38 protein-coding genes and 3 tRNA genes are annotated in these 52,221 nt (G+C 72.2%); 14 read left to right on the top strand and 27 right to left on the bottom strand.

Annotation, left to right across the window (positions count from 1 at the left end):
• Window positions 1–682: acyl-CoA dehydrogenase family protein (locus tag HMPREF2863_RS03900; protein ID WP_256388807.1), on the top strand; the 682-nt coding region annotated here is incomplete at its 5' end.
• Between the two features lie 274 nt (window positions 683–956).
• Complete coding sequence (locus tag HMPREF2863_RS03895; protein WP_070638090.1) at window positions 957–1,541, top strand: GNAT family N-acetyltransferase; 585 nt, start codon at window positions 957–959, stop codon at window positions 1,539–1,541.
• A gap of 296 nt (window positions 1,542–1,837) precedes the next feature.
• On the opposite strand, the gene tgt is transcribed toward HMPREF2863_RS03895, so the two are convergent.
• Window positions 1,838–3,142, bottom strand: coding sequence for a tRNA guanosine(34) transglycosylase Tgt (gene tgt / locus HMPREF2863_RS03890; protein WP_070638087.1), 1,305 nt, complete (start codon window positions 3,140–3,142; stop codon window positions 1,838–1,840).
• Between the two features lie 43 nt (window positions 3,143–3,185).
• Entirely contained in the window at window positions 3,186–4,196 is a 1,011-nt protein-coding gene (locus HMPREF2863_RS03885) for an ornithine cyclodeaminase family protein (protein WP_070638084.1), read from the bottom strand.
• Between the two features lie 118 nt (window positions 4,197–4,314).
• On the opposite strand from HMPREF2863_RS03885, the gene HMPREF2863_RS12280 reads away from it, so the two are divergent.
• A complete protein-coding gene (locus HMPREF2863_RS12280) occupies window positions 4,315–4,911 on the top strand; it encodes a TM2 domain-containing protein (protein WP_245232158.1) in 597 nt (198 codons plus the stop codon).
• Between the two features lie 354 nt (window positions 4,912–5,265).
• On the opposite strand, the gene HMPREF2863_RS03875 is transcribed toward HMPREF2863_RS12280, so the two are convergent.
• Complete coding sequence (locus HMPREF2863_RS03875; protein WP_070638081.1) at window positions 5,266–8,880, bottom strand: S8 family serine peptidase; 3,615 nt, start codon at window positions 8,878–8,880, stop codon at window positions 5,266–5,268.
• Window positions 8,881–9,061: 181 nt separating this feature from the next.
• Between HMPREF2863_RS03875 and HMPREF2863_RS03870 the strand changes: the two genes are divergently transcribed.
• Window positions 9,062–10,036, top strand: coding sequence for a helix-turn-helix transcriptional regulator (locus HMPREF2863_RS03870; protein WP_245232157.1), 975 nt, complete (start codon window positions 9,062–9,064; stop codon window positions 10,034–10,036).
• A 61-nt stretch (window positions 10,037–10,097) separates the two neighbouring features.
• Here the strand turns inward: HMPREF2863_RS03870 and HMPREF2863_RS03865 are convergent, their stop codons facing one another.
• From HMPREF2863_RS03865 to HMPREF2863_RS03840, 6 genes are all read right to left on the bottom strand, one after another.
• Window positions 10,098–10,865, bottom strand: coding sequence for a glutamine amidotransferase (locus tag HMPREF2863_RS03865; protein WP_070638078.1), 768 nt, complete (start codon window positions 10,863–10,865; stop codon window positions 10,098–10,100).
• Between the two features lie 259 nt (window positions 10,866–11,124).
• Window positions 11,125–12,651, bottom strand: coding sequence for a glycerate kinase family protein (locus HMPREF2863_RS03860; protein WP_070638075.1), 1,527 nt, complete (start codon window positions 12,649–12,651; stop codon window positions 11,125–11,127).
• A 195-nt stretch (window positions 12,652–12,846) separates the two neighbouring features.
• Complete coding sequence (locus HMPREF2863_RS11425) at window positions 12,847–13,575, bottom strand: endonuclease domain-containing protein (RefSeq protein WP_135103327.1); 729 nt, start codon at window positions 13,573–13,575, stop codon at window positions 12,847–12,849.
• Window positions 13,576–14,180: 605 nt separating this feature from the next.
• Window positions 14,181–15,068 (bottom strand): DUF6707 family protein, encoded by an 888-nt coding sequence (locus tag HMPREF2863_RS03850; protein WP_070638072.1) that lies wholly within the window; start codon window positions 15,066–15,068, stop codon window positions 14,181–14,183.
• Between the two features lies 1 nt (window position 15,069).
• Complete coding sequence (locus HMPREF2863_RS03845; RefSeq protein WP_067190354.1) at window positions 15,070–15,612, bottom strand: NUDIX hydrolase family protein; 543 nt, start codon at window positions 15,610–15,612, stop codon at window positions 15,070–15,072.
• 134 nt (window positions 15,613–15,746) lie between these two features.
• Window positions 15,747–16,859 (bottom strand): NADH:flavin oxidoreductase/NADH oxidase, encoded by a 1,113-nt coding sequence (locus HMPREF2863_RS03840; protein ID WP_070638069.1) that lies wholly within the window; start codon window positions 16,857–16,859, stop codon window positions 15,747–15,749.
• A 67-nt stretch (window positions 16,860–16,926) separates the two neighbouring features.
• Between HMPREF2863_RS03840 and HMPREF2863_RS03835 the strand changes: the two genes are divergently transcribed.
• Window positions 16,927–17,235, top strand: a complete 309-nt coding sequence (locus tag HMPREF2863_RS03835) for a hypothetical protein (protein WP_070638065.1) — start codon at window positions 16,927–16,929, stop codon at window positions 17,233–17,235.
• Window positions 17,236–17,386: 151 nt separating this feature from the next.
• On the opposite strand, the gene HMPREF2863_RS03830 is transcribed toward HMPREF2863_RS03835, so the two are convergent.
• From HMPREF2863_RS03830 to HMPREF2863_RS03800, 7 genes are all read right to left on the bottom strand, one after another.
• Window positions 17,387–20,434, bottom strand: a complete 3,048-nt coding sequence (locus HMPREF2863_RS03830) for an MFS transporter (protein WP_070638062.1) — start codon at window positions 20,432–20,434, stop codon at window positions 17,387–17,389.
• A 2-nt stretch (window positions 20,435–20,436) separates the two neighbouring features.
• Complete coding sequence (locus HMPREF2863_RS03825) at window positions 20,437–21,033, bottom strand: DedA family protein (protein ID WP_067190346.1); 597 nt, start codon at window positions 21,031–21,033, stop codon at window positions 20,437–20,439.
• Window positions 21,030–22,139, bottom strand: a complete 1,110-nt coding sequence (locus tag HMPREF2863_RS03820) for a pseudouridine synthase (protein ID WP_067190344.1) — start codon at window positions 22,137–22,139, stop codon at window positions 21,030–21,032. The genes HMPREF2863_RS03825 and HMPREF2863_RS03820 overlap by 4 nt, the downstream gene beginning before the upstream one ends.
• A gap of 23 nt (window positions 22,140–22,162) precedes the next feature.
• On the bottom strand, window positions 22,163–23,392 hold the full coding sequence (locus tag HMPREF2863_RS03815) for a glucose-1-phosphate adenylyltransferase family protein (RefSeq protein WP_070638059.1): 1,230 nt from the start codon (window positions 23,390–23,392) through the stop codon (window positions 22,163–22,165).
• Between the two features lie 192 nt (window positions 23,393–23,584).
• Complete coding sequence (locus tag HMPREF2863_RS03810; RefSeq protein ID WP_070638056.1) at window positions 23,585–24,511, bottom strand: DNA-formamidopyrimidine glycosylase family protein; 927 nt, start codon at window positions 24,509–24,511, stop codon at window positions 23,585–23,587.
• Window positions 24,512–24,804: 293 nt separating this feature from the next.
• Complete coding sequence (locus HMPREF2863_RS03805; protein WP_070638053.1) at window positions 24,805–30,228, bottom strand: Lhr family ATP-dependent helicase; 5,424 nt, start codon at window positions 30,226–30,228, stop codon at window positions 24,805–24,807.
• Window positions 30,221–30,679, bottom strand: coding sequence for a 23S rRNA (pseudouridine(1915)-N(3))-methyltransferase RlmH (locus HMPREF2863_RS03800; protein WP_193762976.1), 459 nt, complete (start codon window positions 30,677–30,679; stop codon window positions 30,221–30,223). The genes HMPREF2863_RS03805 and HMPREF2863_RS03800 overlap by 8 nt, the downstream gene beginning before the upstream one ends.
• Before the next feature lie 92 nt (window positions 30,680–30,771).
• Here HMPREF2863_RS03800 and HMPREF2863_RS03795 point away from each other — a divergent pair, with 92 nt between their 5' ends.
• Window positions 30,772–31,536: an enoyl-CoA hydratase/isomerase family protein gene (locus HMPREF2863_RS03795; protein WP_070638051.1), complete on the top strand. Its 765-nt coding sequence runs from the start codon at window positions 30,772–30,774 to the stop codon at window positions 31,534–31,536.
• A gap of 56 nt (window positions 31,537–31,592) precedes the next feature.
• The gene (locus HMPREF2863_RS03790) at window positions 31,593–32,768 is read left to right on the top strand and encodes an alpha/beta hydrolase (RefSeq protein ID WP_070638049.1); all 1,176 of its coding nucleotides are present in this window, start codon (window positions 31,593–31,595) and stop codon (window positions 32,766–32,768) included.
• A gap of 62 nt (window positions 32,769–32,830) precedes the next feature.
• On the opposite strand, the gene HMPREF2863_RS03785 is transcribed toward HMPREF2863_RS03790, so the two are convergent.
• Window positions 32,831–32,918: transfer RNA gene (locus tag HMPREF2863_RS03785), tRNA-Ser, on the bottom strand.
• Between the two features lie 71 nt (window positions 32,919–32,989).
• Window positions 32,990–33,442: a tRNA adenosine(34) deaminase TadA gene (tadA, locus tag HMPREF2863_RS03780; RefSeq protein ID WP_070638136.1), complete on the bottom strand. Its 453-nt coding sequence runs from the start codon at window positions 33,440–33,442 to the stop codon at window positions 32,990–32,992.
• Between the two features lie 122 nt (window positions 33,443–33,564).
• Between tadA and upp the strand changes: the two genes are divergently transcribed.
• Together upp and HMPREF2863_RS03770 are read left to right on the top strand one after the other, a co-directional pair.
• Window positions 33,565–34,200 (top strand): uracil phosphoribosyltransferase, encoded by a 636-nt coding sequence (gene upp / locus HMPREF2863_RS03775; RefSeq protein ID WP_067190334.1) that lies wholly within the window; start codon window positions 33,565–33,567, stop codon window positions 34,198–34,200.
• A 400-nt stretch (window positions 34,201–34,600) separates the two neighbouring features.
• Window positions 34,601–35,371, top strand: a complete 771-nt coding sequence (locus HMPREF2863_RS03770) for a winged helix-turn-helix domain-containing protein (protein ID WP_070638045.1) — start codon at window positions 34,601–34,603, stop codon at window positions 35,369–35,371.
• Window positions 35,372–35,513: 142 nt separating this feature from the next.
• Here the strand turns inward: HMPREF2863_RS03770 and HMPREF2863_RS03765 are convergent, their stop codons facing one another.
• Complete coding sequence (locus HMPREF2863_RS03765; RefSeq protein ID WP_141756357.1) at window positions 35,514–37,262, bottom strand: hypothetical protein; 1,749 nt, start codon at window positions 37,260–37,262, stop codon at window positions 35,514–35,516.
• A gap of 42 nt (window positions 37,263–37,304) precedes the next feature.
• Between HMPREF2863_RS03765 and HMPREF2863_RS03760 the strand changes: the two genes are divergently transcribed.
• Window positions 37,305–37,823: a SixA phosphatase family protein gene (locus HMPREF2863_RS03760; protein ID WP_070638039.1), complete on the top strand. Its 519-nt coding sequence runs from the start codon at window positions 37,305–37,307 to the stop codon at window positions 37,821–37,823.
• A gap of 116 nt (window positions 37,824–37,939) precedes the next feature.
• On the opposite strand, the gene HMPREF2863_RS03755 is transcribed toward HMPREF2863_RS03760, so the two are convergent.
• Window positions 37,940–38,016, bottom strand: a tRNA-Arg gene (locus tag HMPREF2863_RS03755).
• Between the two features lie 234 nt (window positions 38,017–38,250).
• Between HMPREF2863_RS03755 and HMPREF2863_RS03750 the strand changes: the two genes are divergently transcribed.
• Window positions 38,251–40,092 carry a phosphoenolpyruvate carboxykinase (GTP) gene (locus HMPREF2863_RS03750; protein ID WP_070638036.1) on the top strand — a complete coding sequence of 614 codons (1,842 nt, stop codon included), beginning with the start codon at window positions 38,251–38,253 and terminating at the stop codon, window positions 40,090–40,092.
• Between the two features lie 153 nt (window positions 40,093–40,245).
• Here the strand turns inward: HMPREF2863_RS03750 and HMPREF2863_RS03745 are convergent, their stop codons facing one another.
• Window positions 40,246–41,439: a globin domain-containing protein gene (locus tag HMPREF2863_RS03745; protein ID WP_070638033.1), complete on the bottom strand. Its 1,194-nt coding sequence runs from the start codon at window positions 41,437–41,439 to the stop codon at window positions 40,246–40,248.
• Window positions 41,440–41,597: 158 nt separating this feature from the next.
• Window positions 41,598–42,044, bottom strand: coding sequence for an RrF2 family transcriptional regulator (locus tag HMPREF2863_RS03740; protein WP_070638030.1), 447 nt, complete (start codon window positions 42,042–42,044; stop codon window positions 41,598–41,600).
• 110 nt (window positions 42,045–42,154) lie between these two features.
• On the opposite strand from HMPREF2863_RS03740, the gene HMPREF2863_RS03735 reads away from it, so the two are divergent.
• A complete protein-coding gene (locus HMPREF2863_RS03735; protein WP_070638027.1) occupies window positions 42,155–44,317 on the top strand; it encodes a RecQ family ATP-dependent DNA helicase in 2,163 nt (720 codons plus the stop codon).
• Between the two features lie 84 nt (window positions 44,318–44,401).
• Here the strand turns inward: HMPREF2863_RS03735 and HMPREF2863_RS03730 are convergent, their stop codons facing one another.
• Window positions 44,402–45,820, bottom strand: coding sequence for a phosphomannomutase/phosphoglucomutase (locus HMPREF2863_RS03730; protein ID WP_070638022.1), 1,419 nt, complete (start codon window positions 45,818–45,820; stop codon window positions 44,402–44,404).
• A 41-nt stretch (window positions 45,821–45,861) separates the two neighbouring features.
• Between HMPREF2863_RS03730 and HMPREF2863_RS03725 the strand changes: the two genes are divergently transcribed.
• Window positions 45,862–47,094, top strand: coding sequence for an MFS transporter (locus HMPREF2863_RS03725; protein ID WP_082739787.1), 1,233 nt, complete (start codon window positions 45,862–45,864; stop codon window positions 47,092–47,094).
• A 2-nt stretch (window positions 47,095–47,096) separates the two neighbouring features.
• Here the strand turns inward: HMPREF2863_RS03725 and HMPREF2863_RS03720 are convergent, their stop codons facing one another.
• Together HMPREF2863_RS03720 and HMPREF2863_RS03715 are read right to left on the bottom strand one after the other, a co-directional pair.
• Window positions 47,097–48,455 (bottom strand): hypothetical protein, encoded by a 1,359-nt coding sequence (locus tag HMPREF2863_RS03720; protein WP_141756356.1) that lies wholly within the window; start codon window positions 48,453–48,455, stop codon window positions 47,097–47,099.
• A 229-nt stretch (window positions 48,456–48,684) separates the two neighbouring features.
• Window positions 48,685–50,166: a polysaccharide deacetylase family protein gene (locus tag HMPREF2863_RS03715; RefSeq protein ID WP_067190317.1), complete on the bottom strand. Its 1,482-nt coding sequence runs from the start codon at window positions 50,164–50,166 to the stop codon at window positions 48,685–48,687.
• Between the two features lie 199 nt (window positions 50,167–50,365).
• Between HMPREF2863_RS03715 and HMPREF2863_RS03710 the strand changes: the two genes are divergently transcribed.
• A complete protein-coding gene (locus tag HMPREF2863_RS03710; protein ID WP_070638017.1) occupies window positions 50,366–51,229 on the top strand; it encodes a hypothetical protein in 864 nt (287 codons plus the stop codon).
• 117 nt (window positions 51,230–51,346) lie between these two features.
• Here the strand turns inward: HMPREF2863_RS03710 and HMPREF2863_RS03705 are convergent.
• Both HMPREF2863_RS03705 and HMPREF2863_RS03700 read right to left on the bottom strand, forming a co-directional pair.
• Window positions 51,347–51,435: transfer RNA gene (locus tag HMPREF2863_RS03705), tRNA-Ser, on the bottom strand.
• A gap of 188 nt (window positions 51,436–51,623) precedes the next feature.
• A partial coding sequence (locus HMPREF2863_RS03700) for a YsnF/AvaK domain-containing protein (protein WP_141756355.1) occupies window positions 51,624–52,221 on the bottom strand: 598 nt, incomplete at its 5' end.

The following is a 52,221-nucleotide window of genomic DNA, read 5'->3' as shown; positions in this document are numbered from 1 at the left end:
GAAGTGGATCGGCAACGGCGCCGCCGGCGGCATCACCGTCACCTGGGCCCGCTCCACCGAGGACGGCCAGGTCAAGGGCTTCATCGTCCACCAGGACACCGAGGGCTACACGGCCGAGGTCATCCGCGGCAAGATGTCCCTGCGCGCCATCCACCAGGCCCACATCACCTACGACGACGTGTTCGTTCCGGCCGAGGACGTCATGCCGGAGGCCACCTCCTTCAAGAACACCGCCGCCGTCCTCTTCGCCACCCGCGTGGGCGTGGCCTGGGCCGCCGTCGGCCACGCGGTCGGCTGCTATGAGGCCGCCGTGCAGTATGCGCAGCAGCGTGTGCAGTTCGGCCGCCCGCTTGCCCACTCCCAGGTGGTGCAGGAGCGCCTGGCCCGCATGCTCTCCGAGCTGACCCAGGTGCAGCTGCTCGTGCTGCGGGCCTCCCGACTCGAGGACTCCGGTCGCCTCACCGGCCCGCAGGCCTCGCTGGCCAAGTACTCGGCCACCCGCGCCGCCCGGTCCATCGCCGCGAACGCCCGGGACCTGCTCGGCGGCAACGGCATCCTCGTGCAGAACGAGGTGGGCAAGCACTTCGCGGACATCGAGGCCATCCACACCTATGAGGGCACCGAGACCGTGCAGGCGCTCATCGTCGGCCGCGACATCACCGGCAAGGGGGCGTTCGCCTGAGCCTGGGGGACGGCGCCGGGCCGGTGTGAAGCCGGGGCCGGCCGCCAGTCCTGCTGAGGCCACCCCGACGACGGCACCCGCCCTGCCAGGGCGGGTGCCGTCGTCGGGGTGGGCGGCAGGCGAGGAACGTGCCGGGTCCCCACAAGGAAGCGGCCGCCTCCATGCCGGTTCCGTCCCCGACCGGGGCGTCCGCAGGCCACCATCCTGGACGTATTCTGTCCACACCGTGGACACGGCCTGTTGCGCAGGTCACCGTGTGGCCTAGGTTGGGGCCATGGAGAACACGCCCCGCGACCACACCCACCGGTGGCCGTCCCGCGTCGCCGACCACTCGTCCGCCGAGGACCGCAACGCGATCCGCCGCATCAACGAGCTGGCGTTCGAGACCTCTGCCGAGGCGGACCTCGTGGAGGAGCTCCAGAAGGACGAGGAGGCCTGGCTGCCACAGTTCTCGATGGTCACCATGACCGCCGCGATCCCCGGCACCGACCTGCACTCGGACCCCGTGGCATACGGCCTGCTGTGCCGCGCCCATATCGGGGACGCCGAGACCCTCGCGCTCGCCCCGCACGGTGTGCTGCCGGAGCACCAGAACCAAGGCGCCGGCACCGCGGTAGTGAAGGCGCTGCTCAGGGCCGCGAAGGAGGCCGGCGAGCCTCATGTGGTGGTCTACGGCTACCCCGAGTACTACCCGCGCTTCGGCTTCGAGGATGCCGCCGAGTACGGCGTCACCGCCGCCTTCGCGGACCGCCCGGGGGCCCTCCAGATCCTCGTCCTCGACCAGTCCGTCGAGGTCCCCTCGGGTGAGTTCGCCTACCCCGAGGCGTTCGGCGCGGAGACCCGCGCCCCGCTGAGCTGACGACGGCGGGCGCCCGCGGGGTGGGGTGACACCACGCGGAGCGCCGCCGGCGTCGACCCCCGTGCGCGGCCGTCCTCACCGGAGAGGGCGGCCGCGCGCAACCATGTCCGGGGCGGAACGGGCTGGGCAGGGACGCAGCTGATCCCCTGTGTGCCACGAGTCGGAAAGCCGGCCTCGACGGGCGGAGTTCCGACGCTGCGGACACAGAGAGCGAGCCTTCACGCGAAGCTGGAGCGCCTCGACATGCGGAGTTCCGACGCTGCGGACACAGAGAGCGGACCTTCCCGGCCCCCGCCTCACTTCTTGCCGGCGTAGTACCGGCCGAGGGTCTCGGTCTTGAGCTCCGCGAAGGTGCCGTCTCCGATCGACGCGCGGATGCGGTCCACCAGGGACACGGTGAAGCGCTCGTTGTGGATGGACACCAGAGTGTGGGCGACCATCTCCTTGGCCTTCATGAGGTGGCGGATGTAGGCGCGTGAGTAGTGCGCGCAGGTGTAGCAGTCGCACTCGGGGTCCAGCGGGCCCCAGTCCCGCCGGTACTTGGCGCCGGGCAGGTTGTAGCGGCCGTCGCGGGTGTAGAACGCGCCGGTGCGGGCCACGCGGGTGGGGGAGACGCAGTCGAAGGTGTCCGCGCCGTTCTCCACGGCGGTGAACAGGTCGTCCGGCTCGGAGATGCCCAGCAGGTGCCGCGGCCTGTCCTCCGGCAGAACGGAAGCGCACCAGCCGACGATCGTCCCGAGGTTCTCCTTCTCCAGGGCCCCGCCCACGCCGTAGCCGTCGAACCCGGCCTCCGTGCCGTCCGCGAACTCGGTGGTCATGGCGGACAGGTCGGCGCAGGCCTTGCGGCGCAGGTCCTCGTACTGGGCTCCCTGGATGACGCCGAACAGCGCCTGGTAGGGGCGGTCGGCGCGCTCGGCGGTGAGGCGGGCGTGCTCGTCCAGGCAGCGTTGCGCCCAGCGGCGGGTGCGCTCGAGGGCCTCCTCCTGGTAGCCGCGGGAGTTGTGCAGGGTGGTCAGCTCGTCGAAGGCGAACATGATGTCCGCGCCGAGGTTGTGCTGGATCTGCACGGAGCGCTCCGGGGTGAACCGGTGCCGGTCACCGGTGAGGTGGGACTTGAACCAGACGCCGTCGTCGTCCACGTTGGCCAGGCGCTCCTTTCCCGGGGCGACGGCGTCGTCAGCGCCCTGTCCGTCCGGGGCGGAGGGGCCCTGCATGTCGATGACCTTCTTGAAGCCCGAGCCGAGACTCATCACCTGGAAGCCGCCAGAGTCGGTGAAGGTGGGGCCGCCCCAGTTCATGAACCTGCCGAGCCCGCCGGCCTCGTCGAGCAGCTCGTCGCCGGGCTGCAGGTACAGGTGGTAGGCGTTGGCCAGCAGGGCCTGCGCGCCGAGCTCCTCCATGGACTCCGGCAGCACGGCCTTCACGGTGGCCTGGGTGGCGACCGGGATGAACGCCGGGGTCTGGATCTGCCCGTGCGGGGTGGTGATGACGCCGGTGCGGCCGTGGCCGGGGCCGTCCTCCAGCCGCCCGGTCACCTCGTATCCGAAGTGCGAAGGGTGGGCGGGGGCCGGTGCGGGGGTCTCGGCGTCGTGGTGGGGCATGGGATCCATCGTAGTGAGCCGGCCGCCTCCCGTGGCCCCCGGATCAGGCCTCCAGCGCGTCCATCACCGCGGAGGCCACCACCAGGTCCTGCCAGGGCATGCCGGTCGTCACGACGACGGCAGGCACCCCCGCCTTCCGCCTCGCCCGGCCTGTGGCCAGGTCCGCGAAGGTGACCAGCTCGCGCTCGGCGACGGCGCCGGACTCCATGCCGAGCACCACCTCGCCGGCCTCGCGCAGCGCCGAGTCGCGCGACTCCACGACCACCTGTCCGCGGGCGAGCAGGGCATCGTCCAGCTCACGGGTGTCCGGGGTGTGGGCGCCCATCGCCACCACCACGGCGTCGTCGCGCACCAGGGCGCCGTCGAACAGCGGGGACGTGGAGGCGGTGCAGGTGACCACCACGCCCGCCTCGGCAACAGCCTCCTCGTCGCCGGCCTCCGCGGAGACGCCGAGTTCGTCGGTGATGCGCGCGGCCAGCGCCTGGGCCTTCTCCGCGCTCCGGCCGACCACGGTGATCCGCTCGACCTCCAGGACGTCGCAGAACGTCACCGCGTGCTCCCACGCCTGGACCCCGGTGCCGAACAGGACGAGGTGAGCGGCCGCCGTCGTGGTTCCGGGCGTGTCCGAGGAGCCGGTGGCCGAGGAGCCGGCGGGGACGGCGCCGGCCAGGCGCGCGCCGAGTGCGGACACGGACGAGGTGCGCAGGTTCGTGAGCTCGATGCCGTCCAGGACGGCGCGCGGCGCCTGCTCGGCACCGCCGAAGAGGACGTAGACGCCCTGGATGACCGGCAGGTCCGCGTCCGCGTTCTCCGGGGTGAGCGTGAGCAGCTTCGTGCCGACCTCCTCGCCGCGGGTCGACGGCATCTGCATGAGCATGCCCGTGGCGGTCTCCACCCGGGTGCGCGGAGCGTCGGTCTCCGGGTCGAGTCCTTCGCGCAGGGCGCGTTCGAGGGCCTCGACGGCGACCGTCGGGCTGAGAGCGGAGCGCAGGGCGGGGCCGTGGACATAGGGCAGCTGAGAGGGGGCAGGGGAGGCTGTGCTCGGATCCGTCATGGACTCCACCGTACGGAATCCGCCGCGGGCGTACCGGGTCCGCGGTGGCGGATACTGTGAGGGACATCAGGAGGCCGCCCGTGCAGCGCCGCCTCCCCGCATTCCCGAGAGGACACCGATGAGCCACGAGCACCCCGACGGCGGCCGGCGTCGCCGCCACGGCGAGACGCCGTCCTGGTACCAGGGCGGCGGCGACGAGCAGCAGGAGCCCCGCCCCTGGGAGCAGGAGGGGTACGCGGACGCGGGATATCCGCAGTACGGCCGCGACGGACAGGGCCCCTACGGGCCGGGCTCCTACGGACAGGGACCCCACGGGCAGGGCACCTACGGGCCGGGCGGTCAGGTCGGGCCGTACGGCCAGGTCCCGCCGCCGGGCTACGCCGGGGCGGGGATGCAGCCCTGGGCAGGCGGGATGGCACCGCAGCAGTACACCTCGCCCAAGTCGTTCATCGCCACGTGGCTGCTGTCCCTGTTGCTCGGCATCCTGGGAGTGGACCGGTTCTACCTGGGCAAGATCGGCACCGGGCTGCTGAAGCTGTTCACCTTCGGCGGCCTGGGCATCTGGTACCTGATCGACGTGATCATGACGCTGGCCCACGGCCAGACCGACGGCGTCGGCCGCAAGGTCCGCGGCACGCGCAACGAGCAGGCGGCGGCGGTCATCATCACCGTGGTCCTCTGGGTCATCGGCGGCGCCGTCAACGGCGGAAGCTGACACCGGCCGGCATCAATACAGGCGGCTGACACCGACCGGCGGATTCGCGCGTCCGGCCAGAGGGACAGATCGCCGGCCACGGATCCGCACGCCGCACGGGGGCACGACGAAGGGCCAGGACGTCGTCACGACGTCCTGGCCCTTCGCGCTGAGTACAGGCGATCGGCGCCCGCCCTGGGGGCAGGGCGGGCGCCGACCCGTGATCACCGGCGCCGAGGCGAGGGGAGGCCTCGGCCGGGGATCACTTCACTTCGCCGGGCCCGGGCGGGGCCCGGCGAAGTGAAGGTGAGGTGCGGCTCCGGTGCCGATGCCGCAGTGTCCTGCACCCCGCGGGGCGCAGGACACTGCGGACGGTCAGTCCTGCAGTCGGTAGTCCATGCGCTGCATGATCCGAGCGACGTCACCGCGCTGGATCTCGGTGCGGCTACCGTACGTGCCGTCGGCCTGGCCCATGATGATGCCCTGCTCGTACAGCCACATCACGGCCTTGAAGTGGCTGTTGTGGGTTGGCATGTCCGGGAACACGGCATACGTCGGCGGGACGTAGTCCGGGTCGCCCACGGCACGGAACACGAACGAGGCGAACTCCTGGCGGTTCACCATCTGGTACGGGCGGAAGGTGCCGTTGACGTACCCCGAGGTCACGCCGTTCTCGGCGGCCCAGGTGATGGCGTCGAAGAAGTTGCGGTCCCTGCGCACGTCACGGAACGGAGACGTGGCAGGGGCCTCGTGCTCTGGATCCAGGTAGCGGTACAGGAACGCGACGGACTCGGCACGGCTGATGTCATGGTGCGCGCGGAACGTGTTGTCTGTGTAGCCCTGGGTGATGCCGGCACAGCGCATCCAGGTCACGGCCGAGTAGAACGGCGAGCTCGGAGCGACGTCGGTGAAGTCCTCGACCTCGCAGATGTCCGGATCGGTCGGGTCGACCGGATCCTCCGGATCGGCCGGTTCCTTCTCGCCGTTGTGGATGCGGACCGCGGTGGTGTCCACCACTCGGCCGTTGTAGAGCACGTCCACGAAGCCGTTGTAGGCGGACTCGCCGTCGGTGTTCAGGGTGCCCGTGAAGGTGTGGGTCTGACCGGCGGTCACCGTCGCGGAGGACGGGTCGAAGGCCAGCACACCGGTGTCTTCCTCAGCCGGGAAGGACACGCGCAGGGTGTACGGGATCATTGCGTCGGTGCTGCCCTTGGCGACCACGTAGATCCTGTGCTCCGGGGCGGAGGAGAAGATCGGGCCGTTGTAGACCTCGGCACCGGTGCCACGCGTGGTGGAGCGGGCCACTGGGTAGGACGACCAGGAGCTCATGACGTAGATGTCGAGGTCGGCCTCAACGTCGCCGGCGGTCTCGGCCTCGATGCGCACGTTCGGGTAGCCGCGCGGGTACGCGAAGTCGTGGGCGGTCAGGCGCTCGTCGTGGGCGTCGAACAGGGCCTGCTCAGGTGCCTCGCCGGTGCTCTCGTCCACGCGGACCAGGCCGCGCACGCGGGTCTCGAGGGTACCGTTGACGCCGGAGAGGACCGGCAGGTCCAGGGTCTCGTCGGTGGTGTGGCCCTCGATGAGGTCCGGTGCGTCGGCGACGCCCGGCTGCGCGACGACCGGCATGCGTACGGTCTGGCCGTCCGAGCTGGTCCACACGATGCGGGCGGCGGCCCACTTGCCGGGGGCGGCGGAGCCGGCGGCGACGGTGATCTGTACGTCCTGCGCTTGGGCGTTGGCCACGGTGAAGGAGGCCGGGGACACGGACACGTCCAGGCCGGAGGCGCCCTCGACGCTCGCGGTCCAGGTGCCGCCGCCGTCGACGGCGGTCAGGGTGCGCTTGACCGTCTGGGTGCCGAAGAGTTCACCGATGGCAAGGGACGGGACGTTCAGGTCCGAGGCGTCGATCGGGGTGTCGGAGACCGGGTTGCCGGTGTCTGAGTAGACGACGCCCTGGCCGGCCAGGAAGTCGTACCAGTCGCTGCGGTCTGAGTCGAAGGTCAGGCCCGGGTTCATCATGCGGGTCGGATCCACGAAGCCGGCGCCCTCGGCGAACGGCGAGGTCTCCTCAGCGTGGTCGCCCGCGGTTGTCATCATCGCGGACTTGATCTGCATGGGGCTGAAGTCTGGCCGCCCCTGCTTCACCAGCGCGGCGAGGCCGGCGATGTGCGGGGAGGACATGGAGGTGCCGGAGGAGTAGGCGAAGTCCTCGCCGCCCCGGTTCGGGGAGTACGCGGCGAGCACGTCCACGCCCGGAGCGGAGATGTCCGGCTTCAGCAGATCTGACTCGGCTGCCAGAGACGGGCCGCGCGAGGAGAAGGCGGCGACCAGCGGGGTCTGGGTGGCGGAGCCGGTGTTGGTGCCCAGGATCCTGCCGGTGGCGCCCTCGGAAGAGGCGTAGGCCACCACGGCCTCGCGATCGGAGGACGGCAGGTGAACGGTCGGGATGGCGTGGACGTCCGCATTCAGGCCCTCGGCCTCGGAGACGTTCACCAGCACCATGCCGACGCCGCCGGCGGCCTCGACCACGAAGGACTTCTCGGCGCGGCCGCTCTCGCCGCGGTCACAGACCACGAGCTTGCCCTCGGTCTTGGCGGGGTCCAGGGTGTCCGCGATGCAGAGCGCAGCCTTGGCCGGGTCGGCGCCGGCGGCGACGAGGTCCCGGGCGTACGCCATGGGGGTCTCCTCTTCCAGCGGACGCATGATCGAGGCGCCGATGTAGCGCTCGCCGTCGCCGGTGACGAGGGTCTGCTCGTAGACGGCGTGGGTGGAGGCGGCCACGGTGGTGATCCACGGCGAGGCGTGGGCGGTGGTGGACGCGGTCGGTCCGGAGTTGCCGGAGGAGGCCGCCACGAAGACACCGGCGGAGGCGGCGTTCAAGAAGGCGAGCTCGACCGGGTCCATGATCTCGGTGCGGGAGCCGGAGATGGAGTAGTTGATGACGTCCACGCCGTCGGCCACGGCCGCGTCGATGGCGGCTACGGTGTCGATGGTGGAGCAGCCGCCGGAAGTCAGGCCCTCCCAGCAGGCCTTGTAGGCGGCCACGTGGGCGCCCGGGGCCATGCCGGAGATCTCGCCGCGTTCGATGCCGTCGACCGTGGCGGTCACGCCGTGGTTGCCGGCGGCGGTGGAGGCGGTGTGGGTGCCGTGTCCGCCCGCGTCGTACGGAGAGAGCGACTCGTCGTCCGCCAGGCGGGTGGAACCGAAGCCGTTGACGAAGTACTTCGCGCCGATGAGCTTGTCGTTGCAGCTGTCCGCTGGGAACATCTCCGCGTCGGCGGTCTGGCAGGAGCCCTTCCAGTCGGCGGGCGGGGCCTGGTGGCCAGCGTCGGTGAAGGACGGGCTGTCCGGGATGATGCCGGAGTCGACGATGCCGACCACGACGCCCTTGCCGATCTCGGCCGGGTCGCCGTCAGCGCCGACGAGGCCCTCCCAGACGCCGCCCGGGCCGCGCAGGCCCAGGACGTCCGGGGAGGAGACGGTGTCCAACTGGCGGATCTCGTTCGGCACCACGGCCAGCACGTTCGGGTCGGTGGCGAGTGCGGCCGCCTCGCGGCCGGTGAAGGTGCCGGCGAAGCCGTTGAGCGCTGTGGTGTAGCGGGTGTGGACCTTGCTGGTCGGCAGGCCGGCACGCTGCATGGTGGAGTTCTGGGCCGCGGTCAGGTGCTGGGCGTACTTCTTGGCGGCTGGGCTGGCGGCGTCCAGCTTCTGGGCGGAGCCCGCGGCCGGCTTGGTGGCTGCGAGGCCCGGCAGGCCGCCGGTGTAGGAGGCGACCGGGTCCTGGGCCAGGACGACGATGTATGCGCCGTCCTCGAAGGAGGCGGGCGTGGTGCGCTCGGCGGGGGTGCCGGTCACGTGGTGGACCGCCTGCTCGGTGGCCGAGGGGGCGTTGCCGGGGGCGGCGCCTGCCGCGGTGGCGCCGGACAGGGCGAGCGCGACCGCGGTGGTCACGCCGAGCAGCCTGCGGCGACGTTGCATGGGGTGGGACATGGAATTCCTTCATCGAACGGTGCGAGGCGGCGTCCGGACACCGTGGGGTGACACGGGCGGAGGCGCCGTGACACCCACTTCAGCATGTTGTGACGATCACCACATAGGATTCACGGTGACGCGATGGCGTCATGGCATGCATGCGCCAGACAGGGCGCCGAGCACGAGAGGAACTGAAGACGTGACAGAGCCGCAGGCGCACCACCAGTTGGACGGGCCCGTCCCGGACCTGTCCGCTCTCGGGCTCGAGACGTGGGACGTGGTCGCCTACCGCCGTCTGCTCGCCGAGTCGTCCGTGCCGGTGGAGGAGCACGACGACGGCACTCTCGTCCGCCTGATCGACGCCGGCCTCGTCCGGGTCAGGGAGGGGCGGGTGCATCCGCTCTCGCCGCGCCATCCGCTGCAGGCCGAGGCCGGCCGCCGTCAGCGTGAGGTGGATCGGCTGCGTGCGGCCGCCGAGATGCTGGTCTCCGAGTACCGGGACAGGCCGGGCGCGACCGCAGAGTCCCTGCAGGTGCTCGTGGGGGCGGCCGAAGTCACCCGGGCCGCGGTGGCCCTGGTCGGGGAGGCACAACGGGTGGTGCGGGGCTTGGACCGGGGGCCGTACTTCAGCGCCGGTCCGCTTCCGGAGTCTGCCCAGCACCGTTCGGAGGGGCGCGGTGTGCTCTGGCGTGTGATCTACGAGGGCGAATCCGTGCGCCGTGACGAGACGGGGCGGCCGGACATCGGCGAATCGCCGGGGGAGGAGTCGCGCATGCTTCCGCGGCTGCCGTTCAAGATGATCGTGATCGACGACCTCGCTGCGCTGATCGCCCTGCCGCCGGACGGCATGGCACTCGGACCGGAGACGGATGTGCGGTCCGGCGGCGAGGGGCTGCTGGTGCGGGGCTCGCTGCTGGTGGGCGCGCTGATCCGGCTGTTCGAGCAGCAGTGGAACCTCGCCGTGCCGGTGGGGCAGGGTGCTGCGGAGCTCGACCAGGCCGACCGCCGCCTGCTCGCCCTGCTGTCTGTGGGGCTGACGGACGAGGCGATGGCCCGGCACATCGGGCTGTCCCGCCGCACGGTGCAGCGGCGTCTGGCGGAGCTGTCCAAGTCCGTGGGTGCGGAGAGCCGCTTCCAGCTGGGGGTGGAGGCCTCTCGCCGCGGCTGGGTGTGAGGCGTGGCGCCCCGGCCCGGCCGGGCAGTCATATGAGTGGGTCGGAGGGCGCGAGCCCGGCTCAGCCGTAGATGCGGCGGAAGTTCGCCAGGATCCGCGGGGGCAACGGGGCCTGCTGGGCGCGGATGCGCGCGAACACGTCCTCGGCCTCGTGGGGCTCCATGTAGCCGTGGTGCGCGTAGATCCTCAGGCGCTCGAGCAGCCCGTCCTGGTCCAGTTCAGGGTGGAACTGGGTGGCGTACTGGTGCCGGCCCAGGCGGAACATCTGAATGGGGCACCTCTGCCCGGTCGCCAGGACCACGGCGCCCTCCGGGGGGACGGTCAGGCCCTCCTTGTGGCCTACGTAGGCGAAGAACTGCTCCGGCAGGCCCTCGAGCAGCGGGTCGGCGGCGCCTGCCTCGGTCAGGGTGACGGTGACGGGGCCGGGCTTCTCCCCGTAGGCGGTGTCCACCGTGCCGCCGGCGTGCCTGCCGAGCGTGCCGACCCCGTAGCAGCAGCCCAGGAACGGGACCTCGTCACGGCGCAGCACCTCGAGCATCCGGACCAGCTCCGTCTCCACACGGTGCTGCAGCTCGGACTTGGACTCCTCCGGGTCCGAGGTGGTGAAGGGGCTGCCGGAGAGGATCACCCCTGCGTGCTCGGCGAGCAGGGACTCCCAGTCCACGGGCTGCTCGGGGTGCACGGTGACGTGCTCCTCGAGGCGGAACGCGGTGAGGGTGTCCTCCGTGTAGCCGCCGAGACGGCGGACGGAAGCGGCCTCGGCCGCGGAGGCGTCGTCTTCGGGCCGTGTCTGGATCAGCAGGAACGGCCGTGCCGCAGGAGGAAACACCCCCACAGACTACTGGGGGCGTGGGCGCAGCACGTGCTCGCCGCTGTCCTTCCCACTCACTGAGAAGAGGTCAGCTTCCGGTGTCCCTGTCCGAGGTGAATTCGCTGCCCGACCTGGTCCACAGCGGGCCGGCCGACTTGTGATGCCTACTGGTGAGGACACACCCTCATCGCTCCTGAAAAGCGCGAGCCAGAGGGCATGTCCTCACCACTTCGTGAATACGGGGAGCCGTCCGTCGCCCGTCGTGAGCCGTCAGCGGTCAGCCGCCACTCCGGTCAGCCGCCCTTCCCGACGACGGCCGGTCCGGTCCTCGCGCCGGGTCGCCTCCCAGCTCGTGCCCGAGCTGACGGCCCAGGTCCTCGAGCAGCTCAGCCGCCCGGGAGATGCTGTCCTCGTCCGAGGCGGCGCGCTCGCGGAGAGTGAGGACGCGGTCGATGCCGGCCGCGGTGAGGCCCTCTGAGCGAAGCTCGGCCCGCCCGGCGACGGCCAGGACGGTGCGCAAGCGGTGCTGCGTGGGCTCGGAGCCCGAGACCGACGACCCCTTCCTCTGTGGCGAGGCGCACTGTGCCCAGACCGAGCGGGCGCGAGCCGCGGCGACGGCGGGGGCCTTGCCCTGCAGGGACTGTGCGTCCAGGGACCCCTCGCCCACGATCACCACGTCCGCCTCGGCCGCGGCGGCGTCGAAGTCGGCCATGCCCAGGAGGACCTCGGCGCCGGAGCGGGTCTGAGCACCGAGCAGCATCAGGGCGAACCCCGTGCCGCCGGCGGCCCCTGCGCCGGCGGATGCGGTCGGGTCGCCGGAGACGTCGGTGGTGCCCGCCTTGCCGGTGACGGTGGGGACCGGGCTAGGGCCGGAGCGCATCGGGCCAGGGCTGGAGCGCACCGGGCCAGGGCCGGAGGGTTCGGAGCCGGCGAGGGCGTCGCGCCGGGGGCCGCGGCGTGGGTCCGTGCCGGCGTCGCGCAGGAGCACGGCGGCGGCGTGGGCGAGGTCCTCGTCGAGCCGTCCGAGAGAGTCCTCGGGCGCTCCCTTCTGGGCGGCGAAGACGTGCGCGGCGCCGTCGGGGCCGGTGAGGGGCGCGGTCACGTCGGAGGCGATGGTCAGGGTGACCCCCGCGAGCGCGGCACGGGCACCCGAGATGTCGGCGGAGACGAGCGAGTGCAGAGCCGCCGATCCCTCGGGAAGGGGGCGGCCGCCGTCGTCCCTCAGGTCTGCGCCGAGGGCGGCGAGCATCCCGAGGCCCAGGTCCGTGGAGGCGCTGCCGCCGATGCCGACCACCACCTCGCGGGCGCCGTCGGCGACTGCCGCGGCGATGGCCTCGCCGAGGCCACGGGTGCTCGCGCGGGCATGGGTCTCAGGGCCGGGCGCGTCCACGTGCACCAGGCCGCAGCACTCGGCGAGCTCGACCACGGCCACGCCGTCCCGCCGGGCGATGCGCACGGTACGGGGCTCGCCGAGCGGCCCGGCAACCTCCACCGCGAGCGGGACGAAGCCGGCGGCGAGGGCGGCGTCCACGGTGCCGTCGCCGCCGTCGGCCACGGGCACGGTGAGCACGCGCAGGCCGGTGCCGGAGGAGAACGGAGCCTCGGATGCGCCCGGGGCCTCGGCCGCCCGGGCGGCCTGCGTTCCGCGGGCTGCACTGTCGACCCCGCGGGCAGCCTCCGCCCCGCGGGCTGCACTGTCGAGCCCCCGGGCGGCACCGTTGAGCCCCCGGGCGAGCGCGGCGCAGGCGTCGGCGGCGGTGAGGGAGCCCTTGAACTTGTCCAGGGCGAGCAGCACGGTCCTCATGTGGCGCATCCTGCCAGGACCGTTCGCCAACTGGTGAGGACTCACCCACTCGGCTCGCCAACTGGTGAGGACTCACCGTCTGGGCTCGCCAACTGGTGAGGACTCACCCTCTCGTGCGGCGCTGACGGGGAGGATGACGGTGTGTCCTCACCAGTAGGCAACGGGGTCGGCCGACGAAGCCACATCCGGGGCGGCTCAGGACATCTCGGCGACCCGTGCCCGGATGACGGGGAGGACGTTCTCGAGCCCGTTCCTCAGGTCGGCCGCCGTCACCTTCACCACCCGCCACCCATGGAGCTCGCACCAGCGGTCCCGAGCGACGTCGCGCTCCTGCTGTTCCTTCGTGCGGTGGTGCTTGCCCTCGTACTGGATGACGATCTTCCACCGCCGGTAGGCCAGGTCCACGGTCGGTCCGGCGCGGCCGTGGTCGTCCTTGAGCACGACCGCCACCTCCGGCGCCGGGAGTCCCGCGTCCACCAGTGCGAGTCTGGTCCGCGTCTCCTGGGGTGAGCCGACGGCCTCACGCATCAGCTCCACCACCTCCCGGGCCCGACGGATTCCGCGGAAGCGACCGATCTGCTCCAAGACCGCGATCAGGTCACGCCTTTCGACCCGGACCTCAGCAAGGCCGAACCCCTCGACCCACTCCTGCGGCATGAGCGAGTCGGCGATCACCACCAGGTCTTCCAGGGACAGGCCCGACGTCGGAACGCAGAGGTCCCACAGCGTGCGGATGGGGGAGGTGCAGCGCAGGCCGTGCCGGATCACGAGGTGGGAGGGGTCCACCGTGCGGCGGCGGGTGACCACTCCGGGCCGATCGACCCGATGCGCCAGCGAAGTCGTGAGGTGCAGGTCCGTCGACTGCTCGGCCCACCGTGGCAGGGGCAGCCCATGCAGCTGAGCGGCGGATAGGTCCGTGACCACCACGTCGAGGCGATCTCGTTGCAGGGCCGCGGCGACATCCCGGTCCCAGGGGAGTATGGGACCGGTCGTGCGTTCTGCCGCGAGCGGGTCGTGAGCGGCGTCATCTCCGGTGAGGTCTCGGGTGTCCGAACCGTTCGGTCGGTGTCGGTACAGGGCCCGACCGAGTCGCTCGATGTCCGATGCCCGTACCCTGTGTCGGGCCCGATCACCGAAGACGTCGGCGAGCTCGTCCATGGTGAAGACGGCTCCGTCCAGGTGCGGAGGCAGTGGGCGCGGCGGTGTGGGCATGGCTCCACCCTGCCGGTCGGTCCGTCGGCGTGGAGGCGGCACGAGGAATCTGTGGACAACGCCTGCCGGCGCGCGGTGCGACAACGTCCTCCCCGCACACCCGCGTCATGCCGGTCCGTGACCTCCGACGCGCGGACAACTGGTGAGGACACGCCGTCATTCGACGTCGAAGTCGGGGGCGAGCCGGTGTGTCCTCACCAGTAAGCGAGCAGGCTGGCCCGCCCCGACCAGTAAGCGAGCAGGCCGGCCCGCCCCGACCAGTAAGCCAGCAGGCCGGCCCGCCCCGACCAGTAAGCGAGCAGGCCGGGCCGCCGAGCTCAGCCCTTCCGGCGCTCGGCGGCCCGGGCGAGCTCGCGCACGGTGCCGACCTCGCGGGCGATGCGCGACTGCAGGTCCGTCTCGGTCAGCGTCTCGGATCCGCCGCGGGCACGCAGGTAGAGCAGGGTGGTCCAGCGGGCGCGACGCCACTTCAGCTCGGCGGTCGGGTCGTTCGTCTGCAGGGCGCGGGCGATCTCACGGTCGTAGAGCTGGGGCTCGTTGAGCTGGCGCTGCCGGACCTCGAGGACCTTGGCCGCGCGGCCGGGCTCGTTGGGGACCTCGTCGGCCTCGAGCAGACGCTTGCCGAGGTTGGCGGCGGTGATGTGGTCGCCCTCCTCACGCAGGATCTGGGAGGCCAGGCCCAGGCCTGCCTGGATGGACTTCCAGCGGCCCACGGCGCCGTCCCAGGGCAGGTTGGTCAGCAGGCCGAGGGCCTGCAGGGCGCCCTCGTTGTCCTCGTGCAGCAGGTAGAGGCGCTCGGCCACGCCGAGGACGTCCTCGAGGTGCGCGCCGGAGCGCAGGTTCAGCCCGTGGGACAGCCGGGCGCAGGTGGCGGTGAGCTCCACGTCGTCCAGGTGGCGCTTGCCCACCCCGACGATCCGGGCCTCCGGCGTCCCCGCGTCCGTGGCGGAGAAGCTGGTGTCCAGCTGCGGCTGCTGGTCCGCGCGGTCGGTGCGCACGCGGATGACGGAACCGTAGGCGATCTTCACCTCGCGGCCGTCCTCGAGCGTGGCCACCACCAGGGCCGGGGTGCCGAAGTCGTCCCGCATGGTGCGCAGGGACGCCACGGGCGGCGCGGTCTGCCCGCGGCGGGTGAGGAACATGTCGCCAGGGCTGACGTCCTGGGCCTTGAGATGACGCAGATAGGCGCCGGCGGTGGTGGCCATGTCAGCGGCCCCATCCCACGTGGGCGAGCGCCTGGCGGACTAGGTTCTCGCGGCCGCCGATGAACTCGGACTGGATCTCGTCGCTGAGCGCCTCCTCCGGTGTGAGCCAGGTCAGTTCGAGCGCGTCCTGCCGGGGGTCGCACTCACCGGTCACGGGCACCACGTACACCAGGGAGACGGCGTGCTGGCGGTCGTCCGTCAGGCCGGTCTCGGACGGGGCGGGGAAGTATTCGGCCACGGCGCACGGCTGCAGGGACGGCGGCAGCTGCGGCAGTGCCATGGGGCCGAGGTCCTTCTCCAGATGGCGCATCAGGGCGCCGCGCACGGTCTCCCGGTACATGACCCGGCCGGAGACGAACGTGCGCTCGAACTGTCCGGTCTCGTCGGCCACGTACAGCAGGCCGATCTCCGTGACGTAGCCGAGGGCGTCCAGGCGCACCGGGATGGCCTCGACGTAGACCATGGGCAGGCGACGGCGGGCCTCGTACAGGTCCTCCTCGTTCAGCCAGCCCGGATTCGGGTCAGGGGTGCGCACGGTGCTCATGCCACTGTTCTACCCGAACCGCCGGACACGGTCACTTCCGCAGTATCCGAATCCGCGTCCGGCGAACCGTCCTCCACAGGCGCTTTCCGACGACGCTGCCCCACCTCCGGCGGGGACGTCGCCTCCGTCGCGGCTCACCACTTGGCGCGGAAGTACTGCCGGGCCATCGGCACCTGCTCCTCGGGGACGTCCAGCTCGAGGGCGGCGGCGGTCGGCCAGTTCGGGTTCGCCAGGGCGGCGCGCCCCACGCAGACGGCGTCGGCGCGGCCGGCGGTCACCACGTCCGCCACCTCCTGCGCGCCGGTGAGCGAGCCGACGGCGGAGACGACGATCCCCTCGGTGCCCTCCTTCACAGCCGTGGCCAGCGGCACCTGGTAGCCGGGTCCCTTGGGGCCCTTGTAGGTGTCGCCGATGCCGGCCGAGGACAGGTCGAACCAGTGGACCTGTCCCTGCAGCTCCTGGGCGAGGCGGACGGTCTCCTCGATGCTCCAGCCGTCCTCGCGCCAGTCCGATCCGGAGATGCGGATGCCGAGGATCTTGTCCGCCGGCCAGACCTCGCGCACGGCGGCCACGATCTCCTTGAGGAAGCGGGTGCGGCCCTCGTAGTCCCCGCCGTACTCGTCGGTGCGGGTGTTGGTCAGCGGGGAGAGGAACTGGTGGATCAGGTAGCCGTGGGCGGCATGCAGCTGCACGGCACCGAACCCGGCGCGGTCGGCGCGCTCGGCGGCGTCGGCGAAGGCCTGGACGGTCTCGCGGATCTCGTCCACCTGCATCGCGTGGGTGCGGATCTCCATCGAGTTCGTGGGCACACCGGAGGGGGAGAGGGTCTCCCAGGAGTCGGGGCCCTCGAGGATCGGCTGTCCGGCCGGGACGCCCGGGTGCATGGGGACGGTGGAGGCCTTCGCCCCGGCGTGGCCGAGCTGGATGGCCGGCACGGCGCCGAGCTCGGCGATCTCGTCGCAGATCGGGGCCCAGGCCTGCGCCTGCTCGTCGTTCCAGAGGCCGGTGTCCCACGGGGAGATGCGGCCCTCCGGGGTCACGGCGGTCGCCTCGGCCACCACCATGCCGAAGCCGCCGGCCGCCCGTGCGGCGAGGTGTTGGAACTGCCAGCCGTGGGGGACGCCGTCGCGGGCCTCGCAGGAGTACTGGCACATCGGCGGCAGGATCAGGCGGTTGCGCAGGCGCACCCCGTTGATCTCGATCGGCTCGAACAGGGTGGGCGGGGTGACGGTGTCCTCAGCGGTCATGGGACTCACACTACGGCGGGGCGGCTGCGTGCCGGGACGCTGTTCGCTGCCCGCCTACCCTGGTGTCATGCCCTCCTACCGCTGTCGCCTGCAGATCGGAGACCTCCTGCCCGGCCACCGGCCCGAGGAGGTCATGGACGTCGCGGAGGCGGCGCTGTCCGCCACACACCAGGTGGCGGCGAAGGACATCGAGGTGGTGTCCCGGGTGCCGCGGATCGTCCTGCGGATCACCGTGCCGGCCTCCCATCCGCGCGCCGAGGACGCCGAGGCCCGCCGGGCCGCCGTCACCATGGCGGAGGCGGTCGCAGAGGTGGCCGTCACGGGCCGGCTGGACGTGCTCCGTCGGGACGGCGGGCGCTGGATTCCGGTGGGCTGAGGGCCGCTTCATTCCGGTGGGCTGACGCCCGCTTCATTCCGGTGGGCTGACGCCCGATTCCCGACGACGGCCGCCCGTCTCGGGCGGCCGGCCGCCGTCGTCATGCGGTCGCCTCCGTGGAGGTGGCCTGCGGCGTCAGGGCGCCGAGCCGTCAGCGGCGGCGCAGTTCCTTCTCGGCCTGGGTGATGCGGTAGCGGCGGGCGCCGGCGGCCATGATCACCAGGAACGCCGCGAAGATCGCGGGCAGGCCGATCAGCTCGGTCTGCTGGGCGCCCAGCGGTGCCGGGAGCAGCCGGGGTATCGCCAGCCACCCCATGGAGGCGGCGAACAGCAGGGCCACGGACATGCGGCCACGCTCGGTCAGCGCCAGGCGCAGCGCGGCGGCCACGGCCACCAGCAGGCCCGCCAGGCCCCACACCGACGGTGGGACGCCGGGGACGAACACGCCCCAGGCGTGCAGGGACAGGGCGACCATGGTGGGGGCGTACCCCACCAGGAAGCCGGCCAAGGCTCCCACGGTGCCGTCCGTGAAGAACCGCTCCCCTGCGGTGCGGGCGGTGGCGAGGTTGCACCCGCGCAGCGCGGCGGCCACGAACACGAGGGCTCCGAACCAGGCCACCACGGAGATCCCGGCGGGCATCAGGATGGTCAGGGGGAACCAAGCGGCCAGGCACAGCAGGGCGAGACCCACGAGCCAGCCGGTGCCGCGCTGGCGTGCGGCGTAGCCCTGACGTGGGCCCCACTGGTGCAGGGCGTACAGGCCGACCAGCGCGAACAGCAGCGGCCACGTCAGCACGTGGAGGAACAGCGGGGAGAGCACGGTGGTGCGCATGCCGTACAGGCCGTCATGGGCGGTCAGGTAGCCGCCGGAGCCGGGCAGATCGATGCCGAGCCGGCCGAGCAGCCCGATGCCCCAGGCCCCGGCCAGCATGAACACGGCCGCTGCTGCGGTCACGAACAGCTGGCGAGCGCGGTCCCCGCCATGGGCGCGGCCCTTCGGCTCCCGCACCGGCAGGTTGTACGGCGCGATGTAGGGGGCACGCTCGCCGTCCTGCTCGGGGTCCGGACGTCGGGCGGAGGCGGCCTCGACGGCACGGGCCTTGTTGGCCAGCCGGTCGCGGCGGCGCCACTCGGGCAGCACGGCCATCGCGCGCTCGACGAGCTCGTCGTCCGAGACGCGCTCGCCCACGTCCGCGAGCATCGGACGCGCCTCCGGGCCGGGGACGGACAGGGAACCGTCCAGCCGGTGCGCGGCGAGATGCAGGGCGCGGGTCTCGCGCTCCTGGTGCAGGCGGAGGCGCTCGGCCTCTTCGGCCTCGAGGCGGGCCTCCTCGGCGATCAGCCGGTCCTCCCAGCCGCGGGCGCGGGCCAGGGACGCGGCGGCGTAGGCACCCGCCCAGCGGCGGGCGCGGGCCCTCTCGGCGGCCAGCGCCTCGGCGGCCGCACGGGCCGCGGCCTCGCGCTCCTTGCGGCGGCGCTCGGCCTCCTCCGCGGCGAGACGGCGGCGCTCGGCCTCCTCGGCCTCACGTCTTCTGTCCCGCTCACGCTCCCACTCCTCTTCGCGGGCGCGGCGCTCGGCCTGGATGCGGGCTCGCTCGGCGGCTGCGGCGGCCTCGCGCTCGCGGCGGGCCGCCTCCTCGTTCTTGCGGCGCTCGGCCTCCGCGGCGGCGGCCGCCTTCTGGTCCTTCTTGGCGCGCCTGCGACGCTCTGCCTCCGCCTCCCGGCGGCGCTTGAGCTCGGCCTTGCGCTGCTCGGCCACGGCGGCGGCACGGCGCCGGCGGGCGGTCTCCTCGAGCCACTCCTGGGAGGCCTGGCGGCGGCGCTCCTCCTCCTGCGCGGCGGCGAGAGCGGCTGCGGCCTCCGTCTCGGCCTGACGCCGGCGGGCGTCCTCGATCGCGGAGGCGCGGGCCTCGGCCTCGGTCTGGACCGACTGCTGCTCCGCGGCACGGCGGGCCTGCTCGGCCTCCCAACGGGCCTGGCGGCGCTGCTCGGAGGCCGTCTGGCGCTCGCGCAGGGCGGCCAGGCGGTTCGCCTCCTCCTCGTCCTCGCGGGCGCGGGCGGCGGCCTCAAGCCGGGTCCACTCCTCGGCGCGGCGGCGTGCGGTCTCTGCGGCGTCGGCACGCCGACGCGCGGCCTCCTGGTGGCGCCTCTCCTCGGCCGCACGGCGCTTCTGCTCGGCTTGGGCGAGCTTCTCCGGGTCGGTCCCCTGCGGGATCAGGCGGCTGACCGGCGCGGCCAGCGGGGCGGTGAACCGCTCGATCGGCAGAGTCGGGCTGCCCAGGGAGTCGAGCACCTCGGACAGGCCCCGACGCTCGCGGGGCTCACGCTCGGCCCGCGGCGTGCTCTCGGCAAGGGCCGCGTCGATCTCCGCCTGGCGCTGCCGCTCGAGCGCGGCCTGGCGCAGCCGCTCGATGTCCAGCGCGCGCTGGCGGGTCTGCTCCATCAGCTGGGCGCGCCGCTCGTCGTCCGCGGCGCGGCGCTCCTCCAGGCGGCGCTCCTCCGCCGCACGCAGGGCCTCCGCCTCGGTCTCGCGGCGGTGGCGCTCCTGGAGGTCCCGGCGTTCGGCCGCCTCCTCGACGGCGGCGAGCTCTTCGGCCCGGCGCGCTGCGGCGGCACGCGCCTGCTCGCGACGGGCGGCGGCCTGGGCCTCGGCCTTCTCGGCAGCAGCACGACGCCGGGCCTCGGCGGCCTTGGTCTTCTCCGGGTCCTGGACGGCCGGGAACAGGCGCGCCGCTGCGGCGTCCAGAGGCTTCGCCAGGCGGTTCAGGCGCGGGCTGCCGAGGGAGTCGAGGACGTCCGAGACGTCCCGACGGCGGCGCTCGCGGCGGGCCTTCGTCTCCGTGGTGTCCGTGGGCATCACCTCGCCGGAGAGGTACCGGCGGTGCTGCCTGAGCTCTTTCCGGGAGAGGCCTCCGGGGGCCGCCAGGGCCCGACGGGGACGGGCGCGGCGCGGCTGCTGAGGTGCCGGCGTCTCCTCGTCCGGGCTGTCCTGACCGTCCTGCGGGCGCGGGGCGTCGTCGGCGACGGACGCGGACGAGGCGACGGAGCCGTCGTCGGGAAGACGGAGCGGAGCGGACTCCGGGGAAGCCTCGGAGGGCTCCTGCGTGGCGCTCTCTGCCGCGGGGCGCGACGAGGTGCGGCGGCGGGCGCGCAGACGCTCCAGGGCGGCAGAGGACTCGGACTGGCGGTTCGGGTCCACGCTCACCCCTTCCCGGACCTGCGGCGGAGCGCCACGATCCCTGCGATCAGTGCTCCAGCAAGGGTACCCAACAGCATGCCGACCAGCGCCGACGCCCACCACGGCAGACCCGTCGCCGTCCCGGTGATCCAGCCCAGGCCCACCATGTAGACCGACCAGACCAACGCACCGAGACCCGAGAACCACAGGAACACGCGCCAGCGGATGCCGCCGATGCCGGCCGCGGCCACCGAGGCGGTGCGGCCGCCGGAGACGAAGCGGAGCACGAACAGCCCGGTCAGTGAGGTCTCCGGGCCGGCCTTCACCAGGAGTCGGCGGATGCCCTGGTGCACGGCACGTCCCCAGCGCCAGCGGTCCAGCAGGTCCGTCAGGCGGTAGCGGAACAGGGCATAGAGGCCGAGGTCGCCGGCCCAGCACCCCAGCCAGGCCGCCAGCACCGAGAGCACCGGGGACAGGGAACCGGCCGAGGCCAGGGCGCCGGAGCCGATCACGAACAGCTCTGAGGGCGTCGGAGGGAAGGGGGCGTCCACGGCGACCAGCAGGGCGGTCACCGGGTGGAACCACCAGCCGAGGGCGTCGAGCAGCTCCTGCGCGCTCACGCGGGACGCTCCTGCAGCTCGAACTCGGAGGTGAAGACACGGTCCCGGCCGGTCACCGGGTCCGTGAAGCGCAGTTCGCGGGCCAGCAGCTGCAGCGGTCGGGCGACGTCGTCCGGCGCGGCGTCCAGCAGGTCCGGGTAGAAGGGGTCGAACGCGATGCCCAGGCCCAGGGCGGCCAGGTGGATGCGCAGCTGGTGGGTGCGGCCCGTGCGCGGATGCAGACGGAAGTGCGCCACCTCGGCGCCGGCCAGCGTCCCGGCAGAGCGGCCCGTGGCCAGCAGCTCCACGTGGGTCTCCGCGTTGGCGCCGGCATGGGAGAGGTTCGACTTCTTCGTCCTCACCTCGGCACCGGCAGCCCGGCCGGAGGCAGAGACGGGGACGTCCTCCACCACGGAGCGCAGGATGCCCTTGTCTTTGCGGATGCGGGAGCGGACGGTCAGGGGGAACCGGTCAAGCACGGGGGCGCCGACGCCGTCCTGCCGCGGTGCGGCCCCGCCGGAGGCGAGGGTCGAGGCCGAGGGGAGGGGGCCGTCGTCGGGAAGGCGGTCCAGGGTGCCGGGCGGCAGTGCGGAGACGGCCTCGTAGACCTTGCGGGCGCGGCGGCGTTCGAAGAGCAGGTGGTAGGCGCCGCGGGTGGCGGGGTTCGCGGAGAACATGACCACGCCGGCGGTGGCGCGGTCCAGGCGGTGCAGGGGGACCAGGTCGTCCAGGCCGAGCTCGTTGCGCAGGCGCACCAGGGCGGTCTCCTGGATGAACCGGCCGCCGGGGGTGGTGGGCAGAAAGTGCGGCTTGTCGATCACCACGAGGTGCTCGTCCCGGTGCAGGAGACGGTGCCGCACCGGCAGCGGCTCCTCCTGCGGCAAGTCCCGGTAGTACCAGATGAACTCGTGGACGCCGAGGGGCGTGGCGGCGGTCAGCGCTGTGCCGTCCGCGGCCACCACCTCGCCGCGGGCGAAGCGGCCGCGGATGCCGTCCGGGTCCACGTGGCCGAAGCGGGAGACCAGATGCTCCTGCACGGTGCCGGCGGCCTCAGGGCCCGTCATGGGCAGGCGCAGGCGCGTGGCGTTGACGCCCTGGCGGACGGGCAGCGGAGAGGGAAGGGGCACGGTGTCCATCCTCCCAGACGGGCTCAGTGGCCGGTGGTCTCGTCGTCCGAGTCGGCGCAGCGGGTGCTCGGGGTGAGCACGGTGATGTTGCCCGGGCCCGGCTTGCTCTCGCCGGTGCGGCCGGCGGGGATGTGGGCGGCCACGTCGGCGATCACCGCATCCAGGTGGGCGCCCGCGGGCACCACGGCGTCCCCGAGCAGGATGGAGCGGTGCACGGTGGCGCCGGGCTCCACCACCACGCCCGGGCCGAGGACCGACTCGGTGACCGTCCCGTGGACCACGGCGCCGGAGCACACCAGGGATCCGGAGACCTCGGCACCGGGGTGGATGCGCGCCGGCGGCACGGGGCGGTGGTTGGTCAGCAACGGCCAGCCGGGGCGGTCCAGGTCTAAGCCGTTGCCAGCGAGGATCTCCATGTGTGCCTTGTAGTAGGCGTCCAGGGTGCCGATGTCCCGCCAGTAGCCCTCGTGGCGGTATTCGTGGGTCCTGCCGCGGGCCACCAGGGCCGGGACGATCGACTCGCCGTAGTCGCCGAGTGCGCTGCCCTCCGGAGCGTCCTCGTTCTCGGGCCCCTCGCCGGCGGCCGCCTGCTCCCGGGCCTCGGCGATGAGCGAGTCCAGGACCTCATCCAGGGCGTGGACGTCCATGATGAACGCCTCGGTGGCCACCAGCTTCCCCTTCGGGTGGCGGGGCTTGTAGTCGTAGTCGGTGACGCGGTGGTCGGCGTCGACCTGGACCACGCCGAAGCGCGAGGGGTCCTCGTCCGTCTCGGTGGTGATGACGGTCAGCTCGGAGCCGCGCTCATGGTGGGCCGCCAGGGCCGGGCGCAGGTCGATCTGGAAGAGGTGGTCGGCGGAGAGCACCATGACGGTGTCTGCGCCGAAGGCCTTCACCGCGGCGAGTTGCTGGTGCAGGGCGTGGCCGTTGCCCGCGGCGAAGCCTTCCTCGTCCCGGCCCTCGGCCGGAGGCATCAGGCGCAGGCCGTGGCGGGTGCCGTCCAGGTCCCAGGGGCGGCCCATGGCCAGGTGCTGGTTCAGGGTGAACGGGCGGTACTGCTCCACCACCCACACGTCCCGGATCCCGGAGTGGGCCAGGTTGGACATCACCACGTCGATCAGCCGGTACTGGCCGGCCACGGGCACGGCGGGCTTGGCGCGCGCGTCCGTCAGCGGGGCCAGGCGGCTGCCCTTGCCTCCGGCCAACACGAGGGCCACCGTGGCGGTCAACGGGTCCTGCGGGAACGGGTCTGCCATGGTGGCCTCCGTGGGTTCTTCCGGTCATGGGCCTTTCCCATGCGCGAGGTGAACACTAGGAGCCCGCGGATGACACGTAAATGAGAGGGGTCTCCCGCCTGTCCGACACACAGCCCCGGCATATCAAACGCGGGGCAGAAGGTCCGTGGGCGGGGACGGCGGGGCCCGGCCGGACCGGCGTCCGTGGACCTCTCACCGCTGGCAGGTGCGGCACCAGAACAGGCGGCGGGAGTCGTCCTCCGGGGAGCCGAACTCCTCCCGGGCGACCGGTCCGCGGCAGCGCAGGCACCCCTGCCGCTGCCGCCCGTACACCCAGTAGTCGGGGGTGCGCGGCGCTGGCGGGGAGCCCAGGAGCACCTCCACTCCGAAGGGGGCGGCCGGGTTCGGCCTGACCCCGGTGGTCCGCCGAGGGCGTGACGACGACGGCGCGTACGGCGGGCAGTTCGCCTGCAGCAGTCTGCGGTTCAGTTCGATCAGCCCCGCCACGTCCTGGACCTCGCCGATCGGGCGGTGCGGGTCGATCCCGGCCAGCAGCAGCGACTCGCACCGGTAGATGTTGCCGATGCCGGAGACCAGGCGCTGGTCCAGCAGCGCCAGCCCCACGGGCCGGGCGGGGTCCGCGGTGAGGCGGGCGACGGACTCGGCGAGCAGACGGTCGGCGGGGCGCAGGCCGTCTGGGCCGGGTGGGGCGTCCCAGGCCGGATCCAGCACGTCCGGGCCGAGGAAGCCGAGGCGCTGCTGCTCGTCTGCGGTGCGGATCAGCTCCAGCAGGCCCAGCTGGGCCCCGACGAACCGGTGCTCGGCCGTCTCCAGGAGTGCGCGGATCTGCCAGCCGGGAGCGGGCCAGCGGTCGGTCAGGGCGGTGGCGATCCAGCGTCCCTCCATCTTCAGGTGGCTCAGGAGGGTGAGCGGCTCGGCGGCCTCGGCGGCGCGGTCGGCCGGCGGGGTGAGGCGGATCAGCAGGTACTTCGCGCGGGGCTCCACGGCGGCGACCGTCCACCCGGTCAGGTCCGCGGTGGCGTGGGCGGGCACGCGCAGCTCGGCGCGGGTGAGCGCGCGGCCGGCCAGCAGCGGCCGCAGCCGGTGCGCCAGGCGGAAGAGGGAATCGCCTTCGGGCATGGGTCCGAGGCTACCGCTGCGATGAACCCCTCGTTCCGATCCAGAGGCTGCCGGATGTACCCCTCGTTCCGATCCAGAGCCTGCCGGGAGCGCTCTGTTTCGGATCGAGGGTGTCCGGGAGTGGGGCGCTCCGGCGCCTACGCCTTCGTTCCGATCCAGAGCCTGCCAGGAGCGCTCTGTTTCGGATCGAGGGTGTCCGGGAGTGGGGCGCTCCGGCGCCTACGCCTTCGTTCCGATCCAGAGCCTGCCAGGAGCGCTCTGCTTCGGATCGAAGGCTTCCGCATGGGGCAGGCTCACCCCCGGTACCGCAGCCCCGACGGGCTCGAGTAGAACCCGGCGGCCAGCATCGCCTCGGCCAGCGGGGTGCCCAGCAGCGGCCCGCCGTTGAGCTTCTCCAGCGCCAGCTTCTCGGTCTTTGCCTGCCGCAGCGCGTGCACGAGCGCCCCCGCGGCCGCCTGCAACGCCGCCCGATCATCCGAGAAAGCCAGCAGCGTCCGTCCGCCGCGCTCCACGTAGAGCGCCAGCGCGCCCTCGACGAGCACCACGATCGCCCCCGCCTTGCGTCCCGGCCGCTGTCCGGTGGGCGGCACCCCGTCCGGCCCGGCGGGCACGGCCGGCCAGTCCAGGGCCGCACCGTAGGGGTTGGCCGGGTCGGTCGCCGCCAGCGCCCACGCGGCCGGGCCACGCTCCTGCGTCCTGCGCCCGCTTCCCGACGACGGCCCCGCACCCGCCGCGGCCCGCGACGGTCCCAGCGGGCTCACCTCGCCCGCACCCCAGGAGCCTGCCCAGGTATCGGCACCGGCGTCACCGAGCTGCGACACCTCGCCTGAGGCGACGTCGTCCGACGCGGGGGAGGGGCCGTCGCCGTCCTTCTGGAACTGACGGAGCCGGTCCACCACCGCGCCGGTGGAGAACTGGGCGCCGCCGAGGCGGTCCACGAAGTGGCCACGCCGCACCTGCGCGGCCTCCTCCATGCGGGTGAGCAGCCGGTACTGACCGGCGAAGCCGCCGGGGACCTCCTCGGCCACCACGGAACCGCGGGTGATCACGCCGTAGCGGTCCAGCAGCAGCTCGGCGGTGGCGTGGGCGCGCAGGGTCGGGTCCGGCTCCGGGGCCATGAGCAGGGACCAGCGGCCGGCCGCCCGCGCGGTCTGGGCCGCGGACATCCCCGCCAGCCCGGGGGAGAGGTCCTCAAACTGCCCGCGGACGCCGGCGAGACCGGCGTAGCGGCCCCGGCCGCGCACCCCGGCCAGGCGTCCGGACAGCCCGCGGCCGCCCGTGCCGGTGGGACCGAGGCCCCCGCCGAGGCGGGCGGTGCGGGCCCGGGGCGTCTGCCGACCGGTGCGGTGCGCCGTCTTGCCCGCCGACAGCAGGCCGCGGACGGGCGCAAAGGTGTCGTTGCCGACCTTCCCGGACCAGACGAGCTGCCAGAGGGCGTCGAGGACGTCGGGGCCGTTCGCGGCCGGGCGGGCGGCCCGCACGCGCTCGACGAGCGGGCCGAAGAACCAGGCGCCCCCGCCGACGAGGACCTCGAGGACGGCGGCCTGCAGGGCGGTGTGCTCGGGCGCTGCCGCAGGCGTCTCTCCGGTGGACCGGACACCGCCGTCGGAGCCGTCCGCGGGCCTGCCTGCGCCCACGGCCCCGTCCTCCGGCTCGGGCAGACGCAGGGTCAGGTCCGCGGCGTCGGCGGGGTGCAGGGCGACCCAGCCGTCGTTGCCGGTGCCGGGGGCCACCCCGGACCACACGTATTCGCCGGTGGAGAGCAGCTCGTCCAGCATGCTCGGCGTGTAGTCGCGGACGCGGGCCGGCAGCACGTGGGACTCCCAGGCGCTCGCCGGCAGGGGCATGCCGGCCAGCTGGTCCAGCACCACGGCCACCCCGTCCACGCCCTCGAGGGTGGCGGTGCCGGCCCGGCCGGGCCTGGCCCGCAGGTGCTGCCAGTCCGCGAGGAACCGGGCGTATGCGGCCTGGTCCACCGGCTCGACCTCGGCGCGCAGCGCGGCGAGGGAACGCCTGCGGATCCGCCGCAGCACCTCGGCGTCGCACCACTCGGCGTCCGGGCCGGCGGCCCCGGGGGTGCCCTCCGGCCGGAAGGCGCCCTGGGCCACACGGCGCTCGGAGGCCAGCCGCTGCAGCACCGGCACCACCACGGCCGCCCCGAGGCCGAGGGCGAACGCCGCCTCCTCCGCCGTGAACGGGCCGTGCGTGCGGGCGTACCGGGAGACGAGGTCCCCGAGCGGGTCCTCCACCGGGTCCAGGAACGCCACCGGCACGCCCATCGGCAGGGGCACGCCCAGGGCGTCGCGCAGGCGGGCGGCGTCCTCCACCGCGGCGAAGCGCTCCACCCCGCCGTGCCGGAACCGGAACGCGCGCCCGGTGCGGGTCAGCTCGTCCAGGTGGGCCAGAGCGGTCTCCGGGGAGGCCGCTCCACGGCCGTCCTCCGACCTGGCCCCCGCCTCCGGCGAGGCGGGGGGCTCGGGTGGGCGCCCGTCGTCGTGGCCCTCCTCCGGCGCCAAGGCGGCGCCCTCACCCTCCGATGAGACGGCCTCCTCACCCTCCGATGCGACGGCCTCCTCTTCCTCCGGCCGCAGCCGCGCCGCGGCCTCGGCCGGGCTCAGCGGGCCGACCAGCCGCAGCAGGTCCGCCACGCCCTCGAGTCCGCGCACGCGCCTGTCCGGGGAGAGCCGCTGCAGGTCCTGCTCCACGGCGTCGATGACGTCCGCGTCCAGCAGCTCGCGCAGCTGGGCGGTGCCGAGCAGCTCGTTGAGCAGGGCCGGGTCCAGGGACAGGGCGGCGGCCCGCCGCTCGGCCAGGGGCGAGTCGCCCTCGTAGATGAACTGCGCCACGTACCCGAACAGCAGGGACTGCGCGAACGGAGACGGGCTCGGCGTGGTCACCTCCACCATGCGCACCGAGCGGTCGGCGATCCGACCGGCCACGTCCTTCAGCGCCGGCAGGTCGTAGACGTCCTGCAGCACCTCGCGAACGGTCTCCAGGATCACCGGGAAGTCCGGGTGCTTGCGGGCCACGTCCAGCAGCTGCGCCGACCGCTGCCGCTGCTGCCACAGCGGGGTCCGTTTGCCGGGGTTCTGACGCGGCAGCAGCAGGGCGCGGGCGGCGTTCTCCCGGAACCGCGCGGCGAACAGCGCCGAGCCGCCGACCTCTGCGGTGACGATCTCCTCCAGCTCCTCGGCGGTGAACTCGAACAGCTCCGCGCCGGGCGGGTCCCCGTCCATGAGCGGCAGGCGCAGCACGATCCCGTCGTCGGCGGCCATGGCGGCGCCGGAGCTCGTCTCGATCCCGAACCGCTGGTGCAGGCGTGCGCCCACCGCCAGTGCCCAGGGGGCGTGCACGGCCATGCCGAAGGGGGAGTGGAGCACGATCCGCCAGTCGCCCAGCTCGTCCGTGAACCGCTCCACCACCAGCGTCTTCTCGGTGGGCAGCTGTCCGGTGGCCTCGCGCTGCTCACGCAGGTAGGTCAGCAGGTTCTCCTGCGCCCAGTCGTCCAGACCGGCCTCGGCCAGGCGCGTCCCGGCGGTCTCCGGGTCCGCGTCCACGGCACGGCGGAAGGCGCCCACCGCCTCGCCGAGCTCGGCCGGACGCCCGGCGGCGTCGCCGCGCCAGAACGGCAGCCGCCCGGGCTCGCCGTAGGCCGGCAGCACGAGCACCCGGTCCGCGGTGATGTCCACGATCCGCCAGCTGGTCGCCCCCAGCAGGATCACGTCCCCCACACGGGACTCGTAGACCATCTCCTCGTCGAGCTCGCCCACGCGACGCCCGCCGGAGCGGGCGGAACCGGCGTCACCGCGGCCGGAAGCGGACTCGCCGGTGTCCCCGTCGGCCGCACCGGGGGCCCCGGACTCGGCCCCGCCGTCCGAGGCCAGGAACACCCCGAACAGGCCGCGGTCCGGGATGGTGCCGCCGGAGGTCACGGCCAGCCGCTGCGCCCCCGGGCGGGCGGTCAGCGTGCCGGCCTCCCGGTCCCACAGGATGCGCGGGCGCAGCTCGGCGAACTCGTCCGAGGGGTACTTGCCGGCCAGCAGGTCCAGCACGGAGGCGAACGCCGCGTGCGGCAGTGTGGCGAACGGTGCGGCCCGGCGCACCAGGTCGAACCACTCCTCGGCCTCCAGGTCCTGCACCGCCACGGCGGACACGGTGTGCTGGGTCAGGATGTCCAGCGGGTTCGCCGGGATCCGCAGCGCCTCGATCCGCCCGGCCCGCATCCGCTCCGTCACCACCGCGGTGTCCACCAGGTCCCCGCGGTGCTTGGGGAAGAACACGCCGCGGGAGACCTCGCCCACCTGGTGTCCGGCACGGCCCACGCGCTGCAGCCCAGAGGCCACGGACGGCGGCGACTCCACCTGGATCACCTGGTCCACCGCGCCCATGTCGATGCCCAGCTCCAGCGAGCTGGTGGCCACCACGCACCGGATCCGTCCGGTCTTCAGCGCCTCCTCCACGATCGCCCGCTGCTCCTTGGACACCGAGCCGTGGTGCGCACGGGCGAAGTCCGAGACCGTCCCGGAGTCCGCGCCGGCGCCGCCCATCAGCTGCGCGGGTGCGGGCCTCGTGGTCGCCGGGCCCAGCCCGGTCGCCTCGGTCAGGACGTCCCCGAGGCGGACGGGTGCCCGGTCGGCGGACCCGGGCGGGGGGCCGTCGTCGTCCCCCTCATCCCCGACGACGGCACCCGCCTCCGCCTGGGTCCTCGCCGCCTCCTGGCGTGCCTCCCAGATCTCGTTGAGCCGTCCGGTGAGGCGCTCGGCCAGGCGGCGGGAGTTCGCGAAGACCAGGGTGGAGCGTCGCCGGGACACCAGATCCACGATCCGCTCCTCCACATGCGGCCAGATCGAGCCGCCGAGAGGCTCGGAGGCAGCCGCTCCGGCGGTGCCGGCCTGCCCACCCAGCGCATCCGGGGCGCCCGCCGCCCCTCCCTGGGCGGTGCCCGGCTGCGGCGGCAGGGACAGGTCCGTCATGTCCGGCACCGGCACGGTCACGGTGAGGTCCCAGCGCTTCTCGGAGACCGGACGCACCACGTCCACCGGCTGGACGCCGCCGAGGAACCGGGCGACCTCGGAGGCCGGTTCCACCGTGGCGGACAGGCCGATGCGCTGGACGGGCTTGTCCAGCATCGCGTCCAGGCGCTCGAGGGACAGGGCCAGGTGGGCGCCGCGCTTGGTGCCGGCCACCGCGTGGACCTCGTCCACGATCACCGTGCGCACCCCCGCCAGCGCCGAGCGGGCACGCGAGGTGAGCATCAGATACAACGACTCCGGGGTGGTGATGAGGATCTCCGGCGGGTCCTGCACCAGGCGTCGCCGCTCGGCGGCCGGGGTGTCCCCGGAGCGCACGCCCACCCGGATGTCCGGAACCTCCTGACCGGCGTTGCGGGCGGTCTGCGTGATGCCGATCAGCGGGGCGCGCAGATTCCGCTCCACGTCCACGCCGAGCGCCTTCAGCGGAGAGATGTAGAGGACCTTGGTGGGCGCCGCGTCCCCCTCCGCCACGGGCTCGCGGAGGAAGCCGTCCAGGGCCCAGAGGAAGGCGGAGAGGGTCTTGCCGGAGCCGGTCGGGGCGATCACCAGGGCGTTGCGGCCGGAGGACACCGCCTCCCAGGCGCCGAGCTGCGCGGCGGTGGGGGCGGCGAAGGCGCCGGTGAACCAGGTGCGGGTGTGGGCGGTGAACCGGCCGAGGACGGCCTCGGCCTGGGGCTCAGACATGGTGGTACGGCCGTCCTGCGGAGATCTCCTGGGCCCGGTAGACCTGCTCGGCGAGGATCAGACGGACCAGCTGGTGGGGAAAGACCAGTCCGGACAGGGACCACACGCGGTTCGCGCGGGCGTGGACCGTCTCGTCCACCCCGTAGGCGCCCCCGATGACCACAGTGACCGGCCTGCCGGCGTCGAACTGCTGCTGCAGGTGCGCGGCCAGGCCGGGGGAGTCGAAGCCCTTGCCGCGCTCGTCCAGCAGCACCACGTGCTCGGCCGGGGTGATCTTCGCCAGGATGCGCTCGGACTCCTCGGTGCGGGCGGACTCGTCCTGCCGGGAGGAGTGGGGCAGCAGCTGCCACGTGAGGTCGTAGGGCTTCTTCAGACGCCTCTCATACCGGGTGATCCCCTCGGACACCCAGGACTCGTGCTTCTTGCCGACGGCCAACACCTTTACGGACATGCGTCCCATCATGGCACCCGCCCCGGACGGGGTGGCAGGTCCCCGTGGGGCTGCGTCGACACGGACGCCCGGCACCTGGTGGAATCGGGGCCATGGAGAGCATCGTCCGCACCGAGCAGCACGGCCCGGCCGCCGTGGTGACCATCGACCTTGCCGAGGCGCACAACGCCCTGGACCGCCACGCCATGGCGGAGCTGGCGGAGGCGGTCCGGTCCGCGGCCCGTTCGCCGCAGGTCCGGGCCGTGATCCTCACCGGCGCCGGCGGCCGTGCCTTCTGCGCCGGGTTCCGTCTCGGCACGATGGACGAGGAGGCGGAACGGGACCCGGAAGGCACCGTCATGGCGGCGGTCGCCGGGATGATCCGCGCGGTCCTCGAAGCCCCGGTCCCCGTCATCGCCGCGGTGGAGGGCGCCGCCGCCGGTGTGGGTGCTTCGCTGGCCGTGGCCGCCGACCTGGTGGTGGCGGGCGAGTCCGCGTACCTGCTGCTGCCCTTCGGGAAGGTCGGCCTGGTGCCGGACGGAGGCATCGTGCAGACGCTCGCCGAGAGCCTGGGCCGTCACCGGGCCATGGACCTGATGCTGCGGCAGCGTCGACTGCCTGCCGGCGAGGCCGCACAGGCCGGGCTGGTGTCGGAGGTCGTCCCGGACGGGTCCGCCGTGGCCACGGCAATGACCTGGGCCGAGGCCCTCGCGCAGACCCCGCGGCAGGCGCTCGTCGAGACGAAGGCGGCCGTCAATCGCCGCACCGTGGATCTGGTGGAGGAGACCCTTGCGGCGGAGAGCCGCGTCCAGGCGGAGCTGCTGAGGACGCAGGAGCACCGTGCCCGGGTCGCCGCGTTCCTCGGACGCGGTCGCTGAGGGGAGCCGCCATGGAGGACAGGGGCAGGACGCCTGCGCAGGAAGAGGACACGGCCATGGGTCCCTCGGGGGCTCACGGCCGTGCCGTGGGTTCCCGACGACGGCGGCGCGCCGCCGGCGGGGACGTCGCCCGCCGCCGTGTGCTGGGGTGGGGGATCGGCGCCGTGGTGACCGCCGTCCTCGCCTGGGTGGGTGTGCTCGTGCACCGCTGGTTCCAGCGGGAGGTGGTGGGCGTCGGCCCACGCGCGATCGCCTCCCGTGAGGACATGACGATCTTCAGCGGTTTCCGCTATGCCCAGCAGGCCGGCCAGGGCGGCGTGATGGACGTGTACGTCCCGCGCGGCGAGGGGCCCTTCCCCGTGCTGATGTGGACCTACGGCTCCGGCTGGACCTCGGACCGCGGCAACGTCGGCGGCGAACGCATCGCCGAGGCACTGATCCCGCACGGCTACGCGGTGGCGGCGTTCTCCGTCCGCAACTCCGGGCAGGGCCGCTTCCCCTCCCACGTGCATGACGCCAAGGCCGCCGTCCGCTGGCTGCGGGCCTATGCCGCGGACCTGAAGCTGGACCGCGAGCGCATCGCCATGGGCGGCAACTCCTCCGGCGGCTGGATCGCCATGATGACCGGCGTGACGGCGGGCCTGCCGCGCTTCGAGGGCCAGGTCGGCGGGGTCTGGGACCGCCCGTCCGACGTGCAGGCGGTGGTCAACTTCTTCGCACCCATCGACTTCCTCACCATGGACGGCCAGATGCTGCCCGGTGCCTGCAAGTCCTTCAACAAGGGGCTCGGCATCACCGAGTGCCACTCGGACGCCGAGGGCTTCGAGTCCCGCATGCTCGGCGTCCCCGTGAAGGAGAACCCGCAGCTCGTCCACGAGGCCAGCCCGCGCACCTACATCGGCTCCCGCACCCCGCCGACGCTGATCGTGCACGGCACCCGTGACACCGTGGTGCCGCACCAGCAGAGCCGAGACCTCTACGACGACCTCGTGCGCGCGGACGTGCCCAGCGTCTTCTATGAGGTCCACGGCGCCGGTCACGTGGTGGACCTGGCCAGGGACACCGCCGTCACCACCTCGACGGTGCACCAGCACCGCGTGCCGCTGGCCGGGCGGCGGGAGCACTTCTCCTGGGACGCGGTCGCCGCCTTCCTGGACGTCCAGATGCCGGTCGCGGCAGCGCCAGGGCAGACGGGCCCGCAGCGGGTGGGGCCGTCGTCGCCAAGCAGCTGAGGCGAAGGCCCGGGCATGACGAAGGCCCCGCCTCCCAGAGGAGGCGGGGCCTTCGTTCGGCGCGGTGACGGTGGGATTTGAACCCACGGTACGGGGTTACCGTACACAGCATTTCGAGTGCTGCACCTTCGGCCGCTCGGACACGTCACCAGACTGGTGCAGACTACCCGAGACCCTCTGCCGACCCCAAACCGGGCGTCGGGGGGGGGCTGGCGCGGCGTTCAGCCCCTGCGGGCGGCGAAGAAGTCGCGGAGCAGGCGGGTGCACTCGTCCTCCCGGACGCCGGCGCGCACCTCGGCCTGGTGGTTGAACCGGGGGTCCCGCAGCACGTCCACCACGGATCCGCAGGCGCCGGCCTTCGCGTCCCAGGCGCCGAACACCACGCGGGGGATCCTGGCGAGCAGCACGGCGCCGGCGCACATGGGGCAGGGCTCGAGGGTGACCACCAGAGTGCAGTCCTCTAGTCGCCAGCCGCCCGCACTCCCGTCGGCCTGCCGGGCGGCCACGGCACGGCGCAGGGCGAGCACCTCGGCGTGGGCGGTGGGGTCGTGGACCTGCTCGCGCTCGTTGCCGGCGGAGGCGATCACCTCGCCGTCCGGCCCCACGACGACGGCCCCGATCGGCACGTCTCCGGCCTCACCGGCCGCGCGGGCCGCCTCGAGGGCGACGCCCATCCAGGCGTGTTCGGCCGGGCGCTCGTCGAGGGAGAGAGGGGAGTCGGTCACCGCTCCAGCCTACGGTCCGGTCGGGCGGTCCGGAGCCCGCCGCCGAGACGGGGCCCCGGTAGATTGGAGGCATGCGCGTACATGTCGTCGACCACCCGCTGGTGGCCCACAAGCTCACGATCCTCCGGGACAAGAACACCCCGTCGATGATCTTCCGTCAGCTCACCGAGGAGCTCGTCATGCTGCTTGGCTACGAGGCCACCCGTGGCGTGGCTGTGGAGCCGCGGGAGATCGAGACCCCGGTGTCGAGGATGACCGGCACCCAGCTGAAGCGGCCGCGTCCGCTGATCGTCCCGATCCTCCGTGCCGGTCTCGGCATGCTCGAGGGCATGGTCAAGATGGCCCCCTCCGCCGAGGTGGGCTTCCTGGGCATGGCCCGCAACGAGGAGACGCTGGACATCGTCACCTACGCCGAGCGCCTGCCGAACGACCTGACGGGCCGTCACGTGATCGTGCTGGATCCGATGCTCGCCACCGGCGGCACCCTGGTCGAGGCCATCCGCTTCCTGTACGAGCGGGGCGCCGAGCGCGTCACCTGCGTGTGCCTGCTGGCCGCACCGGAGGGCATCGAGCGCCTGGAGAAGGGCATCGAGGGCCTCGAGGTGGACCTCTACCTGGCTGCGATCGATGAGCGGCTGAACGAGAAGTCCTACATCGTCCCGGGCCTCGGCGACGCCGGCGACAGGCTCTACGGCCTCGCGGAGTGAGAGCAGTGTGAGGTGGTCCGCTCTGTAACACTCCGGGCGAATGTTTCATCCATCAGGCGGACCGGAGCGGCTTCCGGAAGGGCCCGGCACCCATTGGGTGCCGGGCCCTTCTGCATGTGCGTGCATAGTTCTTCGGTGCCGCAGAGTGGCAACGGGTGCCGTTCTTCGGAAAACGCCCGGTCAGCGAGTTCTCGGCCGGAAAGTCGCCTGGAAGGTTATGCAGGCGCCTCAATAGTGAGCTTGGCCACGATCAGCCGCCAAGCGTCTCGCCAGGTGAGACGAGCGGCCTTGTGTTACTTGCCGGATCCTTGTGTGACGACACATTCTTGTCATGTGACACGGCGCCGGACTCCACGCCGGCGACCGCACCACCACCCGTCTCGTCAGGAAGAGCAGTCCCATGGGCGACACCGCAGGCTACGTTCACATCTCGGTCCGGAATGCGCAGCGTCGAGCTGCCATGCACTCCCACGCGCCGAACCTGCGGCTGGCGTCCGCCCATGAGGACCATCCGACGACCCATCCGGCGGCGGTGTTGGCCCCCCGCGGCGGCGGCCCCCAGCCGGTCTCCCGGGAGAACGAGGCCCGGGGCTTCGTCCTCTACGTGGGCATGGACGAGCTGTCCGCCTCCGCAGCCGGAACCTCTCTGACCCGCCTGGCCAACGAGCTGCGCCACTATGTGGAGTCGCTCGTCCCCGGCGCCGAGTCCCACGCCGCCGTGGCCATCGCCCCGGCCGGCGCGGAGGGGTCGGACCTCGAGGTCGTCCGCCAGGTGCTCGGCGATCCGACCATCCAGTCGGCCGTCCGTCCCGAGCTCGCCCAGGCCCCGGCGCCCGTCTCCACCCGTCAGCCGGGCATCCTCATCGACATGTCCCGCCGCGAGGTGCAGCTGGACGGTGAGGCGCTGAACCTCACCTTCAAGGAGTTCGAACTCCTCAACTACCTCGTGGAGAACGACCAGCGCACGGTCGGCCGCGAGGAGCTGCTCGAGGCTCTCTGGAAGAACTCGGACGAGACCCCGAACGAGCGCACCATCGACGTCCACATCCGCCGGCTGCGCGCCAAGCTCGGCCGCCTCTCCAGCACCGTCCGCACGGTGCGCGGCCAGGGCTACCGCTTCTACCGCCATCCCGAGGTCGTCGTCTGGGCTGCCCCGGAGTACAGCATCTGACCTGCCCGCCGCCACGTGGCGGCCCTTGGCGACGACGGCCCCTCGCCCTGCGCTGAACTGGTCCCCGTTTCTTGGACTGGATATCCAGTTCCACGAGACAGGGAGCAGTTCACGCGAAGGTGAGGGGCCGTCTCGTTCATCGTTACCGTTCTCGGGACTGCCTCTCACGCTTCCGAGCGCGACGATCCGTGACCTTGTAGACCACAAGGGTTCCGATGACAGAGATCAAGGCGACGAGCGTCAGCGTGAACGCTCCCGCGCGAGGACTGTTCCAGAACCCGAAGGACTCGACGATGGCAGGCACCGTGAGTGCCAGAGCGACCACTGCGAGCGCGAGGGTCACCCGCTCATTCTGCTTTTGCTGAACTTGGGCGGACTCCTCCCGTGCGCGTTCCTCTGCCTCTCGGAGTCTGGTTCGCCTTCTGTTCCGCTCCAGGTCCGCGGCTGTGAACTGTGTGCGGTAGACGTCCTGCCGTGAAGTCAGCTCCTCCGAGAAGTCATCGTAGATGCGCTGAACACCGCTTCGATCCCGCAGTGTCAGGAGAACGAGGGTGTCGATCTCGTGCTGTGGGATGTTACTGAACCAGTGACGTTCCCGGAAGCCCACCATTCGACGCTGGACCTCTTCAAGCTGTGTGAGCCTTTCATAGAGGGTGTCGACGCGATCGGCCGACGTGGCGCCGTCCTCGGGTGGGGTGCTGCCGATGGCGGCGAGGTCGCCCGTGAGGTCGCCGAGGATCATGAACTGGCGCATTGTCAGGAGGGCGATGTCGACGTATCGGGTCTGGGGCAGCTGCAGCAGTGTCGTCTGGCCGATGCGCAGTCGATTGTCGTCGGCGTCCTGGAGATCTCGGTCCAGAACCAGATCGTGGCGGACGACGGCAAGCCCGAACGCCTCGGCCCAGACGGTCCAGCGTCGGAAGTGCCCACAAGAGGCTCGAGCGGCATAGTCCTCAGTCTCGAGCGGAAGAGTCTCGATGTACTTGTCGGCTCCCGTCGCGAGCAGCCATGCCCATCGCTCTGCCGGCAACCAGGTCGACTGGGCATCGTTGCGAGTACCGGACAACAGCGCCGGGGAGGTCGTCACTGCGGTCCCCGGCAGAGCCATAACTACTCGGGTCGGACGTGCCATGAGGCTCGACTTCGACCGTCCCGGTGCTTTGAGGAAGCCGCCTGCGGCGACAGTGATTCCCAGGTCGTGCGTCAGCGCTTCAGACAATGCCCGCACAGCGGCCGTGGCGAAGACCGTGAGAGGTGAGACCTCTCCCTGCGGAGTTCTGACGTGGTTTCGCGGACGGTTCAAGCTCTGCGACACCATTTCGAGCGTCCGGGAAGTGCAGTCGGTGGCCATCACGTGCAGGACGAGGAAGTCGTGGATGTGGCTCCGGCGGTGGCCTGAGTCTTCGAAGCGTAGAAACTCAGCGGCACGGAGGAAGATACGAGCCGTTCCCGCCCCGTCGGGTTCGAGAAGCGAGAAGGCGGTCCCTGCGCTTTCCGGGTCGAAGAGGAGGTGGTGCGCAGTGTCGTGTTCCCAGGGCTTGTCTTTCGACGACGTCGACGCGCCCATCGCGGCGGCCACAGTCTCACCGAAACGCCGGGAGGCGCTCGGGTAGATCGAGTACATGAAGGGCGTCTGTCCTGCCTCCGACGCCTCGTGGCCGGGGAAGTCCACCTGGCTCACGCCCGTGTAGCGTCCGGGCGTCCAACGCTGTCCAAGAAGATCGATCGTGCTGACGGCCCCTTCGGGGACGGGAAGGACCAGGCTGAACGTCGCCAGGCGCCATTCAGGCGGCGTATGGGAGGCCGTCGCAGGATCGACGGCGAGCCAGTCACCCTTGTCGTAGTGCTGGCAGTTCTCGTTCTCCTCGAACGGACGGATTCCCATGAGCATGATCTTAGGGAGTGGCACGCTACGGTCTCGTACTGTGGGGCCATGGCCCGCCATGACGTGAAGACCCTGCTCGTGATGCGCCATGCGACCGCCGCCTGGGCGGCCGACGGCGTCGACCACCACCGGCCGCTGACCGGCCACGGCCACGAGGAGGCCGAGGCGATGGGTCGCTGGATGGCGGAGCGCGGCCGGATCCCGGATCAGATCGTCTGCTCGGACGCGCTGCGGACGCGGCAGACCTGCGTGTGGGTCGGCGAGGCGCTGGGGGAGAAGGCGCCCACCCCGTACCTGGATCCCCGCCTCTACGGGGCCGACGCGACCGGCGCGCTGTCGATCGTCAACGAGACCGAGGAGACCGCCCGGAGTCTGCTCGTCATCGGCCACATGCCGTGGGTGCAGGCGCTCGGGATGCGGCTGATGTCCGCCGACTCGGACGAGGAGGCCGCCCTCGACATGGCGCAGGAGTACCCGCCGGCAGGGCTGCAGGTCTTCGAGGTCGAGAAGCCGTGGGCCGAGCTCGACGGCCGAGACGCCCGACTGGTGTCGTTCATCACACCCTGAGTCGAGGCGGAGGCGGGGCTGCTGCACGGGCGAGTGCCGTCGTCGGGAAGCCGCCGGCAGTCCTCGGGATACGGGCAAAGCGAAAGGCCCCGCACCGTGGTGCAGGGCCTTTTCTCTGGCGCGCCCTAAGGGATTCGAACCCCTGACCTTCTGTTCCGTAGACAGACGCTCTATCCAGCTGAGCTAAGGGCGCTCGTTCTCAGCTCCTCGCTGCGAACTTGTAGAACACTACACGACGATCTCGGGCGATGCAAAGTCGGCGTCCTGGTGTCGTGACGTGACCTGCCCCACGCTTCGCCTCGCGCGCGCTCGGGTAGGATGGGGCCACTCGGAGAGCCACAAGGATGTGGTGCCGCGCTATGGGCGTGTGCCGTGTTCGTGGTGACTCTGACCGGCCCCGGATCGTCTATGGGAGGAAATCCCCATCATGGCTGACAACGCCACCACCGAGTTCGCCCAGCGCGCCACCGAGAACGCGCCCACCTCGTACGCCCAGCTGCTCCAGTGGGTCGGCGAGATCGCCGAGCTGACCCAGCCGAATGAGGTGCACTGGGTGGACGGCTCCCAGGAGGAGTACGACCGCCTCGCCGCCGAGCTCGTGGAGGCCGGCACCCTCACCAAGCTGGCCGAGGACAAGTTCCCCAACTCCTATGCGGCCTTCTCCGACCCGGCCGACGTCGCCCGCGTCGAGGACCGCACCTTCATCTGCTCTGAGAAGGAGGAGGACGCCGGCTTCACCAACAACTGGATGGAGCCCGCGAAGATGCGCGGCATCCTGGAGGACGCCTTCCGCGGCGCCATGAAGGGCCGCACCATGTACGTGATCCCGTTCGTCATGGGCCACCTGGACGCCGAGGACCCGAAGTACGGCGTGGAGATCACCGACTCCGCCTACGTCGTCATGTCCATGCGCATCATGGCTCGCATCGGCACCGACGTGCTGAAGAGGATGGAGGAGACCGAGGCGTTCTACGTCCCGGCCGTCCACTCCGTGGGCGCCCCGCTCGAGCCGGGCCAGGAGGACGTGGCCTGGCCGTGCAACGAGACCAAGTGGATCGTGCACTTCCCGGAGGAGCGCTCCATCTGGTCCTTCGGCTCCGGCTACGGCGGCAACGCCCTGCTGGGCAAGAAGTGCTACGCGCTGCGCATCGCCTCCGTGATGGCCCGCGACGAGGGCTGGCTGGCCGAGCACATGCTGATCCTCAAGCTGACCAACCCGGAGGGCCGGTCCTACCACATCACCGGCGCCTTCCCGTCCGCCTGCGGCAAGACCAACCTCGCTCTGATCGACCCGACCGTCGAGGGCTGGAAGGCCGAGACCCTGGGCGACGACATCACCTGGATCCGCCCGGGCAAGGACGGCGAGTTCCGCGTCATCAACCCGGAGGCCGGCTACTTCGGCGTCGCCCCGGGCACCGGCTGGTCCACCAACCCGAACGCCATGCGCGCGATCGCCAAGGGCAACTCCCTGTTCACCAACGTCGCCCTCACCGACGACGGCGGCGTGTGGTGGGAGGGCATGACCGACGAGACCCCGGCCCACCTGACCGACTGGCGCGGCAACGACTGGACCCCGGACTCCGACACCCCGGCGGCCCACCCGAACTCGCGCTTCTGCACCCCGATCGACCAGACCGACATGCTGGCGGACGAGTACCACGAGCCGAACGGCGTGAAGCTGGACGCCATCCTCTTCGGCGGCCGCCGCAAGACCACCGTCCCGCTGGTGACCGAGTCCTTCGACTGGGAGGACGGCGTGCTCAAGGGCGCCACCCTCTCCTCGGAGACCACCGCCGCCGCCGTGGGCGCCGTGGGCGTGGTGCGTCGCGACCCGATGGCCATGCTGCCGTTCATCGGCTACGACGCGGGCGACTACCTGAACCACTGGGACAAGGTCTCCGGCGAGGCGGACGCGGACAAGCTGCCGCGCATTTACCTGGTGAACTGGTTCCGCCGCAACCGCGACGGCGGCTTCGCCTGGCCGGGCTTCGGCGAGAACTCCCGCGTCCTGAAGTGGGTCGTGGAGCGCCTCGAGGGCAATGCCGACGCCACCGAGACCCCCATCGGCTTCGTCCCGACCCCCGAGTCCCTGGACCTCACCGGCCTGGACGTCAAGCCCGAGGACCTCGAGGACGCCCTCAAGGTCGACGCCGAGGAGTGGGCCAAGGAGAACGAGCTGATCGAGGAGTGGCTCGGCAAGTTCGGCGAGTCCCTGCCGGCGGCCGTGCGTGAGAAGTTCGAGGCCCAGAAGGCTCGCTTCAACGGCTGACCTGGTCCCGGCCCGGCGGCCGGTGACACCACGACGACGGCCCCCTCGCCTTCACGGTGAGGGGGCCGCCGCGTGTCCGGGGCCGGAGGCGGCGCGGGCCGGTGGGGGCGTGGGGCCGCCGAGGCCTGGAGTCGCCGGCCGGGCAGGCTCGGCTCAGGCGGCGAGCCAGAGGTCCGGGCCGAAGACCTCGTAGTGGATCTGCGTGGCAGGGACGCCGGCCTCGATCAGGGCCGAGCGGACGGCCTGCATGAACGGCAGCGGACCGCAGAGGACCACGTCCGCGTCCTGCGGGACCCGGGCCTGCGCGATGTCCATGCGTCCCTCGCGGGCGCCGAGGCCCTCCGGGGCGTCCGCGGTGGAGCCCAGCCACAGGTGCAGCTCGCCCCGCGGCAGCGCGTCCACGGCGGCGCGGACCTCGTCCGCGAGGGTCAGGGCCGCGGCGGAGCGGTCGGCGTGCAGGGCGATCACGCGGCGCTGCGAGCCGCGGGCGGCCAGGTCCTGCAGGATCGCGGCGGCCGGGGTGATGCCGATGCCGGCGGTGGCCAGCACGAGCGGGCGCTCCTCGTCCGCGGACACGGTGGACAGGGTGAGGTCGCCGTAGGGGTTGGAGACGTCGAGGACGTTCCCGACCTGCACGGAGTCGTGCAGGACCGGAGAGACCTCGCCGCCGTCGTCCCGCTTGACCGTGATGACGCGGACGTCCGCGGAGGCGGCGTCCGAGGAGAGCGAGTACTGGCGGGCCTGCAGCAGGCCGTCGGCCACGGGCAGGCGCACGGACACGTACTGGCCGGGCTCGCCGACGGTGGCCGGGGTGTCGTCGGCCGGGACCAGGCGGAACGTGAACGCGGAGGCGCCGGCGGGCTCCTTGGACTCCACGCGCCACGGGGTCCACATCTTCGTGTTGGCCTGCTTGGCGTAGAGGCCCTTCTCCAGCTTGATCAGGGCGTCCGCCATGAGCCAGTAGACCTCGGTCCAGGCCTCGGCGACCTCGTCGGTGACGGCCTCGCCGAGGGTGTCCGCGATGGCCCAGAACAGGTTCTCGTAGACGATCTGGTACTGGTCCTCGGTGATGCCGAGCGAAGTGTGCTTGTGGGCGATGCGGGAGAGTACGGCCTCCGGCAGGGAGTTCGGGTGCTCGAGCAGGTGCACCGCGAAGCGGACGATCGAGCCGGACAGGGCCTTCGGCTGCTCGCCGTTGCGCTGGTTGGCGCGCGAGAACACGCCATTGAGAAGCTCCGGGTGGGCCTCGAACATGTGGGCGTAGAACTTCGGGGTGATCTCGTCCATGTGGGCGGCGACGACGTCGGCGGTGGCCTCGATGACGGGGCGGGACTTCTCGGAGAGCACGGCTTCCTCCTGGGCGGTGTAAATATTGCCTGGCGGAGACAAGATTACTCCCGTGGGCGGGGAGTGCAAGGCGAGGGGAGCCGAAGGTGACCGAGGTCTCGGAAGGCGAGGGGCCGTCGTCGGGAAGGTTGGGGCGGCAGGCGGTGGGGCCGGGGCGCTCAGCTGGGCGGCAGGGCCGGCAGGCCGAGGGCGACAGGGATGCCGGTGGCCACCAGGGAGCGGACGGTGACCGGCTCGAGCTCAGCGAGGAACGCCTCGCGGGCGCGGTGCAGGGCGGTGCGCAGGCGGCAGGCCCCGGCCAGGGGGCACGGGGTGCCGGACTCGTGGCCGGCGCAGTCGATGACCTCGTCCCGGGGGGCCAGCTCCCGCACCAGGGAGCCGACGCTGAGGTCCAGGCCGGCCGGCGTGATCTGCGCCCCGCCGTAGCGGCCGCGGGCCACGTCCACCGCGCCGCGGCGGCGCAGCTCCACGATCGCCTTGCTCACGTGGTTGTAGGGGACCGCGATCTCCTCGGCGATCCTCTGGCCGGTGGCGCGCTCGTCCGGACGGCGGGCGAGGTCCATGAGGACCCGCAGGCAGACGTCCGTGAACGCGTTGAGCTTCATGGGGCGATTATCCCGCCTCCGGGAGGCGGACTTCCAGTGGGGAAGGTCCTGTCCTCCACAGTCGGGCGTGAGCCCGTCACGGTGTCCGGCCCGGCTGGCAGACTGGCCGCATGAGCACTGCAGAGCAGACCACGCCGCCGGCCGACGACGCCCTCCACGCCGAGGCGCTGCAGGTGCTGCGCAGCCTCGTGGGGAACGAGCAGGCGCAGTTCAAGGACGGCCAGTACGAGGCCGTCGAGGCGCTCGTGCGGCACCGCCGGCGCGCGCTGGTGGTCCAGCGGACCGGCTGGGGCAAGTCCGCCGTGTACTTCGTCTCCTCACTGCTGCCGCGGGCGCGGGGGGCGGGGCCCACGCTGATCGTCTCCCCGCTGCTGGCGCTGATGAGAGATCAGGTGGAGGCCGCCTCCCGTGCCGGAGTGCGCGCGGTGACCATGAGCTCGGCGAACGCCACCGAGTGGGACGAGGTCCGGGCACGTCTGGCGGAGGACTCCGTGGACGTGCTGCTGATCTCCCCCGAGCGCCTGAACAACCCCCGCTTCCGTGAGGAGCAGCTTCCGGATCTCGTCGCGCGCATGGGCCTGCTGGTGGTGGACGAGGCCCACTGCATCTCGGACTGGGGCCACGACTTCCGTCCGGACTACCGGCGCATCCGGGACCTCATCGGACGCCTGCCGGCCGTGGGGGAACGGGCGGTGCCGGTGCTCGCCACCACCGCGACCGCGAACGAGCGCGTGGTGCAGGACGTGGTGGAGCAGCTCGGCGTGCAGTCCGCGCAGGAGGTCTTCGTGCTCCGCGGCCCGCTGGCCCGCGCCTCCCTGCAGCTGGGCGTGCTGCGCATGCCGAACCCGGCCTCCCGGCTGGCCTGGTTGATCTCCCACCTGAAGGATCTGCCGGGCTCGGGCATCGTCTACGCGCTCACGGTCTCCTCCGCCGAGGACACGGCGCGGGCCCTCGCCGAGGCCGGGTACCCGGTGGTGGCCTACACCGGACGGACGGACCCGGAGCAGCGGGCGCAGATCGAGCAGGACCTCAAGGCCAACCGGGTGAAGGCCGTGGTGGCCACCTCCGCGCTCGGCATGGGCTTCGACAAGCCGGACCTCGGGTTCGTGGTGCACCTGGGGGCTCCGAGCTCCCCGGTGGCGTACTACCAGCAGGTCGGCCGAGCCGGCCGCGGCACCGACCACGCCGAGGTGCTCCTGCTGCCCGGCCCCGAGGACCGGGACATCTGGCGCTACTTCGCCACCGCGTCCATGCCGGACGAGCGCGAGGCACTGGCAGTCCTCGAGGCTCTCGAGGCCAACGGCACCATGTCCGTGCCGCAGCTGGAGACCGCCGTGTCCATGAAGCGCACGGCCCTCGAACTGCTGCTCAAGGTCCTGGCCGTGGACGGGGCAGTGGTCCGCGTGGGCGGCGGCTGGCAGCGCACCGGGCAGCCCTGGAGCTACGACTCCGAGCGGTATCAGCGGGTGGCCGAGGCCCGGCTGGCGGAGGAGCGGCTCATGCTGGACTACGAGAACACCGACGGCTGCCGCATGGAGTTCCTCGCCCGCACCCTGGACGACCCCACCGCGGCCCCCTGCGGCCGTTGCGACACCTGCGCCGGCCCCTGGTACCCGACCGGCTCGGACACCGAGGCCCGCGCCGCCGCCGAGCGTTCCCTGGGGCGGGTGGGCGTGCCCCTGGAGCCGCGGAAGTCCTGGCCGTCCGGCATGGATCGGCTCGGCGTGCCCGTGAAGGGCCGCATCCCCGTGGAGCTGCAGGCCGACGAAGGCCGTGCTCTGGCCCGTCTCTCCGACGTCGGCTGGGGCACCCGCTTGCGCGAGCTCCTGCACGGCGAGGACGCTCCGGTGCCGCAGCAGGTCCTGGACGGGGCCGTGAAGGTCCTCTCCGCCTGGAACTGGGAGCAGCGGCCGATCGCCGTCGTGGCCATGCCCTCCCGTGGCCGCCCGCAGCTGGTCGGCTCCTTCGCCGAGGGGATCGCACGGATCGGGCAGCTGCCGTACCTCGGCACCCTCGAATCGGTGCACGGCGGCCCCACCGCCGGGCCCGGCGGCAACAGCGCCTACCGTCTCGGCTCGGTCTACGGGCGCTTCGGCGTCCCGGTGCAGCTGGCCGAGATGCTCGCCTCCGCCCCGGACGCCGGTCGCCACGGCCCCGTGCTGCTCGTGGACGACCTCGCCGACTCCCGCTGGTCCATCACCGAGGGTGCGCGCGTGCTCCGGGAGAACGGCGCCCAGGGCGTGCTCCCGTTCGTGCTGGCGCTGTCCGCCTGACGCGACGAGGCGGCCCCCTGCTCAGATGGGCAGGAGGGCCGCCTCGTCTGCGCCGTGCGTCCCCGGCGGACTCTGCGCCGTGCGTCAGCGCTCGGCGCGGACCACGGCGAGCACGCGGTCGCGGACGGCGGCCATGGTGGGCTCGTCCTTCGCCTCGCCGTTGTAGCGCAGGAAGGGCTCGGTGTTGGACGGGCGGAGGTTGAACCACCAGGAGCCGTCCTTTGCGGAGACCGTGGTGCCGTCCATGCGGGAGACGTCGATGTCCTCGCCCTCGTGGTCGGCCAGCACGGCGGCGATGGCGGCGTCCTTGTCCTCCACCTCGGAGTTGATCTCACCGGAGGCCACGTAGGGCTCGTACTCGTCCGCCAGCTCGGACAGCGGGGCCTCCTGGCCGCCCAGCGCCGCCAGCACATGCATGGCGGCCAGCATGCCGGTGTCCGCGTTGAAGAAGTCGCGGAAGTAGTAGTGCGCGGAGTGCTCGCCGCCGAACACGGCGCCTTCGGAGGCCATCACGGCCTTGATGAAGGAGTGGCCCACGCGGGTCACCACGGCGCGGCCGCCGTCGGCGGCCACCAGCTCCGGCACCGCCTTCGAGGTGATCAGGTTGTGGATGATCACCGGGGTGTCCTCGCCGGCGGCCTTGGCGCGGGCGATCTCGCGGCGGGCCACCAGGGCGGTGATCGCGGACGGGGACACCGGGGCGCCCTTCTCGTCGATCACGAAGCAGCGGTCCGCGTCGCCGTCGAAGGCCAGGCCGATGTCCGCGCCGTGCTCCACCACGGCCTTCTGCAGGTCCACCAGGTTCTCCGGCTCCAGCGGGTTCGCCGGATGGTTCGGGAAGGTGCCGTCCAGCTCGAAGTACAGGTCCACGATCTCCAGCGGCAGCGCCTCGAGCACGTCTCCGCCCAGGACCGCGGGGGTGGTCTTGCCGGCCATGCCGTTGCCGGCGTCCACCACGACCTTCAGCGGGCGGATGCCCCTGAGGTCCACGAGGGAGCGCAGGTACTCGGCGTAGCCGGCCAGGATGTCGCGTTCCTCCACGGTGCCGACCGTCTCGGCCGTCGGGACCTGTCCGGCGTCCAGGTAGCCCTGGGCCACGTCGCGGATCTCGAAGAGGCCGGTGTCCGAGGACACCGGGACGGCGCTGGCCTTGGCCATCTTCATGCCGTTGTAGGCGGCCGGGTTGTGGGAGGCGGTGAACATCACGCCGGCCGCGTCCAGCACGCCTGCGGCGTAGTAGAGCATGTCCGTGGAGATGGTGCCGATCATCAGCACGTTGCCGCCGCGGGCGGTGGCGCCGGCGGCGAAGGCGTCCTTGAACTCGGGGGAGGAGGGGCGCATGTCCCCGCCCACCAGCACGGTCTTGCCGGCCAGGTCCAGCACGTCCACGAACGCGGCACCCACGGCGCGCACGGACTCGGCCGTGATGGTCTCGCCCACGATCCCGCGGACGTCGTAGGCCTTGAACGAGTCGGTCAGTTTGATGTCACCCTGTGTAGTCACGTGGTCGATGGTAGTGGACCCTTCGTGCTAGAAGTGGTCGCATGGACCCCTCCCGTGACGGCTCTCACCAGGACGCCGAGGGCACGGGGCGGTGGGCCCCCGGGCAGGCCGGCTACCGCCGACTGCTCTTCGGTCTCTTCCTCGCGGGCGTCGCCACCTTCGCCCAGCTCTACTCCCCGCAGGGTCTGCTGCCGCTGGTGGCGGCAGACCTGCAGGTGACCTCCCACGAGGCTGCGCTCCTGGTCTCTGCGGCCACCGCAGGCCTGGCACTGTCCGTGATCCCGTGGGCCTTCGCCTCGGACCGCTGGGGCCGTCGGCGGGCGATCGCCGTGTCCATGGTCTCCGCCTGCGTCTTCGCCGTGGCCGGAGGCCTGGCGACCTCCTTCCCGCTGCTGCTGGCCCTGCGCTTCGCCGAGGGGCTGGCCCACGGCGGCGTCGCCGCGCTCGCGGTGGCGCTGATCGTGGAGGAGGTCGAGTCCTTCGCCGTGACCCTCGCGGCCGGCACCTACATCGCGGGCACCACGCTCGGCGGACTGTCCGGACGTCTGATCGCCGCACCGATCGGCGAGGCGGCGGGCTGGCATGCCGGCATGCTGACCGTGACGGGCGTGGGCGTGCTCTGCGTCCTCGGCTTCCTGCTGGTCACCCCGCAGGCGAGGCACTTCGTCCGGCGCCCCACCCCGCTGTCCGGTGTGGTCTCTGCCGCCGTGGAGAACCTGCGATCGCCGGTGCTCTGTGCCGTCTACCTGCAGGGTGCCCTGCTCATGGGCGGCTTCGTGGCGCTCTACAACTACGTCGGGTTCGCCGTGACCGCCGAGCCGCTGTCCTGGCCGCTGTCTGTGGTGGCCCTGCTGTTCCTGGCCTATCTCGCGGGCACCTGGACCTCACCGTGGGCGGGCTCCCTCGCGCTGCGCTTCGGCCGCTACCGGGTCCTGGCGGGGGCGTCGCTGGTGATGGCGGCCGGGGCGCTGCTCACCATCGTGCAGAGCCCGTTCACCCTGATCCCAGGCCTGCTGCTGTTCACCGGTGCCTTCTTCGCCGCACACTCGGTGGCGTCCAGCTGGGCGGGCCTGGCCGCACGCGGCGGCCGCGCCCAGTCCACCTCGCTGTACAACCTCGGCTACTACGGGGGATCGTCCCTGTTCGGGTGGCTCGCCGGCGTGGTCTTCGAGGCCGCCGGCTGGGCGGCCACCGTCCTCGGCATCGTCGGCCTGGTCCTGTGTGCCATCGCCGTGGCGGCCCTGGTGCTGCGCCGGGCCGCCCACGCGGATTGAGCTCAGCCGCGGACCTCGGCCAGGTCGTCGCCGACGGCCGAGTAGCCCTGCTCGCGCCAGGCCTCGAGCACGTCCGGGTCCTGCAGCTCCAGCCAGTCGATCATCGTCTGGTAGGTGACGCAGTAGGTGCCCTCCTGCGGGCAGAACTCCTTCATGGTCTCGGCCAGCGCCGGGTTGTAGGCGTCTCCGCCATAGGTGTTGAAGTGGTTCCCGAACACGATCGGCGCACGGTTGGAGCTGGAGACCGAGTCGTACACGTACCGGTAGGTGTCCAGGTAGATCTCTGACAGCTTCTCGGTGTCGTTCTCTCCGACGCCCAGGCGCTGCGAGGAGACCCAGAAGTTGTAGTCCATGGTCATGATGTACGGGTTCTCTGCGCCCATGGACGCGGCCATCGGCGAGTAGAACAGCGGCATCTCGAACTCCCAGATCCCGTCCTCCTGGTAGGGCCAGGCCACACCGCGCTGCTGGGAGCCGCGCGAGGTGTCATAGGTGTGGCCGAACTCCTTCCACACCGGGACGAGCTGGTCCCACCGGCCGTCCAGGCAGGGCAGGCGGTGGCCCTGGATCGCCTCGGCGGGCACCTCGAGCTCCGGGAAGTCCGGATCGTCGTACCCGTTGATGCCGGCCGGGTCCGCGAGGATCTCGTAGAACTGCCGGTGCTCCTCGCGCCAGTCGTCGGTGTCCCACTTGTCACCGCCGTACTTCTCCACGAAGCACAGGTGGCCCATGTAGTGGGTGCCGATCTCGTGGCCGGCGGCGTATGCGGCGTTGACGGCCCGGATGCGCTCGGCGATCTCCTCCTTGGGGCCGCCGAGGTCCTTCGCCACGTGGCCGGGCTCATTGCCCGGGGCCTGGTACCAGGTGCGGTTCTCCGGCTGGAGCAGGTGGATGCCGGACAGGTAGACGGTGAACTTCGCGTCCACGTCCTCGGCGACGTCCATGAAGTACTCGTAGCGGTCGGACTCCAGGCCGCCGTCGAAGGAGTAGAGCAGGAACTGCGGCGGGGTCTCCTCCGCGGAGAAGGCGCGCATCGGCACTCCCTGGTCGTTCGTCTCGCCGTCCGGCGTCCCGGCGCCCTCAGAGTCCCCGGAGCCCTCAGAATCCCCGGCGCCTTCAGAGTCCTGGGAGGCGCCGGCGGTCTCGGACCCGTCGGCGGCGTCGCCCGGCCCGCCGTCGTCCTCGGACGCCTCCGAGGAGCCCTCGGACGTCTTCCCCGCGTCGGTGGTGGCGGTCGACGAGGGCCGCGCGTCCGAGCGGTCCCCGTGTTCCGCCGGATCGGCCTGGCACCCGGCGAGGGTGAGGGCGAGGGCGGCGGTGAGGGCGGCGGCGGACCGACGGGCGGTGAGGACTGCAGGCATGCGGGGCCCCTTCTATCACTGCAGGGAAAGATCGAGCGGCCTTACAGTCTCATGGCTGTTTCACAGCTGACAACCGGCACAGCGGGAGTTCCATGGAAGTTCACCTGTGTCCTTGGTCTCACCTGTGTCCACAAGGGGCCATCCACCACGACGGCGGCGCCTCACCCTGCCAGGGTGAGGCGCCGCCGTCGGGGTCGCCGGGGCCGTCAGACCGCGCGCGGAGGGAAGGTCACCAGGTGATGTCCTCCAGGTCGTCGCCCTTGGCGGAGGCCTCCGCGGACTGCCACTGCTTCACACGCTCCGGGTCCTGCAGCGAGAGCCACTGGATCACGTCGCGGTGGGTGGTGCAGTAGGTGTCCGGCTCGCCGCAGACCTCGGACATGAACTGCTCCACGGCCGGGTTGAACGCGTTGTCGTTCCAGCCGTTGAAGTGGTTGCCGAGCACCAGCGGGGCGCGGTTGCCCGCATAGGCGGAGGCGTACATGTACCGGTAGGTCTCCAGGGCGGCGTCGTGCATGACATCGCGCTTCTCCGGCTCGTTCTTGGCGCCGTTGATCTTGGCCCAGAAGTTGTAGTCCATCGCGGTCACGATCGGGGAGTCGTCGCCCTCCTTGGCCGGGCTCTCCGGGCCGTCGAAGGCCGGCGAGTACACGACCGGCACCTCGAACTGCCAGAGGCCGTCCTGCGAGTACGGCCAGTGCACGCCCGTGCCGAGCGTGGAGGAGCGGGAGGTGTCATAGGTGATCCCGTGCTCCTTCCACGCCGGGACCAGGTCGCTCCACGTGCCGTCCAGGCAGGGCAGGCGGCCGCCGCGGATCGAGTCGGGCTGCACCTCGAGGGTCGGGAAGTCGGCGCCGTAGCCGTTGTTCTCCCGGTAGTTCGTGATGAAGTCGAAGAACTGGTCCAGCTCGGACTGCCAGTCCTCCGTGCTCCAGGTGTCCGCGCCGTTCTTCGAGCTGGCGCAGAAGTGGCCGTTGTAGTGGGTGCCGATCTCGTGGCCGCGGGAGTTCGCCTGGTTCAGGTCGTCGACCAGCTGGGCGATCGACTCTTCGTCAGGGTAGAAGGACACCGCCGCGGCTCCCGGCTCCTGCTTCGGGCCCTGGTAGATCTCGCTGTTGGCCTTCTCCACCAGGTAGATGCCGGTCAGGAACACCGTGAAGCGCGCATCGTGCTCCTGGGCCGTCTCCATGAAGGTCTGCCAGCGGTCGTGCCAGCCGCCGCCGTCGAAGGAGACGAGCACGAACTGCGGGGGCTTCTCGCCCTCCTCGAGCTTCTTCATCGGCACGTTCGAGGGGACGGTGCGCCAGGACTCCTCGTTGGGGACCTCGGGGTTCTCCGGCATGGGCTCGCGCGGGATCGGGGCGACGCCCTTCTCGGACGCCTCCTTCCACTTCTCCTCGTTCGTGCTCTCGTCCGCGCCGCCCTCGGAGTCCTCGGAGCCTTCGGCGTCCTCCGACCCGTCGGACTCGTCGGACCCGTCGGAGCCCTCGGCGTCCTCCGAGTCGCCCGAACCCTCGGCGTCCTCCGCGTCGGTGTCCCCCTCCTGGCCGCCCTCGGCCGGTGCGGAGGCGGACTGCTCCTGGGACGCGCCCTCCGCGGCCTGGTCTTCCTCAGGGGCCTGGCATCCGGTCACGGTCAGGGCAAGGGCCGCCGCCAGCGCCCACCAGCGGTGACGAGACGGCGTGGGTCGTGCTGCCGCGGACAGTGACATGGATGCTCCTTCTGTTCAGGTCCACTGTGGAGGGGGCGCCGTCAGGCAGTCCTCTCACGGTCCAGTGTGCCTCCTGTGAGCATCTAGCGTCAGGTGTTGCAGGACTGCGACGTCGGCCCCGCCCGTGCCTGGACGCGCCCCCGGCGCCCTGCGCAGTGGCACCGGGGGCGCCCTGCCCAGTGACACCTAGACTGGGGACATGGAGTATCTGGTGCCGGTTCTGGCGGTGGTGGTGATCGGCGCGCTCGCCACGGGCGTGACCGTGTGGCTCGGGAAGCGCCCCAAGCCCGAACGCCACGCAGCGTCCGACGCAGGTCCCACGGGCGGAGTGTCCGCGGAGCGGGCCCGGCATGCATCCTCCCTGCTGTCCGAGGACGCCCACCGTGCCGTGTACGGCCGCATCGCCACCAACCGTCCGATGGAGGCGATCACCGAGTACCGCCGCGTGACGGGCCGCTCCCTGCGTGACTCCATGGTGGACGTGCAGTCCCTCGCCGCCTACCCGCAGGTCTACACGCTTCCGCAGGATCAGGACCCGGCCCAGGACGACGCTCCGAATGCCGCCCCCGTCGACACCCATGAGGCAGGTCCGGCCGGCAACGTGGAGGCTCCGGGGAAGACCTCCCCCGAGGCAGGGACGGACCGGCTGGACGGCACCGCACCGAGCGGGGCGGACGCGGCACGGCAGGAGGCGGAGGACACCCAGGGCGAGAGAGCGGAGCAGGACGAGCGGCCGTCGTCGCGAAGCACGGAGGACGCCCAGGCCGGCCCCGCACACGGGGACGGTCTGCCCGGACTGCCTGACGACCTCATGGTCCCGGCCGAGTGGTCCGCCGAGCCCGCCCCGGAGGACCGGCCCTTCGAGGTCGAGGTGATGCGCGGCGACGCCACCGTCCACCTCTCCTCCCGCGACCTGCCGCCGTGGCTGCGCGACCAGCTGTCCGCCATGATGCGCGATGGCAACCTCGAGACCGCCGCCGTGCAGCTGTCCACCCACACCGAGCTCTCCGTGCCCGAGGCGTTCGAGCTGCTCCGACGTATCCAGGAGTCGCGGGGGCAGTGAGGCGGCCCCGCTGCGGCTGTGTGTCCCCAGATGTGAGACCGCCGGTCTGACGCATCGGCGGGCCGGACAGGAGAAGGGCCCCGGAACCATGACGATTCCGGGGCCCTTCCCGTTGCGCGGACACGGGGGGATTTGAACCCCCGGCCCGATTTTCACCGGGCCCTTCATTAGCAGTGAAGTCCATTCGGCCGCTCTGGCACGTGTCCACGTCTGCCCTGATGAGGGACGAATCCCTCGGACGGACCCCACCAGCCTACCGCGTCCGGGCCGTCACGATCAAAGGTGGCCGCCACAGCCGACACCGGACAGGGGACGGCCCCCGCACTGTGGGTGCGGGGGCCGTCCGGGCAGGACGGGCGACGACGGCCCGCTCGCCGCCGTCTGCCCGGCCCGGTCAGCGGCGGGGGCCGTCGGCGGTGCCGAAGTCGTCCCGGGCGTCGCCCTCGACCTCGACGTCCTCGTGCTGCAGCTCCTCGGACACGGTCTCGGTGTCGCGATGGGTGCGCTTGCCCAGGGACACCTTTTCGGCGTCCACGGTCTTCTCAGCGACGGGCACGTCCTCGTAGGTGGTCACCTCGACGGCGTCGTCGCCACGGCCGGCGGTGCGGGCCTCGGTGGAGTCCGGGTCGACCTTCTCGCGCTCGACGACGACCTCCTCGCGCTGCACCGGGACCTCGACCTGCTCGGTGGTGGTGTAGGTCTGCTTGCGCAGCCGCACACGGCCGGAGGCGCGGCGCTCGGTGCCGACGTTCAGGTGCTCGTCGCGCACGACCATCGAGTCGCCGTCCCCGACGGCACCGCGGTCGGCCTCGGTGCGGTCGGCGTCGAGGCGGTCGCGGTCGGCGTCGACGCGCCCAGCGGCATCGCGCGGCTCGTCGCCGCGGACGTCCGCGGCGCGGTCATCACGGCCGTCGCCCGCCACGGGGGCGGTGCCGGCGGCACCCGCGGCGCCGGCGGCTCCCGCGGCACCCGCGGCGCCTGCGGCACCCGCG

It is taken from the genome of Micrococcus sp. HMSC067E09 (assembly GCF_001812555.1).
GTDB lineage: Bacteria > Actinomycetota > Actinomycetes > Actinomycetales > Micrococcaceae > Micrococcus > Micrococcus lylae.
The sequence above is the reverse complement of the archived record's forward strand: the minus strand, read 5'-3'. Positions and strand labels throughout refer to the sequence as shown.

Bases quoted from the DNA above. Each gene is read 5' to 3' on its own strand.
- HMPREF2863_RS03740 (WP_070638030.1), bottom strand. From the start codon at position 42,044: ATGAAGCTCAACGCGTTCACGGACGTCTGCCTGCGGGTCCTCATGGAC.
- HMPREF2863_RS03810 (WP_070638056.1), bottom strand. From the start codon at position 24,511: ATGCCCGAAGGCGATTCCCTCTTCCGCCTGGCGCACCGGCTGCGGCCG.
- HMPREF2863_RS03790 (WP_070638049.1), top strand. From the start codon at position 31,593: ATGGGTCCCTCGGGGGCTCACGGCCGTGCCGTGGGTTCCCGACGACGG.
- HMPREF2863_RS03720 (WP_141756356.1), bottom strand. From the start codon at position 48,455: ATGCCTGCAGTCCTCACCGCCCGTCGGTCCGCCGCCGCCCTCACCGCC.
- HMPREF2863_RS03835 (WP_070638065.1), top strand. From the start codon at position 16,927: ATGCCCTCCTACCGCTGTCGCCTGCAGATCGGAGACCTCCTGCCCGGC.
- HMPREF2863_RS03715 (WP_067190317.1), bottom strand. From the start codon at position 50,166: ATGTCACTGTCCGCGGCAGCACGACCCACGCCGTCTCGTCACCGCTGG.
- HMPREF2863_RS03800 (WP_193762976.1), bottom strand. From the start codon at position 30,679: ATGTCCGTAAAGGTGTTGGCCGTCGGCAAGAAGCACGAGTCCTGGGTG.
- HMPREF2863_RS03725 (WP_082739787.1), top strand. From the start codon at position 45,862: ATGGACCCCTCCCGTGACGGCTCTCACCAGGACGCCGAGGGCACGGGG.
- HMPREF2863_RS03850 (WP_070638072.1), bottom strand. From the start codon at position 15,068: ATGGCCACCACCGCCGGCGCCTATCTGCGTCATCTCAAGGCCCAGGAC.
- HMPREF2863_RS03845 (WP_067190354.1), bottom strand. From the start codon at position 15,612: ATGAGCACCGTGCGCACCCCTGACCCGAATCCGGGCTGGCTGAACGAG.
- HMPREF2863_RS03765 (WP_141756357.1), bottom strand. From the start codon at position 37,262: ATGCTCATGGGAATCCGTCCGTTCGAGGAGAACGAGAACTGCCAGCAC.
- HMPREF2863_RS03750 (WP_070638036.1), top strand. From the start codon at position 38,251: ATGGCTGACAACGCCACCACCGAGTTCGCCCAGCGCGCCACCGAGAAC.
- tadA (WP_070638136.1), bottom strand. From the start codon at position 33,442: ATGGGCGTCGCCCTCGAGGCGGCCCGCGCGGCCGGTGAGGCCGGAGAC.
- HMPREF2863_RS03795 (WP_070638051.1), top strand. From the start codon at position 30,772: ATGGAGAGCATCGTCCGCACCGAGCAGCACGGCCCGGCCGCCGTGGTG.
- HMPREF2863_RS03735 (WP_070638027.1), top strand. From the start codon at position 42,155: ATGAGCACTGCAGAGCAGACCACGCCGCCGGCCGACGACGCCCTCCAC.
- tgt (WP_070638087.1), bottom strand. From the start codon at position 3,142: ATGCCCCACCACGACGCCGAGACCCCCGCACCGGCCCCCGCCCACCCT.
- upp (WP_067190334.1), top strand. From the start codon at position 33,565: ATGCGCGTACATGTCGTCGACCACCCGCTGGTGGCCCACAAGCTCACG.
- HMPREF2863_RS03840 (WP_070638069.1), bottom strand. From the start codon at position 16,859: ATGACCGCTGAGGACACCGTCACCCCGCCCACCCTGTTCGAGCCGATC.
- HMPREF2863_RS12280 (WP_245232158.1), top strand. From the start codon at position 4,315: ATGAGCCACGAGCACCCCGACGGCGGCCGGCGTCGCCGCCACGGCGAG.
- HMPREF2863_RS03805 (WP_070638053.1), bottom strand. From the start codon at position 30,228: ATGTCTGAGCCCCAGGCCGAGGCCGTCCTCGGCCGGTTCACCGCCCAC.
- HMPREF2863_RS03895 (WP_070638090.1), top strand. From the start codon at position 957: ATGGAGAACACGCCCCGCGACCACACCCACCGGTGGCCGTCCCGCGTC.
- HMPREF2863_RS03875 (WP_070638081.1), bottom strand. From the start codon at position 8,880: ATGTCCCACCCCATGCAACGTCGCCGCAGGCTGCTCGGCGTGACCACC.
- HMPREF2863_RS03885 (WP_070638084.1), bottom strand. From the start codon at position 4,196: ATGACGGATCCGAGCACAGCCTCCCCTGCCCCCTCTCAGCTGCCCTAT.
- HMPREF2863_RS03860 (WP_070638075.1), bottom strand. From the start codon at position 12,651: ATGAGGACCGTGCTGCTCGCCCTGGACAAGTTCAAGGGCTCCCTCACC.
- HMPREF2863_RS03760 (WP_070638039.1), top strand. From the start codon at position 37,305: ATGGCCCGCCATGACGTGAAGACCCTGCTCGTGATGCGCCATGCGACC.
- HMPREF2863_RS03710 (WP_070638017.1), top strand. From the start codon at position 50,366: ATGGAGTATCTGGTGCCGGTTCTGGCGGTGGTGGTGATCGGCGCGCTC.
- HMPREF2863_RS03815 (WP_070638059.1), bottom strand. From the start codon at position 23,392: ATGGCAGACCCGTTCCCGCAGGACCCGTTGACCGCCACGGTGGCCCTC.
- HMPREF2863_RS03770 (WP_070638045.1), top strand. From the start codon at position 34,601: ATGGGCGACACCGCAGGCTACGTTCACATCTCGGTCCGGAATGCGCAG.